The 56,440-nt window shown below is 57.0% G+C and carries 60 protein-coding genes and 1 tRNA gene (1 of these 61 cut by a window edge); 32 read left to right on the plus strand and 29 right to left on the minus strand.

The annotated features are described in order from the left end of the window. Positions 1-65: 65 nt before the first annotated feature. Positions 66-386: a hypothetical protein gene (locus BM205_RS24290; protein ID WP_175511250.1), complete on the minus strand. Its 321-nt coding sequence runs from the start codon at positions 384-386 to the stop codon at positions 66-68. A 332-nt stretch (positions 387-718) separates the two neighbouring features. Here BM205_RS24290 and gspG point away from each other — a divergent pair, with 332 nt between their 5' ends. From gspG to BM205_RS11875, 12 genes are read left to right on the plus strand one after another with little or no spacing between them, the layout of a single operon-like run. After that, complete coding sequence (gspG, locus tag BM205_RS11820) at positions 719-1,183, plus strand: type II secretion system major pseudopilin GspG (RefSeq protein WP_092414709.1); 465 nt, start codon at positions 719-721, stop codon at positions 1,181-1,183. Positions 1,184-1,192: 9 nt separating this feature from the next. Beyond that, positions 1,193-2,425, plus strand: coding sequence for a type II secretion system F family protein (locus BM205_RS11825; RefSeq protein ID WP_092414710.1), 1,233 nt, complete (start codon positions 1,193-1,195; stop codon positions 2,423-2,425). A 5-nt stretch (positions 2,426-2,430) separates the two neighbouring features. Further along, positions 2,431-4,146, plus strand: coding sequence for a GspE/PulE family protein (locus tag BM205_RS11830; protein WP_092415060.1), 1,716 nt, complete (start codon positions 2,431-2,433; stop codon positions 4,144-4,146). Next, complete coding sequence (locus BM205_RS11835; RefSeq protein WP_092414711.1) at positions 4,127-4,960, plus strand: hypothetical protein; 834 nt, start codon at positions 4,127-4,129, stop codon at positions 4,958-4,960. The genes BM205_RS11830 and BM205_RS11835 overlap by 20 nt, the downstream gene beginning before the upstream one ends. Positions 4,961-4,972: 12 nt before the next feature. Beyond that, on the plus strand, positions 4,973-5,512 hold the full coding sequence (locus BM205_RS11840; protein WP_092414712.1) for a PilN domain-containing protein: 540 nt from the start codon (positions 4,973-4,975) through the stop codon (positions 5,510-5,512). Then, on the plus strand, positions 5,509-6,066 hold the full coding sequence (locus BM205_RS11845; protein WP_092414713.1) for a hypothetical protein: 558 nt from the start codon (positions 5,509-5,511) through the stop codon (positions 6,064-6,066). Before BM205_RS11840 ends, BM205_RS11845 begins: the two co-directional genes overlap by 4 nt. 1 nt (position 6,067) lies before the next feature. Continuing rightward, positions 6,068-6,607 carry a hypothetical protein gene (locus tag BM205_RS11850; protein ID WP_092414714.1) on the plus strand — a complete coding sequence of 180 codons (540 nt, stop codon included), beginning with the start codon at positions 6,068-6,070 and terminating at the stop codon, positions 6,605-6,607. Beyond that, entirely contained in the window at positions 6,607-9,396 is a 2,790-nt protein-coding gene (locus BM205_RS24295; RefSeq protein WP_175511251.1) for a cohesin domain-containing protein, read from the plus strand. Before BM205_RS11850 ends, BM205_RS24295 begins: the two co-directional genes overlap by 1 nt. Further along, on the plus strand, positions 9,393-9,863 hold the full coding sequence (locus tag BM205_RS11860; protein WP_092414715.1) for a type II secretion system protein: 471 nt from the start codon (positions 9,393-9,395) through the stop codon (positions 9,861-9,863). The genes BM205_RS24295 and BM205_RS11860 overlap by 4 nt, the downstream gene beginning before the upstream one ends. Positions 9,864-9,865: 2 nt before the next feature. After that, positions 9,866-10,288 (plus strand): type II secretion system protein, encoded by a 423-nt coding sequence (locus BM205_RS11865; protein ID WP_371326482.1) that lies wholly within the window; start codon positions 9,866-9,868, stop codon positions 10,286-10,288. Continuing rightward, entirely contained in the window at positions 10,266-10,805 is a 540-nt protein-coding gene (locus BM205_RS11870) for a hypothetical protein (protein WP_092414717.1), read from the plus strand. Before BM205_RS11865 ends, BM205_RS11870 begins: the two co-directional genes overlap by 23 nt. Beyond that, a complete protein-coding gene (locus BM205_RS11875; protein ID WP_092414718.1) occupies positions 10,802-11,557 on the plus strand; it encodes a response regulator in 756 nt (251 codons plus the stop codon). Before BM205_RS11870 ends, BM205_RS11875 begins: the two co-directional genes overlap by 4 nt. Positions 11,558-11,636: 79 nt before the next feature. Here BM205_RS11875 and BM205_RS11880 read toward each other — a convergent pair whose 3' ends face one another. Together BM205_RS11880 and BM205_RS11885 are read right to left on the minus strand one after the other, a co-directional pair. Beyond that, positions 11,637-11,921 carry a high-potential iron-sulfur protein gene (locus BM205_RS11880; RefSeq protein ID WP_092414719.1) on the minus strand — a complete coding sequence of 95 codons (285 nt, stop codon included), beginning with the start codon at positions 11,919-11,921 and terminating at the stop codon, positions 11,637-11,639. Between the two features lie 91 nt (positions 11,922-12,012). Then, positions 12,013-13,365, minus strand: a complete 1,353-nt coding sequence (locus BM205_RS11885) for a cytochrome C (protein ID WP_092414720.1) — start codon at positions 13,363-13,365, stop codon at positions 12,013-12,015. A 456-nt stretch (positions 13,366-13,821) separates the two neighbouring features. Between BM205_RS11885 and BM205_RS11890 the strand changes: the two genes are divergently transcribed. Beyond that, positions 13,822-13,897 (plus strand) — tRNA-Gly (locus BM205_RS11890). Positions 13,898-14,285: 388 nt separating this feature from the next. On the opposite strand, the gene BM205_RS11895 is transcribed toward BM205_RS11890, so the two are convergent. Continuing rightward, on the minus strand, positions 14,286-15,122 hold the full coding sequence (locus BM205_RS11895; RefSeq protein ID WP_092414721.1) for an IclR family transcriptional regulator: 837 nt from the start codon (positions 15,120-15,122) through the stop codon (positions 14,286-14,288). A 195-nt stretch (positions 15,123-15,317) separates the two neighbouring features. Between BM205_RS11895 and BM205_RS11900 the strand changes: the two genes are divergently transcribed. The 7 genes from BM205_RS11900 (at position 15,318) to BM205_RS11930 (ending at position 22,106) form a co-directional block, all read left to right on the plus strand. Continuing rightward, entirely contained in the window at positions 15,318-16,394 is a 1,077-nt protein-coding gene (locus tag BM205_RS11900) for an ABC transporter ATP-binding protein (RefSeq protein ID WP_092414722.1), read from the plus strand. Further along, positions 16,387-17,253, plus strand: a complete 867-nt coding sequence (locus tag BM205_RS11905) for an ABC transporter permease (RefSeq protein WP_092414723.1) — start codon at positions 16,387-16,389, stop codon at positions 17,251-17,253. Before BM205_RS11900 ends, BM205_RS11905 begins: the two co-directional genes overlap by 8 nt. Before the next feature lie 25 nt (positions 17,254-17,278). Further along, positions 17,279-18,076, plus strand: a complete 798-nt coding sequence (locus BM205_RS11910; protein WP_092414724.1) for an ABC transporter permease — start codon at positions 17,279-17,281, stop codon at positions 18,074-18,076. A 28-nt stretch (positions 18,077-18,104) separates the two neighbouring features. Next, positions 18,105-18,401 carry a (2Fe-2S)-binding protein gene (locus BM205_RS11915; protein ID WP_092414725.1) on the plus strand — a complete coding sequence of 99 codons (297 nt, stop codon included), beginning with the start codon at positions 18,105-18,107 and terminating at the stop codon, positions 18,399-18,401. After that, the gene (locus BM205_RS11920; RefSeq protein ID WP_092414726.1) at positions 18,394-19,836 is read left to right on the plus strand and encodes an NAD(P)/FAD-dependent oxidoreductase; all 1,443 of its coding nucleotides are present in this window, start codon (positions 18,394-18,396) and stop codon (positions 19,834-19,836) included. Before BM205_RS11915 ends, BM205_RS11920 begins: the two co-directional genes overlap by 8 nt. After that, on the plus strand, positions 19,833-20,948 hold the full coding sequence (locus tag BM205_RS11925) for an NAD(P)/FAD-dependent oxidoreductase (protein WP_092414727.1): 1,116 nt from the start codon (positions 19,833-19,835) through the stop codon (positions 20,946-20,948). Before BM205_RS11920 ends, BM205_RS11925 begins: the two co-directional genes overlap by 4 nt. A gap of 111 nt (positions 20,949-21,059) precedes the next feature. After that, positions 21,060-22,106 carry an ABC transporter substrate-binding protein gene (locus BM205_RS11930; protein WP_092414728.1) on the plus strand — a complete coding sequence of 349 codons (1,047 nt, stop codon included), beginning with the start codon at positions 21,060-21,062 and terminating at the stop codon, positions 22,104-22,106. A gap of 35 nt (positions 22,107-22,141) precedes the next feature. Here BM205_RS11930 and BM205_RS11935 read toward each other — a convergent pair whose 3' ends face one another. Continuing rightward, a complete protein-coding gene (locus BM205_RS11935) occupies positions 22,142-22,585 on the minus strand; it encodes an Lrp/AsnC family transcriptional regulator (protein WP_092414729.1) in 444 nt (147 codons plus the stop codon). Positions 22,586-22,717: 132 nt separating this feature from the next. Between BM205_RS11935 and BM205_RS11940 the strand changes: the two genes are divergently transcribed. Then, a complete protein-coding gene (locus tag BM205_RS11940) occupies positions 22,718-23,629 on the plus strand; it encodes a DMT family transporter (protein WP_092414730.1) in 912 nt (303 codons plus the stop codon). A 74-nt stretch (positions 23,630-23,703) separates the two neighbouring features. On the opposite strand, the gene BM205_RS11945 is transcribed toward BM205_RS11940, so the two are convergent. The 20 genes from BM205_RS11945 to BM205_RS12040 form a co-directional block, all read right to left on the minus strand. Then, the gene (locus BM205_RS11945) at positions 23,704-24,396 is read right to left on the minus strand and encodes an alpha/beta hydrolase (protein ID WP_092414731.1); all 693 of its coding nucleotides are present in this window, start codon (positions 24,394-24,396) and stop codon (positions 23,704-23,706) included. A gap of 359 nt (positions 24,397-24,755) precedes the next feature. Then, entirely contained in the window at positions 24,756-25,628 is an 873-nt protein-coding gene (locus BM205_RS11950) for a pirin family protein (protein ID WP_371326486.1), read from the minus strand. A 225-nt stretch (positions 25,629-25,853) separates the two neighbouring features. Beyond that, positions 25,854-26,456 (minus strand): HupE/UreJ family protein, encoded by a 603-nt coding sequence (locus BM205_RS11955; protein WP_092414733.1) that lies wholly within the window; start codon positions 26,454-26,456, stop codon positions 25,854-25,856. Between the two features lie 47 nt (positions 26,457-26,503). After that, positions 26,504-27,133 (minus strand): urease accessory protein UreG, encoded by a 630-nt coding sequence (ureG, locus tag BM205_RS11960; RefSeq protein WP_092356745.1) that lies wholly within the window; start codon positions 27,131-27,133, stop codon positions 26,504-26,506. A gap of 40 nt (positions 27,134-27,173) precedes the next feature. Further along, positions 27,174-27,854, minus strand: a complete 681-nt coding sequence (locus tag BM205_RS11965) for an urease accessory protein UreF (RefSeq protein WP_092414734.1) — start codon at positions 27,852-27,854, stop codon at positions 27,174-27,176. A gap of 14 nt (positions 27,855-27,868) precedes the next feature. After that, positions 27,869-28,387 carry an urease accessory protein UreE gene (gene ureE / locus BM205_RS11970; RefSeq protein WP_092414735.1) on the minus strand — a complete coding sequence of 173 codons (519 nt, stop codon included), beginning with the start codon at positions 28,385-28,387 and terminating at the stop codon, positions 27,869-27,871. A gap of 21 nt (positions 28,388-28,408) precedes the next feature. Beyond that, positions 28,409-30,109 (minus strand): urease subunit alpha, encoded by a 1,701-nt coding sequence (gene ureC / locus BM205_RS11975; RefSeq protein WP_092414736.1) that lies wholly within the window; start codon positions 30,107-30,109, stop codon positions 28,409-28,411. Continuing rightward, complete coding sequence (locus tag BM205_RS11980) at positions 30,106-30,417, minus strand: urease subunit beta (protein WP_092414737.1); 312 nt, start codon at positions 30,415-30,417, stop codon at positions 30,106-30,108. The genes ureC and BM205_RS11980 overlap by 4 nt, the downstream gene beginning before the upstream one ends. Positions 30,418-30,429: 12 nt before the next feature. Continuing rightward, positions 30,430-30,732 carry an urease subunit gamma gene (locus BM205_RS11985; protein ID WP_092356730.1) on the minus strand — a complete coding sequence of 101 codons (303 nt, stop codon included), beginning with the start codon at positions 30,730-30,732 and terminating at the stop codon, positions 30,430-30,432. 52 nt (positions 30,733-30,784) lie between these two features. Continuing rightward, positions 30,785-31,702 carry an urease accessory protein UreD gene (locus BM205_RS11990; RefSeq protein WP_092414738.1) on the minus strand — a complete coding sequence of 306 codons (918 nt, stop codon included), beginning with the start codon at positions 31,700-31,702 and terminating at the stop codon, positions 30,785-30,787. A gap of 6 nt (positions 31,703-31,708) precedes the next feature. Next, positions 31,709-32,407, minus strand: a complete 699-nt coding sequence (gene urtE / locus BM205_RS11995; RefSeq protein WP_092414739.1) for an urea ABC transporter ATP-binding subunit UrtE — start codon at positions 32,405-32,407, stop codon at positions 31,709-31,711. A gap of 6 nt (positions 32,408-32,413) precedes the next feature. After that, positions 32,414-33,280, minus strand: a complete 867-nt coding sequence (gene urtD / locus BM205_RS12000; RefSeq protein ID WP_092414740.1) for an urea ABC transporter ATP-binding protein UrtD — start codon at positions 33,278-33,280, stop codon at positions 32,414-32,416. Next, a complete protein-coding gene (gene urtC, locus BM205_RS12005; protein WP_092414741.1) occupies positions 33,277-34,416 on the minus strand; it encodes an urea ABC transporter permease subunit UrtC in 1,140 nt (379 codons plus the stop codon). Before urtC ends, urtD begins: the two co-directional genes overlap by 4 nt. Beyond that, positions 34,413-36,017 (minus strand): urea ABC transporter permease subunit UrtB, encoded by a 1,605-nt coding sequence (urtB, locus tag BM205_RS12010; RefSeq protein WP_092414742.1) that lies wholly within the window; start codon positions 36,015-36,017, stop codon positions 34,413-34,415. Before urtB ends, urtC begins: the two co-directional genes overlap by 4 nt. Before the next feature lie 453 nt (positions 36,018-36,470). Continuing rightward, positions 36,471-37,724 (minus strand): urea ABC transporter substrate-binding protein, encoded by a 1,254-nt coding sequence (urtA, locus tag BM205_RS12015; protein WP_092414743.1) that lies wholly within the window; start codon positions 37,722-37,724, stop codon positions 36,471-36,473. Positions 37,725-38,103: 379 nt separating this feature from the next. Further along, positions 38,104-39,186, minus strand: a complete 1,083-nt coding sequence (locus BM205_RS12020) for a calcium:cation antiporter (RefSeq protein ID WP_092414744.1) — start codon at positions 39,184-39,186, stop codon at positions 38,104-38,106. A gap of 118 nt (positions 39,187-39,304) precedes the next feature. Then, positions 39,305-40,249, minus strand: coding sequence for a 4-hydroxy-tetrahydrodipicolinate synthase (dapA, locus tag BM205_RS12025; RefSeq protein ID WP_092414746.1), 945 nt, complete (start codon positions 40,247-40,249; stop codon positions 39,305-39,307). Positions 40,250-40,303: 54 nt separating this feature from the next. Continuing rightward, the gene (locus BM205_RS24580; protein ID WP_254783862.1) at positions 40,304-40,675 is read right to left on the minus strand and encodes a hypothetical protein; all 372 of its coding nucleotides are present in this window, start codon (positions 40,673-40,675) and stop codon (positions 40,304-40,306) included. Positions 40,676-40,844: 169 nt separating this feature from the next. After that, positions 40,845-41,564, minus strand: a complete 720-nt coding sequence (locus BM205_RS12035) for an N-acetylmuramoyl-L-alanine amidase (protein WP_092414747.1) — start codon at positions 41,562-41,564, stop codon at positions 40,845-40,847. Then, positions 41,561-42,514, minus strand: coding sequence for a LysR family transcriptional regulator (locus BM205_RS12040; protein WP_092414749.1), 954 nt, complete (start codon positions 42,512-42,514; stop codon positions 41,561-41,563). The genes BM205_RS12035 and BM205_RS12040 overlap by 4 nt, the downstream gene beginning before the upstream one ends. A gap of 154 nt (positions 42,515-42,668) precedes the next feature. On the opposite strand from BM205_RS12040, the gene BM205_RS12045 reads away from it, so the two are divergent. The 5 genes from BM205_RS12045 (at position 42,669) to BM205_RS12065 (ending at position 48,504) form a co-directional block, all read left to right on the plus strand. After that, on the plus strand, positions 42,669-43,907 hold the full coding sequence (locus BM205_RS12045; protein ID WP_092414751.1) for an argininosuccinate synthase-related protein: 1,239 nt from the start codon (positions 42,669-42,671) through the stop codon (positions 43,905-43,907). Then, positions 43,908-44,660 (plus strand): 2OG-Fe dioxygenase family protein, encoded by a 753-nt coding sequence (locus tag BM205_RS12050; protein WP_092414753.1) that lies wholly within the window; start codon positions 43,908-43,910, stop codon positions 44,658-44,660. Positions 44,661-44,781: 121 nt separating this feature from the next. Continuing rightward, the gene (locus tag BM205_RS12055) at positions 44,782-45,762 is read left to right on the plus strand and encodes a DMT family transporter (protein ID WP_092414755.1); all 981 of its coding nucleotides are present in this window, start codon (positions 44,782-44,784) and stop codon (positions 45,760-45,762) included. Positions 45,763-46,310: 548 nt separating this feature from the next. Beyond that, on the plus strand, positions 46,311-48,167 hold the full coding sequence (locus BM205_RS12060; protein WP_371326483.1) for a S53 family peptidase: 1,857 nt from the start codon (positions 46,311-46,313) through the stop codon (positions 48,165-48,167). A gap of 100 nt (positions 48,168-48,267) precedes the next feature. Beyond that, positions 48,268-48,504: a hypothetical protein gene (locus tag BM205_RS12065; RefSeq protein ID WP_092414759.1), complete on the plus strand. Its 237-nt coding sequence runs from the start codon at positions 48,268-48,270 to the stop codon at positions 48,502-48,504. An 80-nt stretch (positions 48,505-48,584) separates the two neighbouring features. Here BM205_RS12065 and BM205_RS12070 read toward each other — a convergent pair whose 3' ends face one another. Continuing rightward, positions 48,585-48,986 (minus strand): hypothetical protein, encoded by a 402-nt coding sequence (locus tag BM205_RS12070; protein WP_092414760.1) that lies wholly within the window; start codon positions 48,984-48,986, stop codon positions 48,585-48,587. Positions 48,987-49,367: 381 nt separating this feature from the next. Between BM205_RS12070 and BM205_RS12080 the strand changes: the two genes are divergently transcribed. Together BM205_RS12080 and BM205_RS12085 are read left to right on the plus strand one after the other, a co-directional pair. After that, positions 49,368-50,018, plus strand: coding sequence for a glutathione S-transferase family protein (locus tag BM205_RS12080; RefSeq protein ID WP_092414764.1), 651 nt, complete (start codon positions 49,368-49,370; stop codon positions 50,016-50,018). Between the two features lie 66 nt (positions 50,019-50,084). Next, the gene (locus BM205_RS12085) at positions 50,085-50,444 is read left to right on the plus strand and encodes a DUF1304 domain-containing protein (RefSeq protein ID WP_217646041.1); all 360 of its coding nucleotides are present in this window, start codon (positions 50,085-50,087) and stop codon (positions 50,442-50,444) included. A gap of 19 nt (positions 50,445-50,463) precedes the next feature. On the opposite strand, the gene BM205_RS12090 is transcribed toward BM205_RS12085, so the two are convergent. Beyond that, the gene (locus BM205_RS12090) at positions 50,464-51,003 is read right to left on the minus strand and encodes an NADPH-dependent FMN reductase (protein ID WP_092414768.1); all 540 of its coding nucleotides are present in this window, start codon (positions 51,001-51,003) and stop codon (positions 50,464-50,466) included. 531 nt (positions 51,004-51,534) lie between these two features. Then, a complete protein-coding gene (locus BM205_RS12100) occupies positions 51,535-51,789 on the minus strand; it encodes a hypothetical protein (protein ID WP_092414772.1) in 255 nt (84 codons plus the stop codon). 302 nt (positions 51,790-52,091) lie between these two features. Here BM205_RS12100 and BM205_RS12105 point away from each other — a divergent pair, with 302 nt between their 5' ends. The 4 genes from BM205_RS12105 (at position 52,092) to BM205_RS12120 (ending at position 55,186) form a co-directional block, all read left to right on the plus strand. Next, positions 52,092-53,093 (plus strand): alpha/beta hydrolase family protein, encoded by a 1,002-nt coding sequence (locus BM205_RS12105; RefSeq protein WP_092414774.1) that lies wholly within the window; start codon positions 52,092-52,094, stop codon positions 53,091-53,093. Positions 53,094-53,139: 46 nt separating this feature from the next. Beyond that, entirely contained in the window at positions 53,140-53,475 is a 336-nt protein-coding gene (locus BM205_RS12110) for a 4a-hydroxytetrahydrobiopterin dehydratase (protein WP_371326487.1), read from the plus strand. 29 nt (positions 53,476-53,504) lie between these two features. Then, the gene (locus tag BM205_RS12115; protein WP_092414778.1) at positions 53,505-54,299 is read left to right on the plus strand and encodes an SDR family oxidoreductase; all 795 of its coding nucleotides are present in this window, start codon (positions 53,505-53,507) and stop codon (positions 54,297-54,299) included. An 89-nt stretch (positions 54,300-54,388) separates the two neighbouring features. Further along, positions 54,389-55,186, plus strand: a complete 798-nt coding sequence (locus BM205_RS12120; protein ID WP_254783863.1) for a DUF1223 domain-containing protein — start codon at positions 54,389-54,391, stop codon at positions 55,184-55,186. Positions 55,187-55,268: 82 nt separating this feature from the next. On the opposite strand, the gene BM205_RS12125 is transcribed toward BM205_RS12120, so the two are convergent. Beyond that, a protein-coding gene (locus tag BM205_RS12125) for an amidase (RefSeq protein ID WP_092414780.1) crosses the window boundary here: on the minus strand, positions 55,269-56,440 show its 3' portion. 187 nt of this gene lie beyond the right edge of the window; 1,172 of the gene's 1,359 nt are visible here — the last part of the coding sequence; the start codon falls outside the window, past its right edge; its stop codon occupies positions 55,269-55,271.

The raw sequence follows: 56,440 nt of genomic DNA on the forward strand, positions 1-56,440 counted from the left end.
CACAATGATGCCGTTGACAGCGAGAACCCCTTGCGTATTCCATCCCGTCTTGTCAGCTTCGCCCCTTAGGGGGAGGCGTCCATTCCATTTCTTTGCTTCGCCAAAGAAAATAAGCAAAGAAAGGCGACCGCAAAGCCACTGCCTTCCCTTCGGTCAGGTCCCCAAATATGGCGCGTGCCAGCCGGGTGGAAAGACCAACTCGCTTCGCTCAAATATGTCTTCCCACAATTCCCGACTGACACGCGCCACATTTGGCAGCGTCCCCATGCGGAAGGCAAGTCAAAAGCCACGTCAGAAACAACTGCAACTGCAACTGCAACTGCAACTGTAACTGTAACTGTAACTGCAACTTCAACTTCAACTTCAACACCAATTTCCGTAGTCATTGTTGATGATTGCTGGAAGAGAATATCTGACGGACGACAGATCTGCTTTTTATCTACTGGAACTCCCTACGCTTCCAAGTGAAGTGGTGAGTAAACGCGAAGCATTCAAGGTGCTTTGCGCAGGCATCTGCAATGGGCGAACGCACGTCGTTTTACAGCGCTACGTATAACTACCCATACACCCCCAAATGGAGGGAATATACCCAGTAGCTTTTTAAACAAGCAGTAGTATTCTACAGATCATAGGGGTCGGTCTCGTAGGGTCTTCTAAAAACTCAAGTGCAGAAGAGCCGTCGAAAAAAACATCACGTGCCGGCCTAGGGAGAATAATAATGACGCGTCTCGCTGCCGCCAGTCTGGAGCATCCTGCGCCGGCCCCTAACCAACGGCGCGCAGGTTTTACGCTGCTTGAACTGCTCGTCGTAATTGTGATCATCGGTCTTCTCGCCGGTATGGTCGCTCCTCGCTATTTCGATCAGATCGGCAAATCCAATACCAAAATCGCTCGCGCCCAGATTGTCTCGCTGGAGAAAGCGCTTGATCAATACCGGCTCGACGTAGGGCGTTACCCCAATACCGACGAGGGTCTGGACAGTCTTTTCGTGAAGCCTAACAACGAAGAAAAATGGCAGGGGCCGTATCTGAAGAAGGCCGTGCCGATGGACCCATGGGGCCGTCCCTATGTTTACAAATCGCCTGGCGATCATGGCGAACTGGACCTGAGCACATTAGGCGCCGACGGTCAGCCTGGCGGCACCGGTGAGAACGCCGACGTCGGCAACTGGATGTCTAACTAGGTGGCCGCCATGAGCAATACGCCCACCACCCGCGTCATCGAATTCGACATTGTGGCTAAAGCCCAGGCGGGGGCCATGCGCTCGCTGCGATTTGCTGCGGTCGACGCGGCGGCGGCAACCCGGCTCGCTGAAAGGGAGGGGTTGCGGGTCCTGTCTTGCGTGCCTCGTCGCAGCAGCTTCGCGTGGGGAGCTCGAGGCGGTGCCACCGTAGTTCGTACGCGGCTTGATATAGCGCTGTTCGCCCATGAGCTGGCATCACTGCTGGACGCAGGGCTGGGGATTATCGATGCCATCGAAACGCTGGCCGAAAAAGAACGCTTATCCGAAACCAGGCGCGTGTTCGAAAAAATAGTGCAATCGCTGAAGGAAGGCCGCAACTTCTCGGGCGTGATGAGCGAGCGGCCGGATGTGTTCCCGCAACTATTGGTTGCAAGCATATCCGCCAGTGAGCAGACCGGCGACATGGCGGCAGCGCTGCGTCGTTATTCTGCCAATTTTGAAACCCTGCGCACCATCCGCTCCAAGGCTTTGGGGGCGGCGGTATACCCGCTGATGCTGCTGGGGGTGGGTTCGCTGGTCGTGTTATTCCTGTTAGCGGTGGTGGTGCCAAAATTCTCCACCTTGATTGAGTCGACCAGAGGTGAGATTCCGTTTGCATCCCAGGTCCTGATTCAACTCGGAAAAACCATCCATGCCCATCCGCAATTGGTCGCCGCATTGTTTATCGGCGCTTTCCTGTCGCTGGTATGGGCGATCCGCCATGCTGCGCGTGCGGGATGGAATCTTCCGGTGTTGCAACGCCTGCCCATCGTGGGCCCGCTGATACGGATTTTTCGGCATGCGCAGTTTTATCGCACTAGCGGCATGCTGATTGAGGGCGGCATTCCAGCGGTCCGTGCGTTCGACATGTGCGGCTCGCTGTTAACGCCGGAAGACAGCCGCAAGCTGGCGCGCGCGGTGGCGTCGATTCGGGAGGGCGCCGCAATCGGGCCGGCGTTGCAGGTTGTCGGCCTGGCCGATCCGGTGGCCTTGCGCATGCTGATGGTGGCGCAACGGACCGGCAAATTAGCTGAGATATTGGCGCGTATCGCAGCTTTCCAGGAGGCAACGCTGAGTCGCGCTATCGATGTGGCGACACGCTTGTTCGAACCGGTGCTGATGCTGTGTATCGGCCTCGTTATCGGCGCCATCGTGGTGCTCATGTATTTGCCGATTTTCGACCTCGCATCCAGTATTCAATGACTGCCATGGACAATGTCTACACTCACGTTTTCAGTCCCGCCAGAAAGACTCTGGATGCAGAGTCCGTCCGCGAGATGCAGGAGCAAGCCGGTTCTACCCTGCAGACGATCGAACAGATAGCGGCGGGCTTCGGCGATGATGCCGCCGCTTATCTTCTGGCGGCAGCTGCCTACTTCAGGATGCGGCCGGTGACGATGGTCATGATGCGGGAACTCAAGCCGGATTTTGAACTGCTGTCGTTTATCGAGGCTGGCAAGCGGCTGTGCATTGCGTTCGTCGAACCGGCAGGCGATCTGCTGCTGGTGACGGCAGATCCTTTGGATGTGCGGACCCGCACCTGGATCAACGCGCGTTTGCGCACTCGTACCGAGCAGGCCGTGAGTTGGGGCATCGCCACTACCGGAGATGTACGCTCTTATCTGACCGTCATAGAGAAAACGGTCCGGGCGATGGATTCGGTAGGCATTGCAGACACCGTCAACGCGATCGACCACAGCGCGCTGTCGATCTCGATTGAAGACATCAGCAGCACCGAGAGCACTATCGTGCGTTTGGTCAATTCGACGATCTATGACGCATTGCGTGCCGGCGCCAGCGATATCCATCTCGAAACCCAGCCGCAAGGCTTGAACATCAAATATCGTCTGGATGGGGTTCTGAGCATGATCAAGCGCCTGGATGGCAGCGATCTGGCGAATCAGGTCCTGTCGCGCATCAAGGTGATTTCCGAACTCGACATTGCGGAACGTAGGATTCCGCAGGATGGACGTTTCAAAGTGCTGGCAGAAGGCCGTGAAATCGATCTGCGCGTCTCGATCATGCCGAATCTGTTCGGCGAGGATGCGGTGCTGCGGGTGCTGGACCGCTATCATTTGTCGGGCGAGCTGCAAACCTTAAGCCTGGAAACCCTGGGATTTGCCGAGCCGGCCAAGGAATTCGTGCGCCGGCTGTCGCAACTTCCCTATGGCTTGCTGCTGGTGACCGGGCCGACGGGTAGCGGCAAGACCACCACCATCTATGCTGCAATTACGGAAATCAATACCGGCCTCGACAAGATCGTGACGATCGAAGATCCGGTTGAATATCAATTGGCCGGCGTGCTGCAAATCCCGGTTAATGAAAAGAAGGGACTGACCTTCGCCCGAGGACTCCGTTCGATACTGCGCCACGATCCGGACAAGATCATGGTGGGCGAAATACGCGATCCGGAAACAGCGCAAATCGCAGTTCAGGCGGCGCTTACCGGTCATCAGGTATTCACCACCGTACATGCCAACAACGTGTTCGACGTGATCGGGCGTTTCACCAACATGGGCGTCGATTCCTATAGTTTCGTCTCAGCCCTCAACGGCATCCTGGCGCAACGGCTGGTGCGCGTCAATTGCCCGATGTGCGTGACCGACGACAAACCTGATAAAGAACTGATGGTGCGATCCGGCCTGGGAACTTCCACCTTAGCCTTGTCGAGTTTTAATTTTAAACACGGGATAGGGTGCGCGCATTGCCGCGGCAGCGGTTTCAAGGGAAGGCGTGCGATTGCAGAGACGCTTTCGCTGAACGATACCTTGCGCGATTTGATGGTAGAGCGTGCCGCCATTTCCAAGATAAAACATGCAGCCCGGCAAAACGGCCTGAAAACGCTGCGCGAAGCGGCGGTAGCCCTGGTGGCTGCAGGTATGACCACTCTCGAGGAGATCAATCGTGTTACGCCTGTGGAATAAACCGGTGCAAATGGTGGTCGAGCCGCATCAAGTGACGGCGTTGATGCTGACAGCCGGGCAGCGACAAGACGACGTCATCGTGCCAGTCGCCAAACCTGACGGCGCAGCAGGTGCATACGACGGCATCGGCAAGGCGATTCGCGATATCTTGCCGCAATTGACCGGCAGGGCAGAGCGTTCCGTGTATGGAATCTGCAGGCTGAATGTCGAAGTGGCCGATACGTTGGTTCACTACGATGTCCTGAAGGTTGATGCACGTCGTTTGCCGCCGGCCGAGCTGGATCATCTGGCTGCGCTCGGCATGGCGGACACCTTGGGTATTGATGCCGGTTCGCTGGTGATGCGTTGTTCGGTCCAGCTGGATGGGCTCAGTGCGGTCGTCTGCGGCATGCCTGCGGCCTTGTCCGATGCCATTAAACTTGGCAGCGATGATGCGGGATGCCGCCTGAATCGACTGGAGCCGGGATTTGCGGCATTCTGGAATGGCAGCTTTGCGCATAGCAAAAACAATAGCGCGCTGCTGGCGCGTTTGCGCGGCAGCTCTTTAATGCTTGGCTGGCTGCAAGACGGAAAATGGCAGGCACTTGCCACCGAGCGCTTATCGGGCAATGACTGGGCTGCCTTGAGCGATAGCTGCGATGCATTTTGCCGCCGCCTCTGCGTGCCGGATCACTCTGGATTGCCGATATATTTCGACGCCGACATAGCGGACATTCCTACTGCAGCACGTAACCGCTGGCAGCGCCTGCCGCCGCAACCGGAAATGGCGGCCGCAGCCGATAGAGTGTCCGATTTTGCCTCGAACGTTGCCTAGGAGACAAATATCATGGCCTCCCTTCAAAAACTCGATTTTGATTTTTCCGTCCAGCGTCGAAAATTACCGCCGTTCGGATTAGCTATCCTGCTCGCAGGTGCCGCAGCGAGCATCTATGCAGGCGTCGAATTGTCGTCTGCCTATAACGCTCGCAAGGCCCAGCAAACGGTCTATGACGCCTTGGTATCGCGTCTTCACACGGTAAGGCATGCCGACCAGGATGGCGCCAAGATCACGCCCGCCGAACTGCAGAATTTTAAGAATGCAGCGCAGATTGCAGGCCAGTTGAACACACCTTGGGATCGTCTGCTGAAAGTACTCGAATCGGCGCCGATGGAACATGTGGCCTTGCTGTCGGTAGAGCCAGTCGCATCGCGCCGGCAATTGCATCTGGTCGGCGAGGCGAAAGATTTCGCCACGATGCTGGACTATCTGTCCTATCTCCAGAGTCAGCCCGGCCTGCAGCGCGTCATCTTGACTTCGCACCAGATACAGACGCAACCAGGTTCGCCGGTCCGCTTCCAAATCCAGGCGCATTGGGAGGAGAAATGAACCGCGTGCGCTCAATGGCGCTGAAGCTGCGTTATGCGCTTGCCCGCCGCGTCGGCTGGCCGGGGGTGGTGGGCATTTGCCTGCTTGGATTCACTTTGTTCGTTGCCTCGGCGGTTGCGCCGCGTCTGGAAAAAAACGCCGGCGAGATCAAGTTGCAGACCGGCGTCGCGTTGATTGACCTTAATCGGGCCCGGCTTGAACATCGGGTCCAGCCAAAGACCAGCGAACAGCTGGTGCGCTTTACGGCCTGGTTTCCGACGATTGACCACAATGTAGGTGATTTGCGCCAGCTGATGGAACAGGCACAGCTAGCCAAGCTCGATCTGGTGAAGGGGGAGTATCGCGTTTCGGATGCGCAGGGTGCAGCTTTCGTGAGCTATGAGGTAGTGTTGCCAGTGAAAGCCAGCTACGACACCTTACGCAGCTTTATTGCCGGGGTACTTAACGCCATACCCAATGCGTCGCTGGCCGAACTGCATATCGAACGTGCCGCAGTGAACAGCACGATCCAGGATGCGCGAATCCATTTTACTTTTGTCTACCGCGGAGCCTGACATGCGCAACCGATTCTCGCGGCGACAAATAGGACTGGTGCTGGTGGCCGGTGTGCTGGTTTCCTGCGGCGCCATGATATTTTCTGGCGGCTCCGCCGAATCCGGGGTGATTGAACCCGTGACGCGGACCACAAACAATCATCAGGCGGGGAGTATCAAGCCGGGCGCCGCTGCTGCTACTGCTGCTCTGCCAAAAACGATAGCTCCCCCGGCACGAGCCAATCTGGATCAAACCGGCGCAAACAATTTATTCGCATCCAACAGCTGGACGCCACCGCCGCCACCGCCGCCGAAAGAGTTGCCGCCACCACCGCCGCCGCCGCCCACCGCACCACCCATGCCTTTCAATTTCGTCGGGCTGTTGCAGGATCAAGCCAAGCCTACCGCTTTTCTGGCGAAGGACGACCAGTTATTGCTGGTGACGACGGGAGACACCGTGGAGGGTATCTATCGTATCGATTCTGTCAGTGCCAAAGAAATTGTCCTGACCTATCTTCCGCTCAACCAGCGGCAATCCATTTTGATTTCTGGGGGGCTGTAATGCGCCTTATCCAAACCATGTCAAAAAGCTGGCTTCGTCCGGCTGCGATGCTGCTGATCGTTGGTGCACTGGCCGGTTGCGCGGCGCACCAACTGCACTCGGACGGCCAGCGTCAGATTAAGGAAGGCCATGTCGCGGAGGGGCTCGCTAACATGCGCGAAGCCATGCGGCAGGATCCGGGCAATCTACCGTATAAGCTCGATTACATCAATCGTCTCGACGAAGAAACAAAAAAATTGATACGGCAAGGCGATGAGCAGCGTTCGGCGGGCGATACCAAGGCAGCGCGCAATTCTTATCTCGATGCGTTGCAACTTGACGGTTCCAACGAGCGAGCCCGGCGTGGGGTGTCCGATATAGACATGGACATGCGGCACAGGGATATCCTGGCCGAAGCCGAAAAAATGGACGCGGCCGGCAAATGGGATATGGCACGGGAACGCACAATGGTGGTGATACTGGAGAATCCGGCCAACCCCAATGCACAGCTGTTGCTACGCAAGATCAATACCGAGATCGATACCCAGCATCGCGCCAAAGAGGCGTTGACCGCTTCCCAGTCGGTAATGAAGAAGCCGGTCACGCTGCAGTTCCGCGACGCCAATCTGCGCATGGTTTTCGAAGCTTTGTCTCGCACCACCGGCCTCAACGTGATCTTCGACCGTGACGTGCGCCCCGATCTTAAAACCACCATCTTTGTGCATGAAGGCTCGGTCGAAGATACCGTCAATCTGATTCTGTTGCAGAACCAGCTCGAAAAGAAGGTACTCAACGTCAATACGATGTTCATCTATCCGGCTACGGCAGCTAAACAAAAGGAATACCAAGAGTTGAAAGTGCGCACTTTTCATATTTCAAATGGCGATGCGAAATACATCCTGACAGTGCTCAAGTCGGTGCTCAAGATCAAGGATGCATTGGTCGACGAACGCACCAACACGCTGGTCTTGCGCGATACGCCGGAAGCACTGGATGTTGCTGCCAAAGTGATTGCAGCCCACGATCTGGCGGATGCTGAAGTGATGCTGGAAGTCGAAGTGCTGGAAATTTCACGCGATCGCTTGACCGACCTTGGCATATCCTGGCCTAACAGTGCCACGATATCGACCCCGACAGGGGCGGCCGGCGCTCTGACACTTGGTGCTCTCGGTGATTTGACGCGCGGCCAGTTGCAAGTGACGCCGTTCTCGCTGGGCATAGGTTTCAAGCTCCAGGATACCGATGCCAATCTGCTGGCCAGTCCGCGTATCCGCGTACGCGATCACGAAAAGGCGAAGATCCTGATCGGTGACAAAGTACCTATCATCACCAATACCGTGACACCGATACAAACCGGCGCCTCGGTGGTCACCGGTTCGATCCAGTATATCGATGTCGGCATCAAGCTTGAAGCTGAACCGCATGTCTATCCGGAAGGCGAGGTTGGCATCAAGCTGAATCTGGAAGTCAGCAATATAGTCAAGGAAATCGCAGGTCCTTCCGGCTCGCTCGCCTATCAGATCGGCACCCGCAGTGCTACGACAAGTTTGCGTTTGCGCGATGGTGAAACCCAGGTGCTTGGGGGTTTGATCAGCGATTCCGATCGCAATGCCGCCGCCAAGGTTCCCGGCCTCGGTCAGTTGCCAATCATTGGACGATTGTTCTCAGAACATAACGGCGATCGCACCAAGACGGAAATCGTATTGTCAATCACTCCTCGTATCATACGGGCCCAGGGTATTGCCGAAGATACGATGCGCGATGTCTGGTCAGGCACTGAAACCACGATTCACTCCGGTCAGTTCCGTCTTGATCCGATCTCTAGCGTGTCAGGCACCAGTAATGGGATAAGCAGCAACGGCATGCCGCGCGTCGATGCAGCACCAGTACCGGCAGCTGCAGTAGTACAGCCTGCGCCGCCTGTTGTTGTAGCCACGCCGCAGATTCCGCCAGCCACTCCAGCCATCCTGAACGGCGTGGTGCCTGATGCGCCGACACCGTCGGCGACGCAGCCGCAAGGATTCGACGCCGTTAGTCCGCCCCCGTCCAGCGGCTACCAAACTGCGCCTGCTCCTGCCCCTGCGCCTATGCCGCCGCCGACACCTGCGCCAATGCCGGAGTCTGCCACGCCAGCGCCGACGGATCAATCGGCGGCGCTGCCAACGGATAAGGTGCTGGCTGCGCCAGCGGTCGCACCGGCGACTATGCCGGTCGCTGAATCGGCCGCAGCCATCGCCTCTACACCCGCCAATGCGGCGCCGGTCGTGGTCGCCGCCGCCATTCCGGCAATGGCGGCAGATGTTCCTGACAAGAGCGTTCAATCGGCAAATCCGGTAGCACGCCCGATGTCGAACGCAAGCGCCGGCGACGGTAGCGCTAACACTGCCACTGGCAGACCGCAGATCACCTGGGGCAAGCTTGAACACGTCAAGGCGGGAGATCAGTTCAAGGTCACGCTTAACGCTGCCAGCTTCGACGGCATTCATTCGCTGCCGTTCTACATCCGTTACGATCCAAGAGTGCTGTCCTTCGTCAGCGCCAGCCCGGGAGAAGTCAGCAGCCGGGTCGGCGTCAGTAACATCGATCCCGTCATCAACGATGCCGCCGGCCGTATCAACATGACACTGGACGCCGCCAACGGCAAATTCTTTGCCGGTTCGGGAGCGCTGATGAGCCTGACTTTTGCGGCCAAGACATCGAGCAGGCAGACCCAGGTGGATATGCAACTGGCGCAGCTAGGCATCGCCGGCGGCAGCGCATTGCGCAACATATCCCGGCCACAACCGCTGATGCTGAAGATCGAACCATGAAACCGCGCGGATTTACACTCATAGAGCTGGTCATCACACTGGCCTTGGTCGGCCTGGTGGCGATGGTCGCTTTGCCGCTCTATGAAATTTCGGCGACGCGTCTGAAGGAAACCGAGCTGAAACTGGCATTGCGCCAGATTCGCATAGCGCTGGATAACTATAAAACTGCGGCCGATACCGGCCAGATAACAAAGGAATCCGGCGATTCCGGATATCCGCCCTCGCTGGAGGTGTTGGTGAATGGCGTCGAAAATGCGAAGGATGTCAATCATTCCCGGCTGGTATTTCTGCGCCATGTGCCGCGCGACCCGTTTTACCCCGATCCTGCCCAGCCGGCAGAACAAACCTGGGCTTTGCGCAGCTACGGCAGCCCGCCCAGCGATCCGATGCCGGGCAACGACGTGTATGACGTCGCTTCGCTCTCTACCGGCAAGGGCTTGAATGGCATCCCCTACAAGGAGTGGTAACCATGCTACGACCGTTCCCACTCTGCAGTAACATGCGTTCCAGGCAATATTTTGCAGGGCTCAGGCTTGGTTTCACGCTGATCGAAATGGTGATCGTCATGGCCGTGATAGGTATGCTGCTGACGCTTGCGGTGCCGCGCTACTTCGTTGCGCTTGACAACGGCAAGATTAAGGTGCAACAGCAAAACCTGGCAACGATGCGCGATGCGCTCGATAAATTCTTCGGCGATCAAGGTCACTATCCGGAATCGCTCGATGAACTGGTGCAGAAGCGCTATCTGCGTAGCGTCCCGGTGGATCCGCTTACGGAAAGCCCTAACTGGATCGTCATCGCGCCCCTTGATCCCGCCCTGAGTGGAGTCTATGATGTCCAAAGCGCGGCCAAAACCAACGGGAGCAAAAATGAGACCGCCGCGGCAAATTAGGCGCACCGGCGGCGTCGTATTGCTGGCGTTGCTGTTGACCCTGGCATTGATGGCGGTAGCGCTGATGGGAGCAGTCGAAGTATGGTCGGTCGAACGGCAACGCGAAACTGAAGCAGAACTGTTGTACGTCGGCGACCAGTACCGGTTAGCGATTGAACACTACTATTACGCCACTCCCGGGGCTGGCAAGACGCTGCCGGCGAGTATCGACGACTTGGTCGAGGATCAACGTTTTCCGGTGCCGGTGCGGCATTTGCGCCGTGCCTATGTGGACCCGGTCACCGGCGAACCGTTTGAATTGCTGCGTGCTGGCGAACAGATCAGCGGTGTAGTCAGCAGTTCGACAAAGTCAACTATCAAGCGTAGCGGTTTTTCTCGAGCCGATAGTGTATTTGAGGGATTTGAGACTTACAATCAGTGGAGATTCTTGTTTAGTCCACCTGTTCCTGGAAAAGCCGGCCGTAAATTACCGTCGCCATCGTCGCGTCAACCTGCTGTGATCGGAGGAAAGTCATGACCTACCGAATTCTGATAGTCGAAGACCACAATTTGCTCCGGCACGGGTTGCGCTCAATGATCGCGGCGCTGCCCGGCTACGAGGTGGTGGGTGAGGCGCGGGAGGGTAAAGAGGCCATTTGCGAAGCGCTTTCATTGCATCCGGATATGATCCTCATGGATTTGTCCCTACCCGGCATGAACGGCATCGAAGCTACGGCCCAGATCAAGAGGCGCATGCCGGATATCCGCATTCTCGTGCTGACCGTCTACAAGACCGACGAATATGTGACAGAAGCGCTGCGGGTAGGAGCGGACGGTTATGTATTGAAAGATGCTTCATACGATGAATTCGTGACGGCGATTCAGACGGTCGCCGGCGGAAAAAAATATATCTGCCCCGACGTCTCGATACACTTGATCAACGATTTCCTGCGTCGGGGCGATCCCAAGAAGGCGGCAACACCCTGGAACAAGCTGACTGCGCGTGAACGCAGTATCCTTAAGCTGGTTGCCGAGGGACGCACAAATCGCAAGACCGGCGAATTTCTCAATATCAGCGCCAAGACGGTCGAAAAACATCGCGCCAATTTGATGCACAAGCTCGGTCTGCGCAATGCGGCGGAACTTATCCTCATGGCGCTGGACATGGGGTTGATCGAGCATGCCAGTAATCCATCGCATGCCGTCAACGGAGCGTCCGATGGTCCGGCTTTTCCGTCGGATATATCCTCCGGCAAACCTCCGGACGGCTCGATGATGTCGCCGGAATGACAGGGCCTGGTTAATCGACGCCAGAGCACTACGCCAGAGCACAAGCCTGCCCCGGCGCTGCAGGTTACAGCGCTCTCCTTTAGCGGTGCGAATATGCCATGCACCAGCCTTGAGGATTGACGGGCCCCGCCACGACTTTGCAAGTGCCGGAGGCAGTGTCCGGCGTAGGCGGATTATACGCAGCGCAGTCAGCGCACATTTTCCCGTCCTTGGGCGTATCTTGATAGTGGAGCATACCCTTGGTCATGGAGCCGGCGTTGGCCTGCGGCGAGTGAGTCACGAGGGGAGTCAGGATGACCGCACCCAACACCGCGCTGCTACGGCGCAGCATATTCCGGCGCGACGTTTTTTTGTCTTGATTCATGGTATTTCCCCCCAAGTAAAATAATCCGACTTGGACAGCCCACGTCAATCCATTACGCTCACGCCGGGAATCTGCAAATGCCTGACTGCCGTCAGAACATGAACCAAGCGTACAAGTAAAGGGTGTTGTTATCTTTTGCGTCTCTGAGCGTTCCGTCGTAATTCGTTTTGCTGCCATTGAACTTCGTATAACCGGTGTACTGCAGTCCGAATCGGACATTCATCTGCGGATCCCAGTTGAACTTGAGGTTTGGCCAATAATTCAGTTCGACGATATAACCTGAAGTATCCGGTTTGCCATTGTTGGTTCCGAATCGCGCGAAATCGGCGTCGCCGCTGACGTTGAATACAGCGCCTGTAATACCATAAGTGCGATCGCGCAGATAGGTCACCTTGGCCCGGGTCGAACGCATTTGCGACGAGGGATTGTCGTTGATAGCACTAGGGAAACCGGTTCGCCACTCGGTTTTTTCGCTGATCGTGGACGCCTGGGCGGTGACGATATGGTGATCGTCCTTGCTGAAGAACTGATACTGGATATCGAATCCCAGATCACGGAAGCGATCTCCGGGGGTAAATTGGTCAGGAGTGTTGACTGACGCTATAGCGCCAAAATGGCCGATCGAGAGATTATGTTGATCGCTGCCGAAAGTGTAGGCGATGCGCCAGTAAGGATTGCTGCCCGCGAGCGTGACTCTGTCGGCCGCGGCGGTACCCGAGCGTAAGACCGATAGCGCACCCTTGGCGGTCTGATAGGAGGTGGCTTCCAGGTACAGCGAGTCGAGCACGTATGCGTATGCACCAAGGCCGGCAACCCGCGAGCCCGATTCAAGAAACGTCGATGGGCCTAAGCCCGGGGCTGCAACACTTGGCCCATAGTATGGGTAACTCCATGCAGGTACCGTATTGAAGACATCTTGAACGGTAGGGTTGTTATGCAATGTCAGGCCGAGAAACGTTGGTTTTTCTTCGGAGCCGAACATTTTCACCAGGCGCAGATCGACATTGTCCATCGCGCCGTGATGATGAAATGTCTGGTCGTCATTGGTAACGAGATTTTCGTAAGTCCATTGGATAAAACCACCCGAGTTCTCGGTGAATTTACCGCCGGAAAAAAGGCTGACAACCTCATCGACGACTTCGTGGTTCTTGCCGTAGAGTTGTTCGCCGGTCGATTTGTCCGTATTGTTCCTGATTGAATTGGCTGAAATCACCGTCATCAAAGCCAGTGGAATCTTCTCGCGTTCTCCCAGCGTATATCCGCCCAGCTTGAATTTTCGGCCAAACGGTGTTAACTCGGGAAAGATGGTGTGGCACGAAGCGCACTTTAGATTCGTTTGTCTTGCATACAGGGGAATGGCGTCGGCGCTAGGAATAAACCCCAAGGAAATAAGTAGCCACAAGCTAACTGCAACGCGTTTCAGAAACGTGTACATATTACTCATTGTGATTCTCCCCTGATCATTGGATTGCCGGCACGGCGCAATTCACAATCGCATGAGTGGAAAATAGGCTATCTGAGGGAGCGTGTCATTGGGGAGATGTACTACGATTGATTCGTAATAGTCCCCCATAAGAATTGACTGGTTCTTCGCTCCGTTTATACGGCGTTCTCTTCAGCAGCCAGGTGGGACCGACAGCGCATGGTCCTTGCAAATCAGATTACACGATTGTCGAAAAGGAATGAAGTGCGTCGAGAATTTTTGTTGGATTTCGGCTGTGTGTTGTATTCGGTGCTGTAAAAACAGGCGCGAGACCGAGGTAAGGAAAAGAAAATGCAGGCTTTGGTTTGCAATTTCAAAAACCCGTGCTAGAATCTTGCCTGTTTTACGAAATAAGAAATTATTTCTCTAGCGATGCGGGGGATTATGTTGATGCTCCCTGTTGCAAACACTCCATATGCGGGAGTAGCTCAGTTGGTAGAGCGCAACCTTGCCAAGGTTGAGGTCGAGAGTTCGAGACTCTTCTCCCGCTCCAAATTCCAGGTAAGAAAGACGATTAAATCTTCCTTGCCGTTTCAGTAAAAAATCCTGCCTTGATTTTCTCCTGATGTGCCTCGCAGAGTCTTTGCGTGCACGGTTTTGTTGGAATTTCAAGGTTTCGGTTTTTTCGTTCTTCTTCAACGAACCGATACAAGAGTTGATTCACCTTTCGCCGGGGCCACTTTCCAGATAGGACTGGGTTTCGGGAGTCATCTCCTGTATGGGTCTCTCCAAGCCCGCTGCGCGACCCAATCTCGACACTGCGATGCTCACCGTACTTTCACGGCTGCGCTTCTCCTGCCGACCTTGAGCCGCGCAGCAGGCTTGGAGAGACCCATAATTTCATTGCCGGACAAAACCAAGAGCGGCGTTACTAAGTGGCGTTACTTGGGGGCTTCAATCGGCAAGCCGCCCAGTATTTGAGCCGGCCGGCGCAACACCGGATCGAACGGATTGATCTGCGCGCCGACGCTCGCGGCTTCTTTCTTGAGTATCTGCACTACAGTCGGCAGACGGTCTGCGTTCAATCTTTCCGCCAGCGTGGCAACGCTCAGGGCTGCGACTGCACGACCCTGTCGGTCCAGTACCGGTACCGCAATACCTGCCATGCCTGGCAACAAGCCCACTCCATGACTGGCTGCATAGCCAAGTTCCAGTGAGCGCTTGATTTCAGTTCGCAAATACACTTCGTCGTATAAGCCCAGATCCAGCAGGCGAGGCAGGTTGAAGCGGATGATTTCTTCGCGCTCTGCTTCGGGCAGGAATGCCAGGATCACCAGCGCTCCCTGACCGACTCCGAGCGCGACCCTGCCGCCAATATCACCCGTGAATGAACGGATTGGAAACGGCCCCTCGCTACGGTCAAGGCACATGGCGTCGTAGCCGCTGCGCACTAGCAGGAACATGGTGTCGCCGAGTGAGGCCGACAGCCGTAGCAAGATCGGCCGGCAGATATCGCGCAAATTGCCGCGATGGCCGGCGCGCGCAGCCAAGGCAAAAAATTCCACGCTCAAGCGATAGGCCTTGCTGCGTTCATCCTGTTCCACGACGCCTTCGCCTGTCAGCGCGCGAAGAATGCGGTGAGCCGTGGGCTGGGCCAAGCCGGTGGCGCCAGCAATATGCGTCAGCTTGGCGCCGTCGCCATTGGTTGTCGCCAGCGCCCGAATAATTGCAAAGCCGCGCTGAAGACTGGTTCCTGCCGAAGCATCTTGATCTTTCACTATTTTCTCCTAATGAAATTAATTTATCCATATATTTAATAATGGTCCATTAAATGGAATATATCAAATAATTAGTCTGCTATATGGAATATTGCGTTGACCGTGATTTTTCTTTTCTCTATATTGCAGAAATAGCTTGGTGGTGTTGCGGTAAGCGTATTGGGATCAAAACCGACCGTCATAGGAGACAAGTCGATGTCGTTTCTACAGCTGGAAAACCTGTCTAAGCATTATGGGGACTTCACCGCGGTTGAAAAACTGAACTTGACGGTTGAGAAGGGAGAATTCGTTTCCCTGCTCGGACCTTCAGGCTGCGGCAAGACCACTACGCTGCAAATGATTGCCGGCTTTGTCGAGGCGAGCGCAGGGCGCGTGATCCTGGACGGGCGCGATATCACCTACGAGAAACCCAACCGGCGCGGCTTGGGCATCGTGTTCCAGAGCTACGCCTTGTTCCCGCACATGACAGTGAGCGCTAATGTCAGCTTCGGCCTGGAAATGCGGCAGATTGCGCCAGCCGAACGCGCGGAACGGGTACGTAAAGCGCTCGCGCTGGTGCATCTGGATAAATTCGGCCATCGCTATCCGCGTGAATTGTCCGGCGGCCAGCGCCAGCGTGTAGCACTGGCGCGTGCCTTGGTAATTGAACCGCCGGTCTTGCTGCTGGATGAGCCGATGTCGAATCTCGATGCCAAATTGCGCGAAGACATGCAGGTTGAATTGCGCGAGATCCAGCGCAAGGTCGGCACCACCACCATCATGGTTACGCATGACCAGTCGGAAGCGTTATCGATGAGCGATCGCGTGGTCGTCATGGATGCCGGCTGTGCGATACAAATCGCCAAGCCTTTCGACGCCTATGAAAATCCGGTGAATCAATTCGTGTCCCAATTCGTCGGCAAGGCCAACTTGTTTGAAGGGCTGGTTGCATCCGTCAATCAGCAAGGGTCGGCGCTGAATGTGCATGGACAGTTGCTGAGTACCTGTGACGCAACGTTGCAGATCGGCGAACGGGTCACACTTTGCTTACGCCCGGAAAAACTGGAGCGCTGCAGTCCGCAAGATGAAATCATCCGCGGTCGCGTGCGTTCGGGTATGTTTCTCGGCAACCAGTGGCTGTATCACATCGATACCGGCCTGGGCGATTTGCTGGCTACCTGGCAGAACTGCGGCAATGCCGCATGCAGTGACGGCGAAGAGGTTTCATTGCGTTGGCCGGCCGACGCGCTGCATATAGTCAAGCGCGAACATCGCGAGGCGCAGCATGGCTAAGGCGAATGCGCTATCTTCGGCATCGTTGCCGTATCTGCTGACTGCGCCGGGCGTAATTCTCTTTTTTACGATGGTGCTCGTGCCATTGTTGTTAACCTTGCTCTTGTCCTTTTATGGCTTCGATTCGATTACCGGCATCAAGGCTGGTTTTAGCCTGAGCAATTACTGGCTGGTTTTTAGCGATGAATATTTTCATTCCATTTTCCTGCGTACATTTTGGGTGGCAGGGCTAACCACTCTCATCTGTATATTGCTTGGTGCGCCGGAGGCTTATGTGTTGAGCCGCATGGCGAAGCCGTGGCGGTCGATTTTCCTGATCATCATTCTCGGTCCGTTGCTGGTGTCGGTGGTGGTACGCGCTTTCGGCTGGAGCATGCTGCTCAGCGCTAATGGATTAATCAATTCGACTCTGATCTGGCTTGGTTTTGCACCACTCAAACTACTCTACACCACAGGGGCAATCGTGGTTGCCCTGGTGCATGTGATGCTGCCATTCATGGTGATTCCGGTCTGGACCTCGTTGCAAAGACTCGATCCTACAGTCGTACAAGCAGCGCTGTCGTTGAATGCATCGCCGTCAACGGTGCTGCGGCGGATTGTGCTGCCGCAGGTATTGCCCGGCATTCTGTCTGGCAGCCTGATTGTATTCGGCCTCAGTGCGAGCGCCTTTGCCATTCCCGGCCTGCTTGGCGGACGCCGCCTGAAAGTGGTGGCGACCACCGTCTATGACGAATTCCTTGGCTCCCTGAATTGGCCGCTGGGAGCATCGATCGCCATCATCCTGCTGCTTGCGAATCTGCTCATCATGTTGAGTTACAACCGGGCTCTGGAACGTAAATATTCCAGGACATTGGGTTAACCGGGTTAATTGGAGAGCCGATAGCATGCGTAACAATGGTCCTGTTTCACTGATATTCCATGCGCTGATAGTGGCGTTTGTACTTGCGCCGCTGTTGGTCGTGTGTCTGGTCGCGTTTACGCCGGAAGACACGTTGTCCCTGCCGACCCACGGTGTTTCATTGCGCTGGTTCAAGGCGATTTTTGAACATCCCGATTTCGTGCAATCGTTCTACAACAGCTTATTGCTGGCTTTGCTGTCGGCCACGCTCTCGCTGTGTGTGGCGTTGCCCGCCGGCCTGGCGATCGGGCGGCTGAGCTTTGCAGGCCGAGATTTCCTGAATGCCTTGTTCCTGTCGCCGCTGATTATTCCTACCCTGGTGTTGGGGGTGGCGCTCATGCGTTTGTTTGCCAGCATGGGCGTTAGCGGGTCGTTCGGTTGGCTGGTGGTCGCCCATGTGGTGGTGATCAGTCCCTACGTATTGCGGCTGGTGCTGGCAGCTGTGGTGGGTATGGATAAAAGCGCCGAACACGCGGCGCAGTCTTTGGGCGCCGGACCGTGGACCGTATTTCGGCGCATTACGCTGCCCATGATCTTGCCTGGCATTACCGGCGGCTGGCTGCTCGCATTTATCAATAGTTTCGATGAGCTGACCATGTCGATTTTCGTCACCACGCCAGCCACGGTTACTCTGCCGGTGCGCATGTACATGTATGCCACCGAATCGATCGATCCCATGATGGCGTCTGTATCTGCCTTGATGATATTGATTACGGGGGTGGCGATGCTGATTCTGGATCGTGTCTACGGACTGGACAAAGTATTGATCGGCCAGCAGGGATAAATCCATGCCAGGAATTGGAAAGCAAGCAATGACTTTATTTACCAGAGTCGCCGAGACGCAACGCGAGTCGATTGTTTTCTCGCTTGACGGTCATGCCGCGACAGCGCTGGCGGGCGATACCATATTGACTGCTGTCCTCACGCAGGCGGACCGTTTGCGCTTGTCCGAATTCAGCCACCGGCCGCGCGCCGGATTTTGCCTGATCGGCGCCTGCCAGGATTGCTGGATGCATACCGAGGACGGACAGCCGGTGCGCGCCTGCAGTACTGAAATTCAAAACGGCATGCGGCTGCTTAGCTCGATTCCCGGAGGTGTAGATGAATGAGCTGCAGAGTGAACTACAGAGCGAATCCCGGATTGTGATTGTCGGCGCCGGCCCGGCCGGAGTGCGTGCCGCCGAGATTCTGGTGGCAGCTGGCCTGCGCCCGGTGATTGTCGACGAGAACCAGCGTGCCGGCGGCCAGATATACCGCCAGCCGCCTGCCGCGTTTGGTGGTTCGATGCGTTCAAAAAAACAGCTGTACGGTTTCGAATCGGCCAAGGCGGATGCACTGCATCGTACATTCGACAAATTGCGCAGTCATATCGACTATCTTCCTGAAACCCTGGTGTGGAATTGCGATGGCCAACAACTGGATCTGTTGGGTCGTGGTCAACATCGGTCGCTGCCATATTCACATCTGATGCTGTGCACCGGCGCTATCGATCGCATTTTGCCGTTTCCCGGCTGGCTGTTGCCCGGCGTGTACACCCTGGGTGCAGCGCAGGTTGCACTGAAAGCGCAGGGTTGCGTGATTGGCAGCCGCATCGTTTTGGTTGGTAGCGGCCCCTTGCTCTATCTGCTTGCCTATCAATATGCGAAGGCCGGGGTCAAGATTGCCGCGGTGCTGGATACCGCATTTTTTTCCGGTAAGTTGCGAGCGACGTTTGATCTGGCCAGGCAACCGCTCACCTTGGGCAAAGGCTTGTATTTTCTCGCGTGGCTACGCTGTCATGGCGTCAAGGTAGTTGAGGGCGTGCAAAAGATTGCCGTCACCGGCGAGCAAAAAGTACAGGCAATCTCATGGCAAAAAAATGGCGGTGAAGAGACGATAGAGTGCGATGCCGTGGCTAGCGGTTTCGGCCTGCGCTCGGAAACGCAACTGGCCGATCTGGCCGGTTGCGCATTTGCATTCAATCAAATCAATCAACAATGGCTACCCCAGCGCGACCCGGCCGGACGCAGTAGCGTTAAAGGGGTATACCTTGCTGGCGACGGTGCAGGTATCGCCGGTGCAGATGCGGCCGAGATGGCAGGAAAACGCGCCGCGCTGGCGCTACTCGAGGATTTGGGACAGACGGTCGATGTGCGCGAAAGCCGGCGGCTGGATCGCGCGTTGCAGCGTGTTCAGGGATTTCGTCGCGGGCTGGAATGCGCGTTCCCGGTACCTGTCGAGTGGGCGCGCGAATGTGCCGATGACGAGATTATTTGCCGCTGCGAAGAAATTACGGCCGGCGAGTTGCGTCATTCCGTGACGCATGCCGGCACGGTTGAAATTAACCGCCTCAAAGCATTGACCCGGGTTGGCATGGGACGTTGCCAGGGACGGGTCTGCAGCGCCGCCGCCGCTGAAATACTGGCGTGCAGCGCGGGCAAGTCGCTGGCGGAAGTCGGACGGCTGCGCGGGCAACCGCCGGTCAAACCGTTTCCGGTGGCGGTCGGGGTGGCGGCGCATGTGGTGGAAAGTGTGGCGGAGAATGCCGGGGAGGAGGCTTCATGAGCGAGCACCTGACGGCAGACGTCGCCATCATCGGCGGCGGTTTGATGGGTTGCTCGGCGGCGCTGGCATTGCGCCGCATGAATCGCTCGGTGCTGTTGCTGGAGCAAGGCTGGTGCGGCGCGCAAGCTAGCGGTGTCAATTACGGCGGGGTGCGGCGCCAGGGCCGGCCTGAGACACAACTGCCGCTAGCCCAGCGTTCGCATGCGATCTGGCAGGGCTTGCCACAGCTGGTGGGTAGCAGCTGCGAATATACAGTCTCGGGCCACCTGAAGCTGGCGCGTAGCGATGCCGAAATGGGGTTGCTTGAGGAATACCGTGAGCAAGCTGAAAAATTTGGCCTGCAGCTTGAAATTCTGGGACGAGCAGCGCTGCGTCAACGTTATCCGTGGCTGGGCGACAAGGTTGCCGGCGGTTCTCTGTGCGCAAGTGACGGCCACGCCAATCCGCGGCTGGTAGCCGCCGCTTTTGCACTGGCGGCAAAGCGCCATGGCGCTGACATCCGCGAAGGTGCGACAGCAGAAACTGCCACCTTCGATGGCACGCGGTTTACGGTTCGCGCCAGCAAAGGACTCGAAGTAAAAGCAAAATTCCTGCTTAACTGCGCCGGTGCATGGGGCGCCGCGTTTGCCGAACAGTTCGGTGAACATGTGCCGGAATTTCCTATATTTCCGAATATGTGGGTGACTGAGCCGATGCCGAAACTGGTTGAACCTAATGTCGGCATTGTCGGTGGCGGTTTTTATGTGCGCCAGGTGGCGCGAGGAAATTTCGTCCTGGGTGGCGGCCGCGGCACAGGGCAACTGGCGATTGCCTCCACCCGGCCCGCCAGCGCCTCGATGTTCGCCTCGATGAAATTGGCGTGCGAATTCATTCCGGCATTACAAAACGCTTTGGTGATCCGCAGCTGGACTGGCGTTGAGGGCATGCTGCCGGATCATCAGCCAGTGCTCGGTGCCAGCGTGACAACTCCTGGCCTGTTTCATGCTTTTGGTTTTTCCGGCGCTGGTTTTCAGTTAGCGCCTGCGGTAGGGGAAGTGCTGGCGGACCTGGTGGTCCATGGGGTGACGGCAACCCCGATACAGGCATTCAGAATTGATAGATTCAGCGAATAGACTGAGTAGATAGATCGGGCAATACAAGCTGACATCAATGTGTTCGTAGTTAGGTAGGTGGTTGCATCTGTCGGGAACATCGGGGCGTTTAATTCTTGAGGAGAAGGAAGCATGAAATTCAAGCACATTATCCTGGCAACAGGATTCATTTCAGCATTGGGCGTCGCTGCGGCCAGCCACGCGGAGACACGTACGCTGTACGTCGGCATGAATGGCGGCAGCATGGAAAAGAACTACACCAGCTATATATTTCCGGAATTCGAGAAAGCCAATAACGTCAAGATAGTGGTGGTTCCAGGCACTTCGGCAGACATCATGGCCAAGATGTCCGCGCAAAAAGACAAACCGCAAATGCATCTGGTGTTTCTCGACGATGGTGTCATGTATCGCGCGATCGGCATGGGTTTGTGCCAGAAACTGAAAGACGCTCCGGTATTCAAGGAGATCTATCCTTTTGCCCGCATGGCGAACGACCAGGCAGTGGGGATCGAGCTCGGTACGGTAGGTATCGGCTACAACAAAAAGATGTTTGATGAAAAGGGCTGGGCCGCGCCTACTTCCTGGATGGATTTCGCCGATCCGAAATACAAGGGGAAAGTGGTGTTCCAGTCGATTCAGAGCAGCACCTTCGGCCTGCACAGTTTCCTGATGTTTAACCGTTTAGTCGGCGGCACCGACAAGAATGTCGAACCCGGTTTTCAAAAATGGGGTAGCACCGTCGGTCCTAACGTTCTTGAATATCTGTCCAGCTCGGCAAAAATATCGGAAATGGTGCAAACCGGCGAAACCGCCATTTTCCCGCTAACGCCGACGGCAATTGCGAATTTGAAAGCCAAGGGCATTCCTGCTGAATTCGCTACACCGAAAGAGGGGGCGGTGATGTTGATGGTTGGCGCTTGTGCGTTGAAAAATAATTCAGAGCCGGATCTCTCGCAAAAATTGGCTGAGTATCTGCTGAGCGCCGGCTCGCAAGCTAAGGCGATGGAATATGCCAACGCAATTCCGATCAACAAGAATGTCAAAATCCCGGAGTCGGTGCAAGCCAAGATCGGCAATATCGACAAGCTGATGAAAAACATCAATACGGTCGACTGGGATGTCATCAACAAAGAACGCGCCGCCTGGAACGATCGCTGGAGCCGCATGATCGAACGCTGAGATTTCCATTGCAACTGCTGCAGGCCGGAGATCGTCTATGCAATCGCAAACGGCGGCGGCCGCCGTTTGATCGGCTGCGCCTTGACGATCGCGGTGTTGGTCTCGGCCTTGTCGGCAATCCGATCGATTATCTGGTCCAGTTGTGCGATCGAACGCACGTACAGGCGCGCTATATAACAATCTTCCCCGGTTACTTTGTCGCATTCGCAAAACTCAGGCGTTTCCTCGATCAGCTTCTGGACGATCAGCAGCTTGCCGGGCAACGGCCGGATGCGGACGATGGCCTGCAATTGATAGCCGAGTGCCTGCGGGTCGATGTCTACCGTGAAGCCGCGAATGACGCCGCGTTCTTCAAGGCGATGTAAGCGCTCCGAAATGCTTGGCGAGGAAAGGCCGACCTGCTGGCTCAGGTCTTTCAGCGAGATGCGCGCATCCTTGAGCAGGACTTCGAGGATGCGCTGGTCGACATTGTTCAGCATTTCATATTTCTCCGGATATTCGTAATATTGCCTTATTTAATTAGGAGATATTCACATATTTCCTTTTATACGGCATGGAAAATCGTATGGCAAGATGAGATTATCAGTCCCTGATAGTTTCAGGAGTTATTGATGAATAACAAGGTAAGCGGCTCGGTTGAAATGACCGCCGCCATGGTGATTTCGGGAACCATCGGCTGGTTCGTCGTGGTCTCTGGCCAACCGGTTCTGGACGTGGTGTTCTGGCGCTGTGTCTTCGGTGCGGCGACCTTGCTGGTGGTGTGCGCTGGAATGGGGTTGCTGCACGGCGCCATCACCTGGCGCCTGCTGGCTTTGGCTGCGCTCGGCGGTGTTGCGATTGTCTTGAACTGGCTGCTGCTTTTCGTCTCTTACTCGCGTGCGTCGATCTCGATCAGTACCGCGGTCTATAACACCCAGCCGTTCATGCTGGTCGGTCTCGGCGCAGTGTTTTTCTCTGAACGGCTGACCGTCAACAAGCTGACTTGGCTTGCGATTGCTTTTGCCGGTATGTTGCTGATCGTATTAGCGCAGCCTGGCGGCGCTGGTGCCGGCGCCGGCGCATATAGCGGCAGCGACTATCTCGCCGGAATCATGATGGCGCTCGGTGCTGCCTTCTTCTATGCCGTCGCGGCGATCATCACAAAAAAGCTTGCCGGTACGCCGCCGCATCTGATTGCCTTGATCCAGGTTTGTGTCGGCATGGTAATGCTGGCGCCTTTTGCGCACCTGTCGCAGCTGCCAACCGATATCGGCACGTGGAGCATCCTGGTCACGGTCGGCGTGGTCCATACCGGACTGATGTATATCCTGCTCTACGGCGCGATCCAGAAGTTACCTACATATCTGACGGGATCGCTATCCTTCATCTATCCCATCGTGGCGATCATGGTAGATTTCCTGGCCTTCGGCCATCGGCTGCAGCTGACCCAATTGATCGGGGCTGCCGCGATTCTGATCGCCGCCGCCGGAATGAATCTCGGCTGGTCGTTGTGGAAGCCGAAAGAGTGCGTTAGTTCAAGCTAAGAATTCAAACGCTGCAGCGACAATGCCACAGTCGGCCGATAGGCTGCCGGCCGCTGTGGCGTTTCGACGACGGGTCAGGCCAAAGCGCGCGCCGCCTCTTCAATCAAGGCGACTATTTCATCAGGGTGCGACGCCATGGAAGCATGGCTCGCCGCCAGCTCGATGGTCTTCCGAGGTTTCATCCGTTCGGCGAACCAGCGTTCCGTTTCCGGCGGTATCATGCGATCGTTGCTTGAGACTTGATACCAGGATGGTTTGACCTTCCATGCAGGCGGTCCGGAGGCGTCGCCAAAGCAACGGGCGGCGATCGGTTTCTGCGTCGATGCCATCACCAAGGCTTCTGTTTCACCCAGATCCTGGCAAAAATTGTCGCGGAATTTATCCGGGTCGATCCACAAGAAGCCATTGTCGTCCGGCATGATGCTAGCGGCGCCGGGCGGCGCTTCCCTCATGCCGAAAATGCCTCCCGGGGTTTCGCCTTCATCGGGAGCAAAGGCTGCAACGTATACCAGGCCAACCACATTCGGCGCATGGCCTGCGCCAGTGATGACCATGCCGCCATAGGAGTGGCCGACCAGCAGAGTCGGTCCGTTCTGCGCTGCGGCTAATCTGGTGGTGCGGTCGATATCCTCGGCTAATGAGGTGAGTGGATTTTGAACTGCGCGCACGCGATATCCTCTTGCGTGAAGCGGTGGAATCACGTGGCCCCAATGAGAGCCGTCGCCCCATGCGCCGTGCACCAGGACTATGTTGAGTTTCGCTGTCATATTGCATTCTCCTGTTCTGTCTGGCGACTATCGAAAACAGAGGGATGGCGTCGCTTAGACCATCCCGGACAATGCCGGTAGACGGATGTGGATTTTGCTGCCAGTTTGCGCGTTCCTGGGAGCTTTGTCTGCGGTGGGTATGCGCACGAACGTTCGTCCTATGCGATGTAAGCGTGGGGAAAAAGCGAGAAACAAAAACACCCCGTTCGCGTATGCGGACGGGGCGTGACGGTAATTACGCAGGCGGTGCCTGCGTTCCGGAATTGCTTAGCGCAGCAAATTCAATGCCTTGGCAACCCGGCGCCACAGTTGTTTTATTATCAATTTAAATGTTTTTTTTGCTACTGATGCTGCCGTGCTCATGCTTCTGGCAATGGAATCCATTCATCGTCGCCTGGCACCCGATCAAAGCGCTGTTCGCGCCAATTGTTTTTGGCGGTTTCAATCAGCTGCGGATCGCTGGCAACGAAATTCCACCAGATGGTGCGCGGGCCGTCGATAGGAGCGCCGCCCAGCAGCATGACCTGGGCTGCCTCGCTGGCGGCGATCTTTGCCGCCCGATCCGCCTCCAATACAGCCAGCACACCCGTTTCCAACGCTTCACCATCAATAGTCACGCTGCCGCTGGCGACATACACGGCTTGCTGCGGATACTCTGGCTCCAGGGTGAACTGCGCTCCGGCCTGCATTTCGGCGGCGACATACAGGGTCGGTGAATTGATTTTGACTGGTGCTTCGCGGCCAAAGGCGCGGCCGGCGACGACACGCAGCTGGTAGCCGTCACCTTGTATCAGAGGCAAGCTTGCGGCCGGGTGATGGGCGAAGGCCGGTGCACATTCTTCATCGGCCAACGGCAGCGCAACCCAGGTCTGGATGCCGTGCAGGCGCCAGCCGCTGGCGCGTTGCGCAGCGGGCGTGCGTTCGGCGTGGACGATGCCGCGTCCGGCTGTCATCCAGTTGACGTCGCCGGGAATGATTTCCTGATCGTTGCCCAGGCTGTCATGGTGGCGGATGGCGCCTTCAAACAGATAAGTGACGGTTGCCAGGCCGATATGCGGATGAGGCCGGACATCGATACCCTGGCCGCTGGCAAAATCGACTGGTCCCATGTGGTCAAAGAACAGGAAGGGGCCAACGCTTTGATGGCGGCCCGCGGGTAGTACGCGGCGCACTACCAGCTCGCCGAGATCGCGGGCGCGGCCGGGGATCCGGTAGGCAATCGAGGATGTGATTGGGGTTGTCATAGTGTGTCCTGGTTTAGATAAGCAAAAAACAAGGCCGCTGCAACAAAACGACTTGCACAGGTTGGAGACATTAGCATATTTGAATGTTCCAGGCAGAGTGCAAAAAAAGAACCAGGTCCTCGCAGCGTGACTGCGAAAGAACCTGGTCCTGATTATATGTCCGACTGTTTTCGTGATCGCGCTGCGATCAGGTGAAAGATCCCGGGTCGTGGCTCAGAATGCAAAGGCGAGCAAATACCCGCCGACCGCTGCAATCGCAACGCCTCCCAGCCGTACCGCCTGCGCCGCCATTTTCGGGCCAGCGACCAAGCCGATCGCGAGGCCGAGCAAATGCAGCAGCGCCGTCGCCGCCACAAAACCGACGCCATACCAAAGCGCCGAGGCGCCATGCGGCAATTCGCTGCCGTGCGCATAACCGTGGAATAGTGCGAAGATGGAAACCACACCGGCGCTGGCCCAGACCGGCATGCGGATGGCGAAAGCGATCAGCAGGCCCAGCACGGCGACCGAGGCCGCGATGCCGGTTTCGACGCCGGGCATCTGCAAGCCGGAAAACGCCAACAGTGCGCCTGCCACCATCATCAGCGGGAACGCCAGCGGCAGCACCCATAGCGCGGAGCGCTTGTTTTGTGCCGCCCACAGGCCGACGGCCAGCATCGCCAGCAAATGATCGATGCCGGAGAGCGGGTGGGAAAAACCGTCGTTGAATCCGAATGCATCGGGATGGCCGGGATGGGCAAAGGCGGAACCGATGCCGAGGGCGGCGATGGCGAGCGCGCTGAGGCGGCCGTAGGTACTGGCAGACGGGTGGGGCATGGAGGGGCTCCTTGATAAAAGTTGTTGGTGTTGCTTATTCAGGCTGCTTATTTGGGTTGATCAAGCAGACCTTGTTTGCGGATGAAAGCGATCACTTGCTCAACCCCGTCGCCGCTGCGCAGATTGGTGAAGATGAACGGTCGCTCGCCGCGCATTTTTTTTGCGTCATGCGCCATCACGTCGAGATTGGCGCCGACATAGGGCGCGAGATCCGTCTTGTTGATGATCAGCAGGTCGGAACGGGTGATGCCGGGGCCGCCCTTGCGCGGAATTTTTTCGCCGCCGGCAACGTCGATTACGTAAATGGTCAGGTCGGACAGTTCCGGGCTGAAAGTAGCCGCCAGGTTGTCGCCACCGGATTCCAGCAGGATCAGGTCGAGGTCGGGAAAATCGGCGCTCATGCGGGAAATCGCTTCCAGGTTGATCGATGCGTCTTCGCGTATCGCCGTATGCGGGCAACCGCCGGTTTCCACGCCCATCAGCCGTTCGGCCGGCAAGGCATCGGCGCGCAACAGGATCTCCATATCTTCTTTAGTGTAGATATCGTTGGTGATGACTGCCATGTCGTAGTGGTCGCGCATGCCTTTGCACAGCATTTCGCACAAGGCGGTTTTGCCGGAACCGACCGGGCCGCCGATGCCGACGCGGAGTGGATTGGAGGTTGAGGAAGTGCTCATTTTTAGGTTCGCTTAAAAATATTGAATGTTTGGTTTGATTTCAGGAGCGATAGAGACGGCTGTACTGTTCTTCGTGCTGCATCGACAGCAGCGACAATCCTGGCGACCAGTTGCAGAGTTCATGATCGGCCAGGTGTTGTACGTTCTCGGCTGCCAGCCGCAACTCAGCTTGCAAGGACAGCAGTAAACGCTGGCCGGCAACCTGACCCAAGGGTATTGTTTTGACGCACACCAGCACCTGGTTTTCCGCCCAGGAAAACAGCATGCCGAGCAATGCTGCCTCGTGCGGTACTTGCAAGGCCACCGCGGCGTAGGCGTAAGCAGTTGGCAACGGCAGTTCCGGCTGGGCTTGCAAGATGGCTAGAAGTTCGGCGTCGCCTATCTGCAATTCGATCGCCAGCTTACCCAGGGAAAATCCCATCTGTATGGTTTCGGCGCGGAACTCGGCAGTGTCGCGGGCAGCGATGAAGCGTTCAGTCCAAAGTTCGACCGCAGCGCCGTCACGCCGCTCGAACGCTTGCAACAGACGCCACAAGATCGGCGCTTCAAACTGCGCGACAACTTGCTGTAAATTGTCGCAGATCCAGTTGCGTGCAGATTCCGGATCCTTGACCCAACCCTTGTCGATTGCCGTTTCCAGCCCTTGCGAATAGCTATAGGCACCGATAGGCAGCGAAGGGCTGGCTAGTTGCAGTAAATGAAGCAGCGCTGTTGCATGCATGGTGTTTGCCAAAGTCAGACCGCGGTTTCGTCACCGGGGCGATGGATCTTTTGTCGCAACGGCACCGGCGCCAGCAAGCCGTCGTGATGATGGTGATGGCCGCCGCCGTAAGCACCGGATTCCGGCTCGAACGCGGCCAGCTCCTCGGTAACCGTGGCGTGCAACCCTTCCAGCATTTCCTTCAGCACCGGATCCTTGCGTATGCGCAGGAAGCCGTCGCCGACATGGGCTTGCGTGTGCCTGTTTCCAAGATGAAAAGCACAGCGCAACAGGGCGTGCGGACTGGTGCACTCGATTCGGTAAGTGGCTTCTGCGGCGGCCAGTATCCTGACCACGCGTTCCAGGCCTTCGTCATCGCTGCCCTTGATCAAATCGCCATGCCGCAGCACGGTGCCGCGTACGGTGAATACACCTACTTCCTCGCCTGTGGTCAGCGCCGCGCGCAAGCGGCTTTTTTCGCGTAGCTCATAGGGCAAGATCAGTTCGCCTTGTACCAATTCGGCATGTTCTACTTTTGTGTTGAGAATTAACATCTTGCTCTCGTTAATATAAAATCAAAATAGAAAATAACGCTGCGCCATCGGCAATATGCTGGCCGGCTCGCATATCAGCAGTTCGCCATCGGCGCGTACTTCATAGGTTTCCGGATTGACTTCCATGTGCGGCGTGGCGCCGTTGTGGATCATGTGGTGCTTGCGCAGATGGCGTACATCCTTGACCGGCACTACCGGCTTGTTCAGTTTCAAGCGTTCGCCGATACCGTCGTCGTACGCAGCTTGCGAAACGAAGGTCAGCGAAGTCTTGAGGCCACCGCCGTAGGCTCCGAACATCATGCGGTAATGTACCGGTTGCGGTGTCGGAATGGACGCATTCGGGTCACCCATCTGTGCCGCTGCAATCATGCCGCTCTTCAGAATGGTGGATGGCTTGACGCCGAAGAAAGCCGGTTTCCACAAGACCAGGTCGGCAATTTTTCCGACTTCGACGGAACCAACCACATGCGCGATGCCATGCGTGATCGCAGGGTTGATCGTGTATTTTGCAATGTAACGTTTGACTCGGAAATTATCCGATTTACTGCTGTCCTCAGACAGCGAGCCGCGCTGGACTTTCATCTTGTGCGCGGTTTGCCAGGTACGCATGATGACTTCGCCGACCCGGCCCATGGCCTGTGAATCGGAAGACATCATGCTGATGGCGCCGATGTCATGCAAGATATCTTCAGCGGCGATCGTCTCGCGCCGTATGCGCGATTCGGCGAACGCTACATCTTCCGCAATCGCTGAATCGAGGTGATGGCAGACCATCAGCATGTCGAGATGTTCATCCAGCGTGTTGACGGTAAACGGCCGGGTCGGATTGGTCGAGGAGGGTAGTACGTTACTGTTGCCGACTGCGGCGATGATGTCCGGTGCATGGCCGCCGCCCGCGCCTTCGGTATGGAACGTATGGATGGTGCGATCCTTGAACGCGGCCAGCGTGTGCTCCAGGAAGCCGCCTTCATTCAGGGTGTCGCTATGGATCGCGACCTGCACATCCATGCGGTCGGCGACGCTCAGGCAATTGTCGATGGCGGCCGGAGTCGACCCCCAGTCCTCATGCAGCTTGAGGCCGATGGCGCCGGCGCGTACCTGTTCTTCCAGCGGGCCCGGCAAGCTGATATTGCCCTTGCCAAGGAAACCCAGGTTCATCGGGAAAGCATCGGCTGCAGACAGCATCGCATGCAGATGCCAGGGGCCGGGCGTGCAAGTGGTGGCCGCGGTGCCTGCAGCCGGGCCGGTGCCGCCGCCCAGCATCGTGGTGACGCCGCTCATCAAGGCTTCTTCGATTTGCTGCGGGCAGATAAAATGGATATGTGAATCGATGCCGCCGGCAGTCACGATCTTGCCTTCGCCGGCGATAATTTCGGTGGCGCCGCCGATCACCATGGTGACATCCGGCTGGATATCCGGATTGCCGGCCTTGCCGATGGCCGCGATCTTGCCGCCCTTGATGCCGATGTCAGCCTTGACGATGCCCCAGTGGTCGATGATCACGGCATTGGTGATCACGGTATCCATCACCTCCTTGTGCATGCGCTGCGACTGGCCCATGCCGTCACGGATCACCTTGCCGCCGCCAAATTTCACTTCTTCACCGTAGGTGGCGTAGTCTTTTTCGATTTCGATGAAGAGCTCGGTGTCTGCCAGGCGAATCCGGTCGCCGGTGGTCGGGCCGTACATTTCGGCGTAGGCGTGGCGTGCGATTTTACTCATTTCTGTAATGCTCCCATGACCTTGCCATTAAATCCGTAGACAATGCGGTCGCCCGCCAGTTCGACCAGTTCCACTGTGCGCTTCTGGCCCGGCTCGAAGCGGACCGCGGTGCCGGCCGCTATGTTGAGCCGCATGCCATAAGCATCCTCGCGTTCGAACAGCAGGGCCGGGTTGACTTCGTAAAAATGAAAATGCGAACCGATCTGGATCGGCCGGTCGCCGCTGTTGGCGACGCTGACAATAGTGCACCTGCGGCCGACATTGAGTTCGATGTCGCCTGGCTGGATGAACATTTCTCCTGGGATCATGATTGCTCCAGTCTAGGGAATGGGGTGATGTACGGTGACCAGCTTGCTGCCATCGGGGAAGGTGGCTTCAACCTGGATATCGGGAATCATTTCGGCGATGCCGTCCATGACATCGGCCCGTGTCAAGATCTTGCTGCCGTAGGACATCAGCTCGGCGACGCTCTTGCCATCGCGAGCACCTTCCATGATGGCGGCGCTGATCAAGGCGACAGCTTCCGGATAATTCAACTTCAAGCCGCGCGCCAGGCGGCGCTCCGCCAGCAATGCGGCGGTGAAAATCAGTAGCTTGTCTTTCTCTCTTGGCGTCAGGTCCATGGTTCTATTCTTTCTTTCAGATCGATTTTCAGATCGGTGTTCAGATCAACTATCAGGTATTCCAGATCCGTGGCACCAGTGCTTCGTGCCCCAGCAATTGCGGACGGATCAGTTGCCACGTCTGCATCATCCAGCGCCGCGCAAGTTCGCTGGAGTGCCCCAGGTGGCGCAGCACCAGCACCGACTTCATCTGGGTTGCGCCGACGCTGGCCTGGTCTCCTGCCAGTTGGTTGGCTAGCTCGCGCAACTGCTGCAGGAAGCTGGCGGAGAATGACTTGCCGGCTACCAGCAAGGTGGCGCAGACGGTGCAATCCGCCAATCCCAGGCGGCTGCGCATGGCGTCGCTGCCGCCGTTCAGCATGCCTTGTTCAAAATATAATAATTTACCATCGCGACGGATGCTGGTGAGCTGAGAAATGCGGCCGCTGTTGAATGTTTCGCCCGACGCTGTGCGGCCGAAGCAAAGGATTTCGCCGCCGATATAGCGGGCGTCGCCTTGCAGCTCGACCTGGTGTTCCAGGGCTACGCAGGCCTGATCGAAAAAAATGGTTTCTTGCGGCAGCCATTCCAGCGCAGCGCCATCGGCAACCTGTAACGTTACCTGCTGTCGCGAACTCTTGCCGTTGGCCTGGTACCACTTGGCTGCGCCGGGTGTGGTGAGGAAGGCATGCGCGCGTGCACCGACACTGGCCTTGATGCTCAGCTGATCGCCGCCAACCACGCCACCAGGCGGATGAACGATGATGGCGTGGCAGATCGACGAGTGTTCCGGATAGAGCGCCTTTTGCACGCGCAAGGGACCGTAGTGGGCGCGATCCAGCAAGCGCGTGGTGCCGCGGTCGTCGGCAAACGCCAAAGACAGCCAGGCCTGGTCGCCGCTGCGCCGGGTTGATTGGGCGACAGGCATAACCGGCACAGGCGGAGCAAGTCCGGCTGCCGGCAAAGGTAGCAGGGTAATCAGATTGTCCATGCGGCACTATACCGCCAAGTGTCGTTTTACGCTGTCATCATCCATGTTCTCCTGGCCGCCGGCAGCGACCACTTCACCGCGCGAAAGCACCACAAAACTATCTGCCAGGTCACGCGCAAAATCGAAGTACTGTTCGCACAGCAGGATGCCGATGTCACCGCGCTCGCGCAGCAAGCGGATCACGCGGCCGATATCCTTGATGATCGATGGCTGGATACCCTCGGTCGGCTCATCCAGGATGATCAGCTTGGGTTCCGCGAGCAAGGCGCGTGCTATCGCCAATTGCTGTTGCTGGCCGCCGGACAGGTCGCCGCCGCGCCGTTGCAGCATTTCCTTCAGCACCGGGAACAATTCGTAGACTTCATCTTTGATCAGCAAAGCCTTTTTCCCCGACTTGGTGGCCATGCCCATCAACAGGTTTTCTTCCACCGACAGGCGGGCGAAGATTTCGCGTCCCTGCGGTACATAGGCAATCCCCAGCGCGGCACGCTGGTGCGGCTTCAGGCCGGTGATATCGCGGCCTTCCAGCATGACCTTGCCGCTGGCGCTGGGCAGCACGCCCATCAGGCATTTCAGCAAGGTGGTTTTGCCGACGCCGTTGCGACCCAGCAGAGCCAGGCATTTTCCTTTTTCCAGGGACAGCGAAATCCCGCGCAAGGTGTGCGAAGAGCCGTAATACTGATTCAATTGTTCAACGTTTAACATATTCTTCTAGCGCCCGAGATAGACTTCAATCACACGCTCGTCGGCCTGCACTTCGGACATCTTGCCGGCCGCCAGCACCGAACCTTCGTGCAAGACCGTGACCTTGCCTTGTTGGGCGATTTCAGCGACAAAACCCATGTCATGCTCGACCACCATGATCGAGTGTTTACCGCGCAGTTCGTTGAGCAGCTCGGCAGTGCGCGCGGTTTCCGCATCTGACATGCCTGCTACGGGTTCATCCAGCAGCAGCAGCTGTGGTTCCTGCATCAGCAGCATGCCGATCTCCAGCCATTGCTTCTGACCATGCGAGAGCAGGCCGGCCAACCGTCGCTCGTTACCGTTGAGGCGGATCAGCTTGAGACAGGCATCGATCTTGTCGATCTGCTCCGAGCTGAGCCTGGAAAACAAGGTGGTCTTGACGCGCTTGTCCATCTTCATGGCCAGCTCGAGATTCTCGAACACCGTGTGCTGTTCGAATACCGTCGGCCGCTGGAATTTGCGGCCGATGCCGGCGTGGGCGATGTCGTATTCGGTGAGTTTGGTCAGGTCGATGCTTTGACCGAAAAAGGCGGTACCGGCGCTGGGACGGGTCTTGCCTGTGATGACATCCATCATGGTGGTTTTGCCGGCGCCGTTGGGGCCGATGATGCAACGCAGTTCGCCCACCGAAATATCGAGGTTCAGATTATTCAGCGCCTTGAAACCATCGAACGAGACCGTGATGTTTTCCAGGTATAGGATAGCGCCGTGGGTGGTGTCAACGCCTTCCGGCTTGATCCGCGCATACGAGGTGCCGTAGTCGGCATGCAGGGCGTTATCGACTTTATCGGATGGCTGCGCCGGATTATAGATCGGGCTGATGGGCTGGTTCATGCGGCCTCCTTGTTATTCTTGGATTTGCTTTTCAACTTTGCCGCCAGGCCCAGGATCCCTTGCGGCATGAATAGCGTGACCAGGATGAAAATCAAGCCCAGCGCATACAGCCACAAATCGGGGAAAGCGCCGGTGAACCAGCTTTTCAGACCGTTGACAGAGAAGGCGCCGATGATCGGCCCCAGCAGCGAGCCGCGGCCGCCGACGGCTGCCCAGATCACCATTTCAATCGAATTGGCCGGAGACATCTCGGACGGATTGATTATGCCGACCTGCGGCACATACAAGGCGCCGGCAATGCCGCACAACACCGCCGACAAGGTCCACACAAACAGCTTGAACCAGAGCGGGTTATAGCCGATGAACATCAGGCGTGATTCGGAATCGCGTACTGCCTGCAACACCCGGCCCAGCTTGGAAGTGACGATCCAGCGGCAGAGCAGCAGGGCGCCCAGCAGGAAGGCTAGCGTGATCAGGTACAGCACCGCCTTGGTCGACGGCGCCGTGATCGAGTAACCCAGGATGCGCTTGAAGTCAGTGAAGCCGTTGTTGCCGCCAAAGCCAGTGTTGTTGCGGAAGAACAGTAGCATGAAGGCGAAGGTCATGGCTTGCGTGATGATCGAGAAATACACGCCTTTGATGCGCGAGCGGAAGGCAAAGTAGCCGAACACAAAAGCCAGCACGCCCGGCACCAGTACCACCAGCGCCATGCAGTACCAGAAGTTGTCGGTCAGGGACCAGAACCAGGGATAGGTTTTCCAGTCGAGGAACACCATGAAATCGGGCAGGTTGCTTTGATAGACGCCATCGCGGCCGATCGCCCGCATCAGGTACATGCCGTGGGCATAGCCGCCCAGCGCAAAGAAGACGCCGTGGCCGAGCGAGAGGATGCCGGTGTAACCCCACACCAGGTCCAGCGCCAGCGCTGCCATGGCATAGCACATGAACTTGCCGACTAGCGCCACTGTATAGCTGGAAATGTGCAGCACGTGGCCGGCAGGGAATGCCAGGTTGAGTATCGGCAGCAGCGCCAGGATCACGCTGCAGAAGATGATTCCGCTCCATGCAGGGCGTGAGAACAGCGGTGTCTTGGCCGCTGCAATGTGCTGAGATATGCTTTGAGATGCGGCTTTCATTCGACGCTCCTGCCTTTCAGTGCAAACAGGCCTTGCGGACGTTTTTGAATGAAGACGATGATGAATACCAGGATCGCGATTTTGGCCAGAACCGCGCCTGCCATCGGTTCCAGGAATTTATTGACTTCGCCCAGGCCGAAGGCGGCGATGACGGTACCCGCCAGTTGGCCGACGCCGCCCAGCACCACCACCATGAAGGAGTCGACGATATAGCCCTGGCCGAGATCCGGTCCGACATTGCCCAGTTGCGATAGCGCCACGCCGCCCAGCCCGGCGATGCCGCAGCCGAGGCCGAAGGTCATCATGTCGATCTTGCCGGTCGAGACGCCGACGCAAGACGCCATGCGGCGGTTTTGCATGACGGCCCGTACGAACAGGCCAAGCCGGGTCTTGTTCAGGATCAGCCAGACTGCCAGCACCACGAACAGAGCGAAGAAAATGATCACGATGCGGTTATATGAAAGCACCAGCGAGCCAAGCACGGTGACGCCGCCCGACATCCAGCTGGGATTGGCGACTTCGACGTTTTGCGCACCGAAAATCGAGCGCACCAGTTGCATCAATATCAGGCTGATACCCCAGGTGCAGAGCAGGGTTTCCAGTGGTCGGCCATATAGCCAGCGCAGCACCAGCCGCTCCAGCACGATGCCGACGGCGGCGGTGACGATGAAAGCAGCCGGCAGTGCTACCAGCAGATAGCCGTCTAGCGCTGCGGGGAAGTATTGGCGGAACAGCAGCTGGCAGACATAGGTGGTGTAGGCGCCGATCATCAGCAGCTCGCCATGCGCCATGTTGATGATGCCCATCAGGCCGAAGGTAATCGCCAGTCCGAGTGCGGCCAGCAGCAGGACGCTGCCGAGGGATATGCCGTAGAACACTTTGCCGATGAAATCGACGGTTGCCAGGTGGCGGTCTAGTACACCGAGGGTACGCACTGCTTCGATGCGGACTGCTTCGTCGGTTTCGATGTAGCTGCCGTCGGGATTTTTGTTAAGCAGGTTTTGCAGGGCGGGGCGTAGATTGGCGTTGGTGCTGGCGGCCAGGGTTTGCACTGCGGCTTTGCGGGTGGCGGCGTCGGGGGAGTGCAGGTTGGCGGTGGCGATCACTTGTTGCAGGGTGGCCTGGATTTCGGGGTCGGTTTCTTTGTGGAGTGCTTTGCTGATCAGCGGGATTTGGGCTGGTTCGGCGGTTTTCATCAGGTCGGTGGCGGCGGCCATGCGCAGTTTGCGGTTGGATGAGAATAGCTTCAGGCCGGAGAGGGCGCCTTCTACCGTGCCGCGCAGGCGGTTGTTGACGCTGATTCCTTCTGCGTCGTCGGGGGTGGGTAGGGTCTGATCGGTGGCTGGGTTGAATGCCTGGGTGTCGTCGACGATCAGTACCGTGCCGTCTGGTTGGGCATATAGCGCATCGGTGTTCAATGCATTAAGAATTTTCAATGCGTCGTCATTGGCCAGTGCGGCGATCTGGTTGACCGCGACAATACGCGCGTCAGGGTCGTCGCCGGCCAGAGGTTTGAGCAATGCAGGATCAATTTTGGCGTGTGCCAGCGTGATGTGCAAACACAAACCAGCAATGAGAAGGATTTTTCGTGAGATTTTCATCAGTAAGTTTTCATGCCGGTTTTTCCTACCATGGCGTTACACGAAAGCAGTTAAATGGGGTCAGAGTTTTTTTTCGCGCCCTTCGCGAAAATTACTCTGACCCCTTTTAACGGGCCACGGAGTAAGTGCTGCTGCATGCGACGAGGTTCATAGTTACTTAAAACGGTAACTACTCCGTGGATACATGCCGGGGGTAGCCCGGCGGCTACTCACTTTCTTTGCTTCGCCAAAGAAAGTAAGCAAAGAAAGGCGACCGCAAAGCCACTGCCTTCCCTTTGGTCAGGTCCCCAAATGCATCACGCATCAGTCGGGTGGAAAGACCAACTCGCTGCGCTCAAACATGTCTTCCCACAATTCCCGACTGACACGCGCCACATTTGACAGCGTCCCCATGCGGACTTCAACTTCAAAAACAACATCAACGTCAAAGACAACAGCCTTGATTTGCTGGCGTCAGAGTTTTTGCTTTGCTTCATTCCCCGCGATATACGGGCTCCAAGGTTGGGCGCGGATTGTTGTCTTGGTTTTGTTTACTACGTTGAACTGACCATCAGCCTTGATCTCACCAATCATTACCGGTTTGTGCAGGTGATGATTGGTTGCGTCCATTTCCAGTTCATAGCCGGACGGGGCTTTGAATTTTTGGCCGGACATGGCTGCGATGACTTTGTCTGTGTCCGTGGATTTGGCTTTCTCTACCGCTTGTTTCCACATGTAGATGCCGACATAGGTTGCTTCCATCGGGTCGTTGGTGACTACGGTGCTGGCGTTCGGCAGGTTCTTGGCGAGGGCGTAGGCTTTCCATTTTTTGATGAAGGCGGTGTTGACCGGGTTTTTCACCGATTCAAAGTAGTTCCATGCTGCCAGGTGACCAACCAGTGGCTTGGCGTCCACGCCGCGTAGTTCTTCTTCACCTACCGAGAACGCTACCACCGGTACGTCCGTGGCTTTCAGACCGGCGTTGCCTAGCTCTTTGTAGAACGGCACGTTGGAGTCGCCGTTGATGGTTGAGATCACTGCGGTTTTGCCGCCGGCCGAGAATTTCTTGATGTTGGCGACGATGGTCTGGTAATCGGAGTGGCCGAACGGTGTGTAGACTTCGTCGATGTCCGTATCTTTCACGCCTTTGCTGTGCAGGAAGGCGCGCAGGATCTTGTTGGTGGTGCGCGGGTACACGTAGTCGGTGCCGAGCAGCACGAAGCGCTTGGCGCCGCCGCCTTCTTTCGACATCAGGTATTCCGTCGCCGGGATCGCTTGCTGATTTGGTGCAGCGCCAGTGTAAAAGACGTTTTTCTCTAACTCTTCACCTTCATATTGCACCGGATAAAACAGCAGGCTGTTGAGTTCCTTGAATACCGGTAGCACCGATTTGCGCGATACCGAAGTCCAGCAACCGAATACCACCGATACCTTGTCTTGGGAAATCAGCTGGCGCGCCTTTTCGGCAAACAGCGGCCAGTTGGAGGCCGGATCGACTACTACCGGTTCCAGCTTTTTGCCTAGTACGCCGCCATTGGCATTGATCTCTTCGATCGCCATCAGGGCGACGTCTTTCAGCGATGTTTCCGAGATGGCCATGGTGCCGGACAAGGAGTGCAGAACGCCTACCTTGATGGTGTCCGCAGCGAACGCGGATGGTAGCCATGAGCTGGCGGCAAGTGCGAAAGCGCCGAGTGCGGTAGCTTTCAAAACGGTGCGACGTGACATGAATTTCTCCTCCAGTTGTGAGCGATAAAAAACAGAAACACAAAATTAAGCACGGACTAAGAAAGCAGGTAGAAATCAGATACCGGGAATGCATTGATTGCGTAATAGCTTTAGCAGAATGCGTGCCAGTCGGGAGGGCGGCGTCACGCGCCAGTTTCAAGAATGCTTACTTGAATTTTGAGCAATGTTGGCGCAAACGAGATTGTCGACGCCCATATTTGGTGAGGTGGGATTTTGGCGTTGCTTATGTGCACCAGTGTGGTGCCGGGCAATGTGATGGCAAGGCGCCGGTGAAAAAATGAACTTGATTAGTGCAAAAAAAAGGCAGCTTACGCTGCCCCGGATCTTTGCCCGCCGTCGACCGCGCGGCGCGGTCGGTTTAGGGAACGATGGTAGTAAACAAATAGACAGCAAAAATCACCAGGTGGACAGTCCCTTGCATGACAGTCGTGCGCCCGGTGCCGAGTGAAAAAGCGGCGACGATGAACGACAGCAGCAAAAGTACCGTTGATTTGATATCCAGGCCGAGCGACAAGGTCCAGCCGGTAGTCAGCGAGACGATGGCCACAGCCGGAATGGTCAGGCCGATGCTGGCCAGCGCTGAGCCCAGCGCCAGGTTGAGGCTGGTCTGGAGGCGATTGGCGCGCGCTGCCCGCACGGCGGCCAATCCTTCCGGCAGCAGCACCACTGCGGCAATGATGATACCGACCAGGGTCTTGGGCGCACCGACGCTTGCCACTGCGGTTTCCAGGGTCGGCGCCAGCGACTTCGCCAGCAGAACCACCGCACCCAGGCAAACCATCAGCAGGCCGCCGCTGATTATCGCTACCTTGTTCGATGGCGGCGCCGCATGGGCATCTTCATCGCTGATCGCTTCTTCCGGCAGGAAATAGTCACGGTGGCGCACGGTTTGCACCAGCACGAAGGTACCGTAGAGTATCAAGGAGATGATGGCGATGAACGCCAGTTGGCTAGGGCTGTAGAACGGACCCACTGCAGATGAGGTGTAGTTGGGTAATACCAGGGTCAGCACCGCAATTGCCGCCAGCGTGGCGAGCGAGGCGCTGACGCCCAGCAAGCCGAAGCTTTGTTCTTTATGGCGGCTGGCGCCAACCAGCAGGCAGATGCCGACGATACCGTTGAGAATAATCATGATGGCGGCAAACACGGTATCGCGTGCCAGCCCGGTAGTTTCCTCGCCGCCGGCCAGCATCAGCGAGACGATCAGCGCCACTTCAATCAACGTCACCGCCAGCGCCAGCACCAGCGTGCCGTAGGGTTCGCCAACCCGGTGCGCCACTACCTCGGCGTGATACACCGCTGCCAGCACGCTGCCGAACAAGCCGGCCACGAGTAATATTGTGTAGGCGCCACCGAAATTAAAACTCGCGCCGCCAAGAAAGAGCCAGCCGGCGATCGGGGCCGCAATGGACCATATGGGGAGTGTAGGAGAAATTTTCATACGCCGATTGGACACGTAACAAGCAATTTTTGCAAGTATTACGTGAATGGCAATCTTTTGCAGGCGTCATCAGGTGGCATCGGGCTAGAAAATCAATCGCTGCCAGATATAGCCGGGTTCATCTTACCAGGCCCAGCAGTCGGGATTTTCCACGAATCGCGGATTCCGGTTTTGCCGTATTGCCCGCGACCGGAATCGACATCAACTTCTCCAGCGCTTTGGCCAGTTTGACTTTGCCTGTTGCCGTCATCCGTGTCATCGGCAGGCGCAGTTCATCCTGTATTTCTCCTTGCATGGCCAGGGCGGCTTTTACCGGGCCGGGGTTCGGCTCAGAGAATAGCAGCTGGATCATCGGCAGCAATTGTTTGAACAGGGTACGGGCAGGGCCGATTTGTCCGGCGCGGACCAGTTCAAACAAGTGTACAAACAAATCCGGCCGGATGTGAGCAGCGGCGGAGATGGCTCCGTGTCCTCCCAGGCAGAAGGTGTTGAATAACATGGCGTCGTCGCCGCATAACAGGGTCAAATCCGTGCGGCTGATCAATTCCATGGTTTGCATCAAATTACCGCTGGATTCCTTGATGGCCACGATATTTGCATGTTGTTCCAGAGCGGCTACGGTGGCGACATCGATATTGACGCCGGTCCTGGCCGGGATGTTGTACAGGATGACCGGGCTCTCTGCCGCTGTCGCCACCGCCTCGAAATGCAAACGTATGCCTTCTTGCGAGGGGCGCACGTAAGACGGCGCCGAGACCAGGAAGCCGGCTGGGCGCAGCGCGTTCAGGCGCGCGATTTTTTCCGCGACTAGCCGTGTGTCGCTGCCGCTGACGCCCATTACGACAGGACAGCGGGTTTGCACGGCTTCCATCACGCCGCACAGTATCCGGTCTTGTTCATGCTCGTTCAACGTCGCGGCTTCGCCGGTGGTGCCGCAGACCACCAGGCCATGCACGCCGGCAGCGGACAAGCGCAGGGCGAGTTGCTGCGCACTGTAAAGATCAAGTTTGCCCTGCCGGAAAGGTGTGACGAGAGGAATCCAGATGCCTTCAAAGATGGACATGGTGATGTTTTGTTTTCAGTTGGTGTTGGATGGGTTTGATGTTGCCAGTGGTGCTCATGCCTGCAGGAGCGGAGAAATGCGGCCAAACTCGGCTTGCGGCAAGGTCCTCATGATGTTGCAGATGACGGCGTCAACCGAGGCCTTGCTCAGGCATAGCCAGAATTTCATCTTGCTGGCGTGCTCCACCGGCTTGACCCGCATATAGACCATCAGGTCGCCGCAGGTACTGACGATGACGCGCCGCAGTTCGGCCACGGAAGCTGTATCCACGGTGATGCACATCATGAAATCTTTGTGCGTAGGGAGCGCCTGCTTGCGACCGGAACGTAGCGGAAGAGGCAAGGCGGGGAGCCGGATTTTTTTTGAAACGGCAACCGGAAGAGAAGAAAAACGCCATACCGATGCTGCTGAAATTACCTGATTCATAGAGGATGTCTACTGGTCGTTTTGGTGATTACAGATTAGCAGGGGGAGAGTAAAGATTCTCTAAAAAGGGATGACGGGTTTGTAAATTTTATGTAAAAACCTCCACGTAAGTGTTCTACGTAAGTACTCTACGTAAGTACGTCACGCACACATTGCGGTAGCTTCGCTGTTATGGTTCTGCGGGCAGACATTGCCGGACGCCGTGCGCAACGGCATTTGCAGCTTTATCGGCAAACTGCTGTGATGCCAGGCGCGCTTCCTGGTCCGGATTGGCTAGCACGCCGACCTCGATCAGCAGTGCCGGCGATTCCGCGGTTTGCAGTACCGCCAGATTGTCGAAGCGATGAATTCCCAGCCGCCGGTCAAGCAAGGGGCGGTTTTCACCTTCAACCGGAGTGGCGTGATACAGCGACGGATGTTCGCCGATGGCTTGCAGTTTGCGACTGATGCTCCTGGCGCAGTCAAGGCTACGCGCATAGTGCGGTTTGCTGCCTGAAACAAATAACGCATAGCCGGAGAATTCCCGGCTTCGGCCGGCGTCGAGCCACGCCTGCTGCATCGAATCGTGATGGATGGAGACGAACAGCGCCGCCTTGCCGCTAGCTTTGGTCCGCGCTTGCAACGAGGCCGGCGATCCCTGCGCGGCGATGTCTATCACCCCCAGTCCTTCTGCTTTCAATGCTTTTGTCAGGGCGATGGTGAATTGCCGGTTCAGATCGAATTCACGGGTGCCGCCGGGACCGATGGCGCCGGGATTTCCCATCGTATGGCCGGTATCCACCACGATTTGCCGTGTTTCCTGCCTGCCGCGGCTGGCGTTCGGCAGGCCGTACAGGCAAAGCAGGCCGGCCAGTGCCAGCATCTGTTTGCGGCCCACCAGTTGCTTCATTTGACGGCTGCCAGCCGCCGCCGGTCCAGGGGCTTCAGATCGGCCTCCATATGGCTGGCCAGGTAATCGATGAATACCCGCATTTTCGGCGCCAGATATCGGGTCGGCAGGTATTGTATGAAGGCCGTGCCCTGATAGGCGGCGACGAACTCCCAGTCGGTGAGCACGGCTTTTACCAAGCCTTGCTCAAGGGCGTTGCGCACGATGAAATAGGGCAGGCAGCCGATGCCCAGGTTTTGCAGCACACCTTCCAGCCGCGCTTCGCTGTGATTGACGACATAGCGTCCGCTGACCTTGATGATGGTGGTTTCACCCTGGCGCATGAAGCGCCAGTCGGAATCGCCCGGGGTTTCGCCGAGGTAAAGGCAACTGTGGCCGCACAGGTCTTGCGGTTGTTTGGGGGTGCCGTGCTGGGCCAGGTAGCTGGGCGTGGCGCACAGCACCTGGTCGATCGACATCAGCGGCCGCGCTACCAGGCCGTCGGCCGGCTGGCTGGTGATGCGGATCACCAGGTCGGCATCGTCATTGATCAAATCGACGTGACGATCGGTCAGGATCAGTTGCACGTCGACTTGCGGATATTTTTCCAGGAAACCGGGTATCAGGGGAGTAACCACCGATTTTCCGAAGGCTTTCGGCATGCCGACCCGCAGCAGGCCCTGCGGCACCGCTACGAATTTATCGGCGACGTCCATCGCCGCCTTGGCCGCGTTCACCATTTCCAGGCAGCGTTGGTAAGCCTCGCTGCCGGATTCGCTCAGGCGCAGCTTGCGCGTGGTGCGCTCCAGTAACCTGACCGATAATGCCTGTTCGAGACGGGATACCTGGCGGCTGACAGCCGAGGGCGTCATGCCAAGTTCCAGGGCCGCCGTCGAAAAGCTGCCGGTTTCCACCACCCGCACAAACACAGCCATGTCAGGCATCAGCTTGATATATCGGTTAGCTCCCATTCATTCCCGCCGCGCACAAGTGTTGTTCTGAATTGATAGATTATCGTATTTGCCGGAATAAAACATAATAACTATCAATAACGATGTTTTATTCGTATTTTTCGAAATAGTGGTCTCTATTAATTTACCCATACCATCCAGTGCCGGAGCGCCTATGATTCAGCCGCTAAAAAGAATACGCAGCATCGACGACCTGAAACTGGTCGCCGGCCACTGCGAGCATGTCCTGACTTTGTTCAGTGGTGGACTGGATAGCACTTACGCCTTGAAATGCCTGGTCGACAGCGGTTGCCGCGTCACGGCGCTGACAGTTGATCTGGGCGAGGGCGTCAATGCCGCCGACCTGCAACAGATCACCGCGCATTTTGGCGCCGAATTGCTGGTGATCGATGGCCAGCAAGCGTTTGCCGAGGATGCCGTCCTGCCAGCGATCCGCGCCAATGCCAAATACATGGGCATCTATCCGATCAGTTCATCGCTGTCGCGTCCTATCATCGCCCGCTTCGCCGTCGAAACCGCATTGCGCCTGGGCTGCAACGCCATCGTCCATACCGCTAATCAGTCGCAGAATACGCTGCGTCGTTTGAATGGCGCGATCGCCCAACTCGGGTATGCCGGTTATTACGGCACGCCCTATGAATACACTGCGATTTCGCGCGAGGAAAAAATCGAAGCTTTGCGCGCTGCCGGCCTGCCGCACTTCCAGGCACGCGGCATCAGCGGCGACGCCAATCTGTGGTGCCGTGAATTCGAATCCGGTTCGCTCGATAATCCGGAGTCGTTCTGGGTGCCGGAATCGCTGTTTGACTGGACCGCTGCAATCGATCCGGCGCCAGCCAGTGTGGAAATCTCGATCAGGTTTGATGCCGGCCGTCCGGTTGCCGTCGATGGCGAGGCTTTGCCGTTGGTGGAATTGATCGCGCGCCTTAACCGGCGCGTCGGCGCATTCGGCATCGGCCGCTATTGCGGCCTGGAACACCTGGAGCAGGGCGAGAAAGTGCTGGAAGTACGCGAAGCGCCGGCCGCCATGGCTTTGCTGGAAGCTTATCGACACCTGGAAACGGCGGTGCTGGACGCTGAACTGCTGCGCGAAAAACTCAAGCTTGAACAACTGTGGGTGCGCGAAGCGATCGAGGGCCGCTGGTTCACACCGTTGCGCACAGCCACCGACCGTTTCATCCTCGAAACCGCGCAGCATGTCAGCGGCACTGTCAATTATCGATTGCGCGCCGGCGCTGCCGATGTCTGCGCGATCCGCGCCGATGCGCCGCTGTACCTGACCGACCGCGATAGCTGGGAAAAGGAAATTGCCGCGCAACGTTCCAGCCGTCACCTGTCGTTGTCTTCCCATTCCGTATTGGATGCGAGCAAGCTGCTGACCGAGGAAAATTAAATGGAAATCGAGGCTTCGGCGCCAATCAAGATCGCGCCGCTCATCATTGATCATCTCAGCGGCGAACTACGGGGCCGGCTGTTCACCGTGCTCTCCGGCCGCGCCGTGCAAGCTGCCTGCGATGTCGATCTTGCGGCCTGGAACGAGTTCGCGGCTTGCTGGAACAACCTGCCGCAAGATAAGTACATGGGTGACAACGGCAGCTATCGATTCCGCCGTTACGGTGCATTCGAGCTGGACGCGGCCGACGGCGTGCTGCAGCAAATGCCGCACGGACCTTACGTGCAGCCGAGCTACATCAATAAACTCAACGGCGATATCGCACGTCATTTCGAGCCGCTGGAGCCGCACTTTGTCGATAACCCTTTCCTGTCCGGCTTGCTGCTGTCTCTGGCGCAAGTGTTTGAGCAGGTCGACGGCCGTAGCGGCAAATGGGACATCCGCCTGCACCCTTACCGGATACGCGCCAGTTCCCATACTCCCGGCAATCCGACGCCGGAGGGATTGCATCGCGACGGCGTCGATTACATCGTCACCATGATGGTGCGCCGTCACAACGTGGCTGGCGGTGAAACCTATATTACCGATGTCGCCGGCAAACTGATGTGCCGTTATACCTTGACCGATCCGATGGACCTGATGCTGGCCGACGATGCCCGCACCATGCACGGCGTGACCAAGGTGTTACCGGTTGAAGAAAGACGTGAAGCATTCAGAGACGTGCTGGTGATCGCCTACACCAGGACGTCCTGACGCAACAGACCTGACCAATATCCTCGGTGCTCCCGCCGTTTGTTCCGCTCAGCCTCCACCTAAGCGGAACGTTTTTTTTCTTAACTGATAGCGCTGTTAGCGCTATCTGGAGTAAAACGAAGTGACAAATATCTCTGCCAGCTCTTCTACCAAAGGTCTCTGGGTCGCCGATTTGCTGTTGTTGCTGGTCGCGATAGTGTGGGGCACCAGTTACGGTGTCGCCAAGGATGCGTTGTTGTTTTACCCGGTACTGGGTTTTGTGGCGATTCGTTTTTGCATGACTTTCCTGCTATTGCTGCCTAGCCTGCGCCAGCTGGCCAGGCCGGAAGGCAGGGCGGCTTTGCGGGCGGGATTGCCTTTGGGTTTGATTTTGCTTGCCATCTTTATTTGCGAAACCTTCGGTGTAGCTTTGACCCAGGCCTCGAATGCCGCTTTCCTGATCAGCCTGTGTGTGGTCTTTACACCGTTCGTCGAGTGGCTGGTGATGGCGCAACGCCCCAAGGCCAGCGCGTTTGTGGTGGCTTTCATCTCGCTCTTCGGCACCTGGTTGCTAACCATCGGCAGCGACCTGACTTTCAATCTGGGGGATGGTCTGATGCTGGCGGCGGCATTGTTGCGTGCCTTCATGATGGTCATGACCAAGCGCCTGACGGTCAACAAGAACATGTCCAACCTGACCCTGACCGCAGTGCAGTCCGGAGTGGTGGGATTTGGTTGCTTGCTGGTTGCCAGCCTGTTCATGCAAGGTGGCTTGCCACGGCTGCCCAGCGATCCCAGCTTCTGGGTGAGTACTATTTATCTGGTGTTGTTTTGCACGATTTTTGCTTTTTTTGCGCAGAACTATGGTGTCCGGCGCAGCAACCCTACCAGGGTTTCCCTGCTGATGGGAAGCGAGCCGGTATTCGGCGCGCTATTCGCCTCTTTTTGGCTGGGCGAGAAACTCGGTGCGCTGTCCTGGATCGGCGGTGGGTTGATTGTCGGCGCAACTTTGTGGGCGACCTTGCCGCGGTCGGTGTTTAATTTTGGTGCGCTTTTTTCTACGCGCAATATCAAGCCTGAAAGTGTACCTGTCATCGGTGCCGGGGCCGATTCGAGTCAGTAAGTACATAGATTTTATCGGCAATTGAATTCCTGATCAGTCCCAACGAAAACCAACGGAAACCATGTTTCGATAGAAGAAAATATCAGCCCTTTTACTATTGCTGTATGGAAATAATTGATTTACTCTGAATCATCAAACAGATGAATTTGAATTGAGAAACGTAAAGCAGAGAACCGGATGTAAAGCGTTGATTTTTTACACGGCATGCGCTCCAAAAGAGTCACCGACGCCGTTGTTAATCCTCAAGAGGGAAGTCCCATGATTTGCAGCAGATCGTATCCAGCTTTCATTCTTTCCCGCCACGCGTCAGACGCAGCCCGTCGCAGTTCTTCCCACCTTTCGGCACAGCCAGCGCCAACGCTAGCGCTGCGGCCATCCAGTTAACGGATATAACGTCCCGTTAAGCACTGCATCACAACCGGTGATGCAGACTCCAGCGCCAAGTCAACTTTGCATTGCTGATCGCAGTGCCGGGCTGCGGCGTCTTTCATCTGTTCCATTCAAGAGGAATTTGCGATATGAAATCGAACGTATCAACAGGAAATTTTATGATTCCCCAGGCATCGGCACTGTCATTGGCGCTGTCGCTGGCGTTTGCATCCCTATCCGGGTCCGCTCACGCTGCCACGGTGGACAACAGCACTTGGGTCGCAACCAAAACTCAGGCGTTTTTGCCGCAAGTGCAAGCCAATCAAAGAAGCGCGGCTGCCGATGCCAGCGTGGTCACGCCAGCAGCATCTGCAGTGCAATTGGCGCAGGGCGAACCGGTACATGTGACGATCAGCCTGAACTTGCGCAACGAAGCCAAGCTGGATAAATTCCTGCAAGATTTGCATACTCAAGGCACTGCGTCCTACGGAAAATTTCTGACACCGGCACAATTCGCTGCAGAATATGCACCTACGACAAAAGATGTGGCGGCAGTGGTTGCGCATTTGAGCAAGTCTGGTTTTGTTAACATCCGGGTTGCTCCGAATCGTCAACTGGTGACGGCAGACGGCACGGCGGCGACGGTGCAAGCAGGTTTCCGTACATCGTTGAAGCGCTTCCAGCAAGACGGTCGCAATGTGTTCGCCAATACCGATGCCGCACAAGTGCCGTCCGCATTAGGGGGGATCGTGGGTTCGGTGCTGGGTTTGCAAAACGTGTCGATTGCCCACACCCATCATCGCTGGGTAGCCAATACCGAAGCCGCGGCAAGTTTGCAGGCCCAGGCCCGCACCAATGCAACGCCAATCGCCACGCCGCATAGCCCGACGCAATTCCCCGCGATCTATAACGCAGGCACCACGCCAACTGCCTCCAACACCGTAGTCGGCATTATTTCTGCAGGCGACATCAACCCGACCATTACCGATCTGCAGGCATTCACTTCGGCCAAAGGTTTTGCTACCGTCAATACTGCAGTCGTGCAAACCGGTCCTGCCGGCAGTGACTATAGCGACACTTCCGGCCAGGTCGAATGGAACCTGGACAGTCAGACCATCACTGGCACCACCGGCGGCGCCGTCAAGCAACTGGTATTCTACGCATCGCCTGACATGAGCTATAGCGGCATCACTGCTGCCTACAACCGTGCGGTGACTGACAACGTGGCTAAAGTCATTAACGTTTCACTCGGCGGTTGCGAATCGGATACCCATAGCGACGGGACTCAGGCAGCCGACGATAATGTGTTCAAACAAGCTGTGGCGCAGGGCCAGACTTTCTCCATTTCGACCGGAGATGCGGGCACTTACAACTGCCAGACCAGTTCGATTTCCGGAGCTCCTGGCGTACCGACAAGCAAATCGACCTATGACGTCAGCGAACCGGCCAGTTCGCCTTATGTGATTGCGGTCGGCGGCACTACCCTGTACACGAATGCCGGTGCCTATAGCAGTGAAAAGGTCTGGAACGAAGGCTTGAGCGCGATCGGCACCTATGACGCCGCGGGCGACTATGATTCCACCTTGCGCCTGTGGGCAACCGGCGGCGGCTACAGCAAGTATGAAGCGGCGCCTTCCTATCAATCGGGCGTGATTGCCGCCGGCAAAACCACCCGTGGCTTGCCGGACATTGCGTTCGATGCGGCCAGCGCCAGTGGCGCCACCATCTACTACAACGGCCAGACCGGCACGGTAGGCGGCACCAGCCTCGCAGCGCCGATTTTCACCGGCGTCTGGGCACGTCTGCAAACGGCCAACAGCAATGCACTGGGATTCCCTGCAGCCAGCTTCTACAAGTATTTCCGGTTGGCAGCCAATGCTTCGCTGCTGCATGACGTCACCTCGGGTACCAATGGCGCCAGCAGTTCCTACGGCTACAAAGCGGCAACAGGTTGGGACGCAACTACAGGTTTCGGTAGCCTGAACATTGCCAACCTGAATACCTTCGTCAAGAATACTTCGGACTTTGCGCGTTAATCGTCGGGAGTATTTTTAGTCAATAGCTGATTTGTCGGTAATCGCCGCTACGGGTTGAATTGATGCGTAGCGGCGACGAAGCGGTAAGGAGAACCTTGACATGAATAGAACGAATTTAGCCTGGGCTATTACGGCCCTTGTTTTGGGCGCGGGCGGCATATACGCCGTTTTCTCACTGGACGATTCGGTAGCGCAAGCCACGACGCGACAGGTGGTTGCGGCTCAGGACAACAGCAATTTTTTGTCCAGTCCGTTGGCGACCGGTTCGGCGGCATCGGCCACTTCGTCGCCAGGCAAAGCGCAAGATGCCGTCAATATCAATCCGTTCGAAAAATAACTACCGCAGATTCAGGTGATTTAAGCCGGTCAGGTAATGCAAGAGGAATCGGCAACGACCGCATATCTGCAGCGATCGCACTAGCGAAATGCCGCCAGCGGATCGTAATGCGGTTCCGGGTTGCTATCCTGATCTTTGCTGGCGGCCCCTTTTTTGACGAAGCTGACCGAGGTGACACGCCATTCGCCGCGCTGCAACTGCCAGCCGCGAATGACTTTTTGCCAGCCTGGTTTCAGGTAAAGCTGGTTGGTTCGCTCCAGCTCCCAATGGCCGGCTTCCCATACATACCAGCCACCCACATAATTCCAGAATCCAGGGCTCCAGACCAGGCCGGCGCGCGGACTTGGCTCGACTTCATCCTTCGGCGCCGGCGGCGCATTTTTGAGTGTTACATTGGTTTCGACCTGGTTTTTTTGCGGCGGGCGGATAAAAGATGAAAAGCGGCCGGCAATGATCGCTGCGATGCTGAGAGGATATTTCAATTTGCGCTCCTGAATGTGTTCAGTGCCGTCGATTGTACGAAGCAGGAGTTGCTGAGATGTGTCCCGTGCATTTGGTTACACTTTTCACATATCTCTTACAGCCTCCTTCCACTATATCGATCGCGTGCGGAGCGACGCCAAGGTGAAATTCTCCTATGAAACACCAGGGTTTAATGACGCTTCCTGCACCGCCGCGTCAACCGGAACAGACTTGTGAATAAATTAATGAAACCTGTTTTCAGGAGGTGGAAATAGAGGATTTCGACTACTGCAAGCGCAAAATATTGTCTGTTTGTTTCGCAGTGTTTCAGCAGGGCTTGGGCTATATTACTGAACCAGAGCCAGATCGAAGCGCCGCCACTAACAAAACAAGGAGACATCATGGCACTGAGCCGCCGCGTAACATTTTTCCATTCGCCGAATACGCGTTCCACCGGCGCCCGCATCCTGCTGGAAGAACTGGGAGCCGACTACGAACTGCACGCCCTCAACATGAAAGCGGGAGAGCAACGCAAGCAGGCATATCTGGCAATCAACCCCATGGGAAAAGTGCCTGCGGTGCGGCACGGCGAAGCGCTGATTACAGAGCAGGTAGCGGTTTTCCTGTATCTGGCCGATTTGTACCAGGACGCTGGGCTGGCGCCGGCGCTGGACGATCCGCTGCGCGGTCCGTATCTGCGCTGGATGGTGTACTACGGCTCCTGCTTCGAACCGGCCGTGGTCGACCGCGCGCAAAAGCATGCACCTGCGGCGCCATCGACCTGTCCCTACGGTGATTTCGAGACCATGCTGAAGACCTTGACCGACCAGCTTGAGAAGGGGCCGTATATCCTGGGGGAGAAATTTAGCGCCGCCGATGTCTTGTGGGGCACGGCATTAAAGTGGACCACGGGTTTCCAGCTGGTGCCGATGTCGCCGGTGACCCAGGCTTATATCGACCGGATCAATGCCCGCCCGGCAGTGCAGCGCGTCGCCGCGCTTGAGGTTGAACTGGCCGCACAGCATGCCAGGCAGCTGGAGTCGAAAACGTAAAAAATGCATCACCTTGCAGCATCTGCCATCCAGCCGAATAAAAATTTTAAGAAAGTGGAGTTTGCCTTGAATACTGTCGCCAACTTGTTGATTGCTTTGGTCGCCTTGCTGCACGTTTATTTTCTGGTCCTCGAAATGTTCTTGTGGGATAAACCTTTCGGCATCAAGACTTTCAGGCTTACGCCGGAGTTCGCCGCAGCCTCCAAAGCCCTGGCCGCCAACCAGGGTTTGTATAACGGCTTCCTGGCGGCGGGCCTGGCTTGGGGCTTGTGCATGGGAGCGCCAGGGTTTTCGATCAAGGTGTTTTTCCTGGCATGCGTGATCGTTGCCGGCGTTTTCGGCGCGCTCACCGTCAGCCGCAAGATCCTGTACATTCAAGCCGTGCCAGCAGTCGTCGCGCTGGCTTTGCTGGTGATCAGCCGATAACGCCGCTTTTGCCTGAAAATTATTGATGCTCCAGGCGTGTCGCCAGCACGGCGGCACGCAATGCGCGCAATGCACTTTGCAGCACCACGGAAATATCCGGATGCAGGACGATCTCGTCTTCGTTGAGATGCGATCCGAGAATAGGTACCGTGACTGACGCTTCGTCGACAATCCGGGCCGACATCATCGTCACGATTTCTGTCAGAGACGCCTGAGCGTGCACCGCCCTTGGCGAGGCGTTCAGTAACGCCACCGGCTTGAGAACAAAAGCCTCGCAACCCACCATCCAGTCGAGAGCATTCTTCATTACGCCAGTGATGCCGTGCGCATACTCCGGACTGGCGATCAGCAGGGCGTCAGCGGCAATGATACGGGTACGTAAATCTGCTACGGCCAGCGGGTCGCTGGCTTCGATATCGGGATTGAACAACGGTAAATCCCCCATGCCCGGATACAGCTCGACGTTGGTGCCAGCCGGCGCCAGACGCGCCATGGCACGGAGCAGGGCGGAGTTATGAGAGGCTGCGCGCAGGCTGCCCGAGATTGCGAGGAATTTCATGATGCCCGGGGAAATTTACAAAGGCATCCATTATGCCGACTCTGCGCCGGTATTGCAGTCGTCCTCGCAGCGTTCCAGCAATTAGCTTTCGGGCATGGCGGTAGCCCAGGTCCCCATCGCTTGTGCGATATGCTAGAGTAATTCGAGTGTCGCCCGCGACAACGTTTTTCCGTGCCGCGATATGACGTGCGACCGTCCCTGGCTCTGCAGCGGATTCTTCATCGGCAGCACGACAAGAGTTTGGCCCCGGAGATTTTGCGAAACGGCAACGTGAGGAGTCAGCGCCGCCGCCGAACCCGGTATCCAGGCCGCCGCCCGCGCGTGGCCATACCCGTTCGCACTGGCGAGGAATTGCTTGCACAGGCCAAACAAGGAGACGTCGCTTGGCGGTCTGGCAGTCAATATGGTGGAATGTCAGCGTCGAGCAACGGTCTGGATCGAAATGGAAAACCCGCGCAGACCGAGGGCGCGCGGGTTCAAGGGCAATATGTGGCATCAAGTGGCATGAAGCCCGACCTTGAATTTTCTTGTCTATTTCGCGGGAGCAGGTTGTGTTGCCGGGGCGGCAGCGTGCGCTGCAGCAGCCTGGTCGGCGGCTTTCTTGTTAGCCAGGTGGCGTCCCGCGACACAACCGCCAACCGCGCCGATCACCGCATGATGACCCGCGTAGTGGCCGGCTACAGCGCCTACCGCAGCACCCTTTATGCAACCCTTGGCATTGGCGCCGCCAGCCGTACCAGCCAGTGCTAGCGCGCACAACGTTACAGCGATGATTTTCGAGTTCATGGTTTTTCCTTTGAAAGATGAAGAGACTTGTCGCTGATCATTAACGCAATGGGCTGGGTATCCGGTTGACAACGCCTTATTGATAGACGTTTCCGTCATAATTGTTCACCTTTCAAATGGATAGATCAAGTGCCGTACATTCCGGTTGTCGGCTAAGATATAATTTTTATGCAAATAAGCAATCCCGGTCTGGTGCCGAATCCTGCCGCGCCATGCAATTGTCGCAACAATCGCGACTGCAGCAGATACAACGAGTAGTTGCTTCCCGTTCGATCCGATCCATTATTTTGCCTGGAGACGACATGCGTACATTGCGCGCGGTGTCGATATTGATCATGATTTTGGGCATGTTCACGGAGCGCGCGTCGGCTCGGGGCGAGCAGAAGAATGCCGGTATCACGAGCCTTACTACCAGCGGTGAATATGCGGTTCCGGTCGTGGTCTGGTATCCCACCGAGAAGCCGCAAACTGAATGGCATGCCGGCCCGTACCTGATCCACGCCACACGCAACGCTACGATCACTGCCGGACCGCATCCGTTAATTATCCTGTCGCATGGCAGTGGCGGTGGCGAATTCGGCCACGCCGATCTGGCGGAAACCCTGGCCAGGCAAGGCTATATCGTGGCCGCGCCACGTCATCTGGGTGACAGTTACGACAAGCCCGAGGGCAGGGGCACGGATGTACAAATGATCGCTCGTCCGTGGCAGGTGGTGGCGACGCTTGACGCGGTCCTGGCAGACAACCGGCTTGGGCCGAAGGTAGACCCCAACCGGATCGGTATGGCCGGGTTCTCGGCCGGCGGCTACACCACCATGGTGATGGCAGGAGCAAAGCCGGACTTTACTTTGTTCACCGCTTATTGCGCGGCCCATGGCGACGACCATGAAGTGTGTGGCGCCGATGGACAGTGGAAACTCGCGGTTACCCGGCCGGGCTGGACCTTGCCGGTCGACAACCGAATACGCGCAGCGGTGGCAATGGCGCCATTTAGCGTCATGTTCGATGCTAAAGGCGTGGCGGACGTCAAGATTCCGCTACGTATCTATCAAGCCAGCGACGATCAGGTCTTGCGCAATCGGTCGAATACCGATCACCTCTTGAGCCTGCTGCCCGATAGTGTGGAGCGCGGCGAAGTTGTCGGTGGCCACTATATCTTTCTCGCTCCTTGCAGCGATGCGTTAAAGGTCACCGTGCCGTTCCTGTGCATCGACGCTCCGGGAATAGACAGGGCAGCCGTGCATGCCAAATTAAATGCTGAAATTGTTGATTTCTTTGACCGAAAATTGCCCAAATCGGACTGAGTAAGCTTTCGTGGCGCATCTTTTACTCGTTCCGACGCTTCCAGTTATAGAATTGGAGTTTTCACGAACGGATACTTCAATGCCAAGCTCTACCCATATCGGCGCTGCAGCCGCCATTCAAGGCCTCACCACCTGGACTGCGGTGGACGGCCGCGATGCGATTCAAAAGACTTTCAAATTTGCCGATTTCAATGCCGCCTTTGGTTTCATGACCCAGGTGGCCTTGCTGGCGGAAAAGATGGACCATCATCCCGAGTGGTCGAATGTCTATAATCGCGTGGTGGTGGTGCTGACTACCCATGATAAGAACGGTGTCACCGATCTTGATGTACGCCTGGCCCAATTCATGGACCGTCACGCCGACGCTGCCGTCAAAAATTGAATGAGCATGCAAAGCCGCCCGGGACCGACATGACGAATGGCGTAAAGGATGTGGCAACTCCAGCCGTCGTGTTGATTACCGGCGCCGCCAAGCGGGTCGGGCGCGTGATTGCCGAGCGGTTTGCGCAAGCCGGTTATGCCGTAGTGGTGCATTACGGCAGCTCGCAACAAGAGGCGCTGGATACGGTGCAGGCGATCGAAGCCGGCGGCGGCATTGCCGTCGCCCGGCAAGCGGACCTGCAGTCACCGGATCAACTGGCCGCAATGATGACCGCCATCTATGCCAGGTTCGGCCGCCTGGACGTGCTGGTGAATTGCGCGGCGATTTTTTTCCCGGATACGCTGGCCGATTTTGCGCTGGAGGACCTGGAGCGTTCGTGGCAGGTGAATTGCCGGGCGCCGCTGCTGCTGACCCAGGCGTTTCACCAGCATGCCAAGGAACGTTCACAGCAGGGAGTCGTGATCAACGTGGTGGACCAGAAGGTGCGCGCCAATTTCCATCCAGAGGATTTCAGTTACACCGTGGCCAAGGCGGCATTGGGTAACCTGACCGCGATGCTGGCCATGTCGGCTGCGCCGGTGCTGCGCGTCAATGCGCTGTACCCCGGGTTGATGACAACCAGCGGCGATCAGAGCCAGGCCGATTTCGAGTATTCCGCGGCCCGCTCAACGCCGCTTGGTTACATCGCCCCGATTACTGAAATAGCCGACGCCATATTGTTACTGACCAGACCATCATTTAACGGCGCTGAATTTGTCGTGGATGCAGGGCAAAACCTGGTGCGGGTGGAGCGCGATGTGATTAATTTGTATCGGGCTCCATAGGGCGGTTGGCTTGAGTTTAAGCTGATTTGTAAGGAAATGGCTGGCAACGCGACCAAACACCATGAAATACGATCAGCCAGGAGACTCAAGTGCAAATCCTTAATAATGTGACAAAGAAGCTCGCGCTGACTGCGCTCGCACTCGGCATTTCTTCCATCGCCCAGGCGCAGGACTATATGGCGCAAAGTCCGGCCTACCGGGTGGCGCTGGTCGAACTGTATTCCAGCGAAGGTTGCAACAGCTGTCCGCCGGCCGACCAATGGCTATCCAGACTTGGTGCGCAAGCCAAGGCAGACAAGGTGGTGCCGCTCGCCTTGCATGTAGATTATTGGGACAACCTCGGTTGGAAGGATCGCTTCGGCGATCACCGGTTTACCGTACGGCAGCAGGAATTGGCGGCATTTACCAAAAACCGTGTGGTTTATACGCCGGAAATATTTGTTGGCGGCCGCGAATTGCGGCACTGGAATGTGAAAAACGACTTTGACGCCGCGGCCGGGAAAATCGCAGAGCAACCGTCGCCGGCCGATATTGCGATCAAATTGTCAGGTACGGCAGCGCGCACGTTTGATTTGTCGACCAAGGTCAAGCTGCGGCAGCCCTCCGGGGACGGGCACAATGCTTACATTGCCGTCTACGAAAACCAGTTGGTATCCAACGTTGCGGCAGGTGAGAACGGTGGCGTGACGCTGCATCACGACTATGTTGTGCGGCGCTGGCTGGGCCCTTTTGCGCTGAAGGACGGTGCGGTCCAGATCAATGAAAAAATCGCGCTCGACAGCATCGGCAAGGACGTCCGCGCGGATCGTTTCGGGATTGTTGCCTTTGTTCAGAATGCGAGCAGTGGTGAAGTATTGCAGGTGGCCAGGCTGGCGGTTGATCACTGATCGTGCGATTGAAGATGTGATGAAAAAAAACGCCGGATCAAATAATTTTATCCGGCGTTTTTTTGCTGACACTAAACCTGCTTCAGGCAATTGCCAGAGCGGCTTCCACCGCCAGCCCGATTTCCAGGATTTTCCGATCATTGCCGGCTGCACCAGCCAGCATCAATCCGACCGGCGCTTCACCGGCGGCATGGCAAGGCAACGATAGCGCGCAACCATCGAGGAAATTGATCACTGACGGATTGCGCAAGATCAGGCCATTGGCAGCGTAATACGCATCGTCGCTGGCTTCCAGGGCTGCGATAGCGGGCGCCACGATTGGCACGGTTGGCATCAGCAATGCATCGTAGCCGGAGATTCTCTGCTCGACCGCCGCGATCCATTGCTTGCGCGCCGCGAACAAATCGATCAGGTCGGCGGCGCTGATTTCCTTGCCGCGCAAGATGCGTGAAATCACGCGTGGATCGTAGGCGGCAGCACGCTCGGCAATCAGCGTCCGATGCCAGGCATAGGCTTCAGCGCCGGTGAATCCACCTTTCGCATTGATTACACCCAGCGCGGCAAATTCCGGTATCTCGATTTCTTCAATCAGCGCTCCCGCCGCTTGCAGTCGCTGGCGCGCGTTGGCAAACGTTGCTGCGACGTGGCTATCGACACCATCCAGCACCAGTGTGGTCGGCAGCGCAAGCCGCAAACCGCGCAGCGAATATGGCGTCAGCTCTGGCACCGGTTCGCCGGCCAGGATCGCATCGAGCGTGGCGCAGCAGGCAACGCTGTTTGCGATAGGGCCGATCGAATCCAGTTGCGTCGACAGCGGCAATACACCCTGCAACGAAACCCGCCGTGCAGTCGGCTTGAAACCGGTCAGTCCGCACAGTGCAGCGGGAATCCGCACCGAGCCGCCGGTATCGGAACCGATGGCGGCAATCGCCATGGCGTCGGTAACCGAGACTGCGGCGCCGGACGAGGAGCCGCCCGGGATGCGACCGTTGGCTCTGTCCCAGGGATTGCGCGGGGTGCCGTAATGGGGATTGATGCCGAGGCCGGAATAGGCAAATTCGGTCATGTTGGTACGGCCGACGATGACTGCGCCGGCTGCCACCAGACGCTGCACCACCAGCGCGCTAATGCTGGCTGGCACTGCATCGCGCAACGCCATCGAGCCGGCGCGCGTGGTGCTGCCAGCAACATCGAACAGATCCTTGACTGAAATCGGCAAGCCGTCTATCGGCGAGCGCACCTGGCCGCTGGCCC

Origin of the sequence: Collimonas sp. OK307, from assembly GCF_900113705.1 — a bacterium.
Classification (GTDB): Bacteria; Pseudomonadota; Gammaproteobacteria; order Burkholderiales; family Burkholderiaceae_D; genus Collimonas.

Bases quoted from the DNA above. Each gene is read 5' to 3' on its own strand.
- BM205_RS24290 (WP_175511250.1), bottom strand. From the start codon at position 386: ATGACTACGGAAATTGGTGTTGAAGTTGAAGTTGAAGTTGCAGTTACA.
- gspG (WP_092414709.1), top strand. From the start codon at position 719: ATGACGCGTCTCGCTGCCGCCAGTCTGGAGCATCCTGCGCCGGCCCCT.
- BM205_RS11825 (WP_092414710.1), top strand. From the start codon at position 1,193: ATGAGCAATACGCCCACCACCCGCGTCATCGAATTCGACATTGTGGCT.
- BM205_RS11830 (WP_092415060.1), top strand. From the start codon at position 2,431: ATGGACAATGTCTACACTCACGTTTTCAGTCCCGCCAGAAAGACTCTG.
- BM205_RS11840 (WP_092414712.1), top strand. From the start codon at position 4,973: ATGGCCTCCCTTCAAAAACTCGATTTTGATTTTTCCGTCCAGCGTCGA.
- BM205_RS11845 (WP_092414713.1), top strand. From the start codon at position 5,509: ATGAACCGCGTGCGCTCAATGGCGCTGAAGCTGCGTTATGCGCTTGCC.
- BM205_RS11850 (WP_092414714.1), top strand. From the start codon at position 6,068: ATGCGCAACCGATTCTCGCGGCGACAAATAGGACTGGTGCTGGTGGCC.
- BM205_RS24295 (WP_175511251.1), top strand. From the start codon at position 6,607: ATGCGCCTTATCCAAACCATGTCAAAAAGCTGGCTTCGTCCGGCTGCG.
- BM205_RS11860 (WP_092414715.1), top strand. From the start codon at position 9,393: ATGAAACCGCGCGGATTTACACTCATAGAGCTGGTCATCACACTGGCC.
- BM205_RS11865 (WP_371326482.1), top strand. From the start codon at position 9,866: ATGCTACGACCGTTCCCACTCTGCAGTAACATGCGTTCCAGGCAATAT.
- BM205_RS11870 (WP_092414717.1), top strand. From the start codon at position 10,266: ATGAGACCGCCGCGGCAAATTAGGCGCACCGGCGGCGTCGTATTGCTG.
- BM205_RS11875 (WP_092414718.1), top strand. From the start codon at position 10,802: ATGACCTACCGAATTCTGATAGTCGAAGACCACAATTTGCTCCGGCAC.
- BM205_RS11880 (WP_092414719.1), bottom strand. From the start codon at position 11,921: ATGAATCAAGACAAAAAAACGTCGCGCCGGAATATGCTGCGCCGTAGC.
- BM205_RS11885 (WP_092414720.1), bottom strand. From the start codon at position 13,365: ATGAGTAATATGTACACGTTTCTGAAACGCGTTGCAGTTAGCTTGTGG.
- BM205_RS11900 (WP_092414722.1), top strand. From the start codon at position 15,318: ATGTCGTTTCTACAGCTGGAAAACCTGTCTAAGCATTATGGGGACTTC.
- BM205_RS11905 (WP_092414723.1), top strand. From the start codon at position 16,387: ATGGCTAAGGCGAATGCGCTATCTTCGGCATCGTTGCCGTATCTGCTG.
- BM205_RS11910 (WP_092414724.1), top strand. From the start codon at position 17,279: ATGCGTAACAATGGTCCTGTTTCACTGATATTCCATGCGCTGATAGTG.
- BM205_RS11915 (WP_092414725.1), top strand. From the start codon at position 18,105: ATGACTTTATTTACCAGAGTCGCCGAGACGCAACGCGAGTCGATTGTT.
- BM205_RS11920 (WP_092414726.1), top strand. From the start codon at position 18,394: ATGAATGAGCTGCAGAGTGAACTACAGAGCGAATCCCGGATTGTGATT.
- BM205_RS11925 (WP_092414727.1), top strand. From the start codon at position 19,833: ATGAGCGAGCACCTGACGGCAGACGTCGCCATCATCGGCGGCGGTTTG.
- BM205_RS11930 (WP_092414728.1), top strand. From the start codon at position 21,060: ATGAAATTCAAGCACATTATCCTGGCAACAGGATTCATTTCAGCATTG.
- BM205_RS11935 (WP_092414729.1), bottom strand. From the start codon at position 22,585: ATGCTGAACAATGTCGACCAGCGCATCCTCGAAGTCCTGCTCAAGGAT.
- BM205_RS11940 (WP_092414730.1), top strand. From the start codon at position 22,718: ATGAATAACAAGGTAAGCGGCTCGGTTGAAATGACCGCCGCCATGGTG.
- BM205_RS11945 (WP_092414731.1), bottom strand. From the start codon at position 24,396: ATGACAGCGAAACTCAACATAGTCCTGGTGCACGGCGCATGGGGCGAC.
- BM205_RS11955 (WP_092414733.1), bottom strand. From the start codon at position 26,456: ATGCCCCACCCGTCTGCCAGTACCTACGGCCGCCTCAGCGCGCTCGCC.
- ureG (WP_092356745.1), bottom strand. From the start codon at position 27,133: ATGAGCACTTCCTCAACCTCCAATCCACTCCGCGTCGGCATCGGCGGC.
- BM205_RS11965 (WP_092414734.1), bottom strand. From the start codon at position 27,854: ATGCATGCAACAGCGCTGCTTCATTTACTGCAACTAGCCAGCCCTTCG.
- ureE (WP_092414735.1), bottom strand. From the start codon at position 28,387: ATGTTAATTCTCAACACAAAAGTAGAACATGCCGAATTGGTACAAGGC.
- ureC (WP_092414736.1), bottom strand. From the start codon at position 30,109: ATGAGTAAAATCGCACGCCACGCCTACGCCGAAATGTACGGCCCGACC.
- BM205_RS11980 (WP_092414737.1), bottom strand. From the start codon at position 30,417: ATGATCCCAGGAGAAATGTTCATCCAGCCAGGCGACATCGAACTCAAT.
- BM205_RS11985 (WP_092356730.1), bottom strand. From the start codon at position 30,732: ATGGACCTGACGCCAAGAGAGAAAGACAAGCTACTGATTTTCACCGCC.
- BM205_RS11990 (WP_092414738.1), bottom strand. From the start codon at position 31,702: ATGGACAATCTGATTACCCTGCTACCTTTGCCGGCAGCCGGACTTGCT.
- urtE (WP_092414739.1), bottom strand. From the start codon at position 32,407: ATGTTAAACGTTGAACAATTGAATCAGTATTACGGCTCTTCGCACACC.
- urtD (WP_092414740.1), bottom strand. From the start codon at position 33,280: ATGAACCAGCCCATCAGCCCGATCTATAATCCGGCGCAGCCATCCGAT.
- urtC (WP_092414741.1), bottom strand. From the start codon at position 34,416: ATGAAAGCCGCATCTCAAAGCATATCTCAGCACATTGCAGCGGCCAAG.
- urtB (WP_092414742.1), bottom strand. From the start codon at position 36,017: ATGAAAATCTCACGAAAAATCCTTCTCATTGCTGGTTTGTGTTTGCAC.
- urtA (WP_092414743.1), bottom strand. From the start codon at position 37,724: ATGTCACGTCGCACCGTTTTGAAAGCTACCGCACTCGGCGCTTTCGCA.
- BM205_RS12020 (WP_092414744.1), bottom strand. From the start codon at position 39,186: ATGAAAATTTCTCCTACACTCCCCATATGGTCCATTGCGGCCCCGATC.
- dapA (WP_092414746.1), bottom strand. From the start codon at position 40,249: ATGTCCATCTTTGAAGGCATCTGGATTCCTCTCGTCACACCTTTCCGG.
- BM205_RS24580 (WP_254783862.1), bottom strand. From the start codon at position 40,675: ATGAATCAGGTAATTTCAGCAGCATCGGTATGGCGTTTTTCTTCTCTT.
- BM205_RS12035 (WP_092414747.1), bottom strand. From the start codon at position 41,564: ATGAAGCAACTGGTGGGCCGCAAACAGATGCTGGCACTGGCCGGCCTG.
- BM205_RS12040 (WP_092414749.1), bottom strand. From the start codon at position 42,514: ATGGGAGCTAACCGATATATCAAGCTGATGCCTGACATGGCTGTGTTT.
- BM205_RS12045 (WP_092414751.1), top strand. From the start codon at position 42,669: ATGATTCAGCCGCTAAAAAGAATACGCAGCATCGACGACCTGAAACTG.
- BM205_RS12050 (WP_092414753.1), top strand. From the start codon at position 43,908: ATGGAAATCGAGGCTTCGGCGCCAATCAAGATCGCGCCGCTCATCATT.
- BM205_RS12060 (WP_371326483.1), top strand. From the start codon at position 46,311: ATGATTCCCCAGGCATCGGCACTGTCATTGGCGCTGTCGCTGGCGTTT.
- BM205_RS12065 (WP_092414759.1), top strand. From the start codon at position 48,268: ATGAATAGAACGAATTTAGCCTGGGCTATTACGGCCCTTGTTTTGGGC.
- BM205_RS12080 (WP_092414764.1), top strand. From the start codon at position 49,368: ATGGCACTGAGCCGCCGCGTAACATTTTTCCATTCGCCGAATACGCGT.
- BM205_RS12090 (WP_092414768.1), bottom strand. From the start codon at position 51,003: ATGAAATTCCTCGCAATCTCGGGCAGCCTGCGCGCAGCCTCTCATAAC.
- BM205_RS12100 (WP_092414772.1), bottom strand. From the start codon at position 51,789: ATGAACTCGAAAATCATCGCTGTAACGTTGTGCGCGCTAGCACTGGCT.
- BM205_RS12105 (WP_092414774.1), top strand. From the start codon at position 52,092: ATGCGTACATTGCGCGCGGTGTCGATATTGATCATGATTTTGGGCATG.
- BM205_RS12115 (WP_092414778.1), top strand. From the start codon at position 53,505: ATGACGAATGGCGTAAAGGATGTGGCAACTCCAGCCGTCGTGTTGATT.